This window comes from Leifsonia sp. GW821-FHT13C09 (assembly GCF_058806435.1).
Genome location: NZ_JBXAPS010000004.1, coordinates 328463 through 385565, shown reverse-complemented (window position 1 = coordinate 385565; position 57103 = coordinate 328463). Strand labels below are relative to the sequence as shown.

Annotated in this window: 51 protein-coding genes (1 of these 51 only partly in view); 23 read left to right on the top strand and 28 right to left on the bottom strand. The window is 71.1% G+C overall.

The genetic code is table 11. From position 1 onward, the window contains the following. Positions 1–64: 64 nt before the first annotated feature. Together AC1ROW_RS15645 and AC1ROW_RS15640 are read right to left on the bottom strand one after the other, a co-directional pair. Positions 65–721: an LAVTG motif-containing sortase-dependent surface protein gene (locus AC1ROW_RS15645; protein ID WP_493019819.1), complete on the bottom strand. Its 657-nt coding sequence runs from the start codon at positions 719–721 to the stop codon at positions 65–67. A 49-nt stretch (positions 722–770) separates the two neighbouring features. Beyond that, a complete protein-coding gene (locus AC1ROW_RS15640) occupies positions 771–2603 on the bottom strand; it encodes a DUF4012 domain-containing protein (RefSeq protein ID WP_493019818.1) in 1833 nt (610 codons plus the stop codon). Positions 2604–2753: 150 nt separating this feature from the next. Here AC1ROW_RS15640 and AC1ROW_RS15635 point away from each other — a divergent pair, with 150 nt between their 5' ends. Further along, on the top strand, positions 2754–5216 hold the full coding sequence (locus AC1ROW_RS15635; RefSeq protein WP_493019817.1) for a helix-turn-helix transcriptional regulator: 2463 nt from the start codon (positions 2754–2756) through the stop codon (positions 5214–5216). Between the two features lie 10 nt (positions 5217–5226). On the opposite strand, the gene AC1ROW_RS15630 is transcribed toward AC1ROW_RS15635, so the two are convergent. From AC1ROW_RS15630 to AC1ROW_RS15615, 4 genes are all read right to left on the bottom strand, one after another. Then, the gene (locus AC1ROW_RS15630; protein WP_493019816.1) at positions 5227–6471 is read right to left on the bottom strand and encodes a mannosyltransferase family protein; all 1245 of its coding nucleotides are present in this window, start codon (positions 6469–6471) and stop codon (positions 5227–5229) included. A 151-nt stretch (positions 6472–6622) separates the two neighbouring features. Next, positions 6623–7522 (bottom strand): carbohydrate ABC transporter permease, encoded by a 900-nt coding sequence (locus AC1ROW_RS15625; protein ID WP_493019815.1) that lies wholly within the window; start codon positions 7520–7522, stop codon positions 6623–6625. Next, complete coding sequence (locus AC1ROW_RS15620) at positions 7519–8475, bottom strand: carbohydrate ABC transporter permease (protein ID WP_493019814.1); 957 nt, start codon at positions 8473–8475, stop codon at positions 7519–7521. The genes AC1ROW_RS15625 and AC1ROW_RS15620 overlap by 4 nt, the downstream gene beginning before the upstream one ends. 7 nt (positions 8476–8482) lie before the next feature. Continuing rightward, positions 8483–9724, bottom strand: coding sequence for an extracellular solute-binding protein (locus AC1ROW_RS15615; protein ID WP_493019813.1), 1242 nt, complete (start codon positions 9722–9724; stop codon positions 8483–8485). 319 nt (positions 9725–10043) lie between these two features. Between AC1ROW_RS15615 and AC1ROW_RS15610 the strand changes: the two genes are divergently transcribed. The 9 genes from AC1ROW_RS15610 to nagA (AC1ROW_RS15570) are packed head-to-tail and all read left to right on the top strand — an operon-like array spanning position 10044 to position 18198. Further along, entirely contained in the window at positions 10044–10949 is a 906-nt protein-coding gene (locus AC1ROW_RS15610; protein WP_493019812.1) for an SIS domain-containing protein, read from the top strand. After that, entirely contained in the window at positions 10946–11920 is a 975-nt protein-coding gene (locus tag AC1ROW_RS15605) for an ROK family protein (protein ID WP_493019811.1), read from the top strand. The genes AC1ROW_RS15610 and AC1ROW_RS15605 overlap by 4 nt, the downstream gene beginning before the upstream one ends. Beyond that, positions 11917–12825: a 1-phosphofructokinase family hexose kinase gene (locus AC1ROW_RS15600; RefSeq protein ID WP_493019810.1), complete on the top strand. Its 909-nt coding sequence runs from the start codon at positions 11917–11919 to the stop codon at positions 12823–12825. The genes AC1ROW_RS15605 and AC1ROW_RS15600 overlap by 4 nt, the downstream gene beginning before the upstream one ends. A gap of 40 nt (positions 12826–12865) precedes the next feature. After that, positions 12866–13738, top strand: coding sequence for a class II fructose-bisphosphate aldolase (locus AC1ROW_RS15595; protein ID WP_493019809.1), 873 nt, complete (start codon positions 12866–12868; stop codon positions 13736–13738). Next, positions 13735–14520, top strand: a complete 786-nt coding sequence (locus tag AC1ROW_RS15590) for a DeoR/GlpR family DNA-binding transcription regulator (RefSeq protein WP_493019808.1) — start codon at positions 13735–13737, stop codon at positions 14518–14520. Before AC1ROW_RS15595 ends, AC1ROW_RS15590 begins: the two co-directional genes overlap by 4 nt. Continuing rightward, positions 14520–15680 carry an N-acetylglucosamine-6-phosphate deacetylase gene (gene nagA / locus AC1ROW_RS15585; protein ID WP_493019807.1) on the top strand — a complete coding sequence of 387 codons (1161 nt, stop codon included), beginning with the start codon at positions 14520–14522 and terminating at the stop codon, positions 15678–15680. The genes AC1ROW_RS15590 and nagA (AC1ROW_RS15585) overlap by 1 nt, the downstream gene beginning before the upstream one ends. A gap of 44 nt (positions 15681–15724) precedes the next feature. After that, positions 15725–16636, top strand: a complete 912-nt coding sequence (gene purU / locus AC1ROW_RS15580) for a formyltetrahydrofolate deformylase (RefSeq protein WP_493019806.1) — start codon at positions 15725–15727, stop codon at positions 16634–16636. Positions 16637–16690: 54 nt separating this feature from the next. Beyond that, positions 16691–17050, top strand: coding sequence for a YrdB family protein (locus AC1ROW_RS15575; protein WP_493019805.1), 360 nt, complete (start codon positions 16691–16693; stop codon positions 17048–17050). Further along, complete coding sequence (gene nagA / locus AC1ROW_RS15570) at positions 17047–18198, top strand: N-acetylglucosamine-6-phosphate deacetylase (protein ID WP_493019804.1); 1152 nt, start codon at positions 17047–17049, stop codon at positions 18196–18198. The genes AC1ROW_RS15575 and nagA (AC1ROW_RS15570) overlap by 4 nt, the downstream gene beginning before the upstream one ends. Before the next feature lie 311 nt (positions 18199–18509). Here the strand turns inward: nagA (AC1ROW_RS15570) and AC1ROW_RS15565 are convergent, their stop codons facing one another. From AC1ROW_RS15565 to AC1ROW_RS15535, 7 genes are all read right to left on the bottom strand, one after another. Then, complete coding sequence (locus tag AC1ROW_RS15565) at positions 18510–19295, bottom strand: glucosamine-6-phosphate deaminase (RefSeq protein ID WP_493019803.1); 786 nt, start codon at positions 19293–19295, stop codon at positions 18510–18512. Beyond that, entirely contained in the window at positions 19288–20190 is a 903-nt protein-coding gene (locus tag AC1ROW_RS15560) for an ROK family protein (protein ID WP_493019802.1), read from the bottom strand. The genes AC1ROW_RS15565 and AC1ROW_RS15560 overlap by 8 nt, the downstream gene beginning before the upstream one ends. After that, entirely contained in the window at positions 20187–21770 is a 1584-nt protein-coding gene (locus AC1ROW_RS15555) for a glycoside hydrolase family 3 protein (protein WP_493019801.1), read from the bottom strand. The genes AC1ROW_RS15560 and AC1ROW_RS15555 overlap by 4 nt, the downstream gene beginning before the upstream one ends. A gap of 5 nt (positions 21771–21775) precedes the next feature. Beyond that, positions 21776–22645, bottom strand: coding sequence for a carbohydrate ABC transporter permease (locus AC1ROW_RS15550; RefSeq protein WP_493019800.1), 870 nt, complete (start codon positions 22643–22645; stop codon positions 21776–21778). Continuing rightward, positions 22642–23598, bottom strand: coding sequence for a carbohydrate ABC transporter permease (locus AC1ROW_RS15545; protein ID WP_493019799.1), 957 nt, complete (start codon positions 23596–23598; stop codon positions 22642–22644). Before AC1ROW_RS15545 ends, AC1ROW_RS15550 begins: the two co-directional genes overlap by 4 nt. Before the next feature lie 114 nt (positions 23599–23712). Next, entirely contained in the window at positions 23713–25062 is a 1350-nt protein-coding gene (locus tag AC1ROW_RS15540) for an extracellular solute-binding protein (RefSeq protein WP_493019798.1), read from the bottom strand. Positions 25063–25160: 98 nt separating this feature from the next. After that, the gene (locus AC1ROW_RS15535; RefSeq protein WP_493019797.1) at positions 25161–26342 is read right to left on the bottom strand and encodes an ROK family transcriptional regulator; all 1182 of its coding nucleotides are present in this window, start codon (positions 26340–26342) and stop codon (positions 25161–25163) included. Between the two features lie 66 nt (positions 26343–26408). On the opposite strand from AC1ROW_RS15535, the gene AC1ROW_RS15530 reads away from it, so the two are divergent. After that, positions 26409–27197 carry an SDR family NAD(P)-dependent oxidoreductase gene (locus AC1ROW_RS15530; RefSeq protein WP_493019796.1) on the top strand — a complete coding sequence of 263 codons (789 nt, stop codon included), beginning with the start codon at positions 26409–26411 and terminating at the stop codon, positions 27195–27197. Between the two features lie 127 nt (positions 27198–27324). Here AC1ROW_RS15530 and AC1ROW_RS15525 read toward each other — a convergent pair whose 3' ends face one another. Further along, positions 27325–28539 carry an NADP-dependent isocitrate dehydrogenase gene (locus AC1ROW_RS15525; protein WP_493019795.1) on the bottom strand — a complete coding sequence of 405 codons (1215 nt, stop codon included), beginning with the start codon at positions 28537–28539 and terminating at the stop codon, positions 27325–27327. A 149-nt stretch (positions 28540–28688) separates the two neighbouring features. Between AC1ROW_RS15525 and AC1ROW_RS15520 the strand changes: the two genes are divergently transcribed. From AC1ROW_RS15520 to AC1ROW_RS15510, 3 genes are all read left to right on the top strand, one after another. Further along, positions 28689–29141: a GNAT family N-acetyltransferase gene (locus AC1ROW_RS15520; RefSeq protein ID WP_493019794.1), complete on the top strand. Its 453-nt coding sequence runs from the start codon at positions 28689–28691 to the stop codon at positions 29139–29141. Then, positions 29125–29472, top strand: a complete 348-nt coding sequence (locus AC1ROW_RS15515; RefSeq protein ID WP_493019793.1) for an MGMT family protein — start codon at positions 29125–29127, stop codon at positions 29470–29472. The genes AC1ROW_RS15520 and AC1ROW_RS15515 overlap by 17 nt, the downstream gene beginning before the upstream one ends. 85 nt (positions 29473–29557) lie before the next feature. Further along, on the top strand, positions 29558–29998 hold the full coding sequence (locus tag AC1ROW_RS15510; protein WP_493019792.1) for a hypothetical protein: 441 nt from the start codon (positions 29558–29560) through the stop codon (positions 29996–29998). A gap of 28 nt (positions 29999–30026) precedes the next feature. Here AC1ROW_RS15510 and AC1ROW_RS15505 read toward each other — a convergent pair whose 3' ends face one another. The 3 genes from AC1ROW_RS15505 to AC1ROW_RS15495 all read right to left on the bottom strand — a co-directional run bounded on the left by AC1ROW_RS15505 (position 30027) and on the right by AC1ROW_RS15495 (position 32946). After that, complete coding sequence (locus tag AC1ROW_RS15505) at positions 30027–31811, bottom strand: sensor histidine kinase (RefSeq protein ID WP_493019791.1); 1785 nt, start codon at positions 31809–31811, stop codon at positions 30027–30029. 7 nt (positions 31812–31818) lie between these two features. Then, positions 31819–32502: a LuxR C-terminal-related transcriptional regulator gene (locus tag AC1ROW_RS15500; RefSeq protein WP_493019790.1), complete on the bottom strand. Its 684-nt coding sequence runs from the start codon at positions 32500–32502 to the stop codon at positions 31819–31821. A 96-nt stretch (positions 32503–32598) separates the two neighbouring features. Continuing rightward, positions 32599–32946: a response regulator gene (locus AC1ROW_RS15495; RefSeq protein ID WP_493019789.1), complete on the bottom strand. Its 348-nt coding sequence runs from the start codon at positions 32944–32946 to the stop codon at positions 32599–32601. A gap of 138 nt (positions 32947–33084) precedes the next feature. Here AC1ROW_RS15495 and AC1ROW_RS15490 point away from each other — a divergent pair, with 138 nt between their 5' ends. Both AC1ROW_RS15490 and AC1ROW_RS15485 read left to right on the top strand, forming a co-directional pair. Then, positions 33085–34089, top strand: a complete 1005-nt coding sequence (locus AC1ROW_RS15490; RefSeq protein WP_493019788.1) for a type III PLP-dependent enzyme domain-containing protein — start codon at positions 33085–33087, stop codon at positions 34087–34089. A 139-nt stretch (positions 34090–34228) separates the two neighbouring features. Further along, positions 34229–35926, top strand: coding sequence for a hypothetical protein (locus AC1ROW_RS15485; protein WP_493019787.1), 1698 nt, complete (start codon positions 34229–34231; stop codon positions 35924–35926). A 70-nt stretch (positions 35927–35996) separates the two neighbouring features. Here the strand turns inward: AC1ROW_RS15485 and AC1ROW_RS15480 are convergent, their stop codons facing one another. From AC1ROW_RS15480 to AC1ROW_RS15450, 7 genes are all read right to left on the bottom strand, one after another. Beyond that, positions 35997–37811, bottom strand: coding sequence for an ABC transporter ATP-binding protein (locus AC1ROW_RS15480; protein WP_493019786.1), 1815 nt, complete (start codon positions 37809–37811; stop codon positions 35997–35999). Further along, positions 37808–39652 (bottom strand): ABC transporter ATP-binding protein, encoded by a 1845-nt coding sequence (locus AC1ROW_RS15475; protein ID WP_493019785.1) that lies wholly within the window; start codon positions 39650–39652, stop codon positions 37808–37810. Before AC1ROW_RS15475 ends, AC1ROW_RS15480 begins: the two co-directional genes overlap by 4 nt. A gap of 530 nt (positions 39653–40182) precedes the next feature. Then, positions 40183–41385 (bottom strand): dimethylargininase, encoded by a 1203-nt coding sequence (gene ddaH / locus AC1ROW_RS15470; protein WP_493019784.1) that lies wholly within the window; start codon positions 41383–41385, stop codon positions 40183–40185. Positions 41386–41471: 86 nt separating this feature from the next. Next, positions 41472–42527 carry a Glu/Leu/Phe/Val dehydrogenase family protein gene (locus AC1ROW_RS15465; protein WP_493019783.1) on the bottom strand — a complete coding sequence of 352 codons (1056 nt, stop codon included), beginning with the start codon at positions 42525–42527 and terminating at the stop codon, positions 41472–41474. A 120-nt stretch (positions 42528–42647) separates the two neighbouring features. Further along, positions 42648–44228: a bifunctional phosphoribosylaminoimidazolecarboxamide formyltransferase/IMP cyclohydrolase gene (purH, locus tag AC1ROW_RS15460; RefSeq protein ID WP_493019782.1), complete on the bottom strand. Its 1581-nt coding sequence runs from the start codon at positions 44226–44228 to the stop codon at positions 42648–42650. Beyond that, entirely contained in the window at positions 44225–44818 is a 594-nt protein-coding gene (gene purN, locus AC1ROW_RS15455; RefSeq protein ID WP_493019781.1) for a phosphoribosylglycinamide formyltransferase, read from the bottom strand. Before purN ends, purH begins: the two co-directional genes overlap by 4 nt. A gap of 59 nt (positions 44819–44877) precedes the next feature. Next, a complete protein-coding gene (locus AC1ROW_RS15450) occupies positions 44878–46155 on the bottom strand; it encodes a cell division protein PerM (RefSeq protein WP_493019780.1) in 1278 nt (425 codons plus the stop codon). 190 nt (positions 46156–46345) lie between these two features. Between AC1ROW_RS15450 and AC1ROW_RS15445 the strand changes: the two genes are divergently transcribed. From AC1ROW_RS15445 to AC1ROW_RS15425, 5 genes are all read left to right on the top strand, one after another. Further along, positions 46346–46657: a hypothetical protein gene (locus AC1ROW_RS15445; protein WP_493019779.1), complete on the top strand. Its 312-nt coding sequence runs from the start codon at positions 46346–46348 to the stop codon at positions 46655–46657. Positions 46658–46740: 83 nt separating this feature from the next. Continuing rightward, entirely contained in the window at positions 46741–47370 is a 630-nt protein-coding gene (locus tag AC1ROW_RS15440) for a hypothetical protein (RefSeq protein WP_493019778.1), read from the top strand. Positions 47371–47455: 85 nt separating this feature from the next. Next, a complete protein-coding gene (locus AC1ROW_RS15435; protein ID WP_493019777.1) occupies positions 47456–48481 on the top strand; it encodes a peptidoglycan-binding protein in 1026 nt (341 codons plus the stop codon). Further along, the gene (locus tag AC1ROW_RS15430) at positions 48478–49119 is read left to right on the top strand and encodes an ABC transporter ATP-binding protein (protein WP_493019776.1); all 642 of its coding nucleotides are present in this window, start codon (positions 48478–48480) and stop codon (positions 49117–49119) included. The genes AC1ROW_RS15435 and AC1ROW_RS15430 overlap by 4 nt, the downstream gene beginning before the upstream one ends. Beyond that, positions 49116–50189 (top strand): hypothetical protein, encoded by a 1074-nt coding sequence (locus tag AC1ROW_RS15425; protein WP_493019775.1) that lies wholly within the window; start codon positions 49116–49118, stop codon positions 50187–50189. Before AC1ROW_RS15430 ends, AC1ROW_RS15425 begins: the two co-directional genes overlap by 4 nt. A gap of 64 nt (positions 50190–50253) precedes the next feature. Here AC1ROW_RS15425 and AC1ROW_RS15420 read toward each other — a convergent pair whose 3' ends face one another. From AC1ROW_RS15420 to sucC, 3 genes are all read right to left on the bottom strand, one after another. Then, complete coding sequence (locus AC1ROW_RS15420; protein ID WP_493019774.1) at positions 50254–51639, bottom strand: hypothetical protein; 1386 nt, start codon at positions 51637–51639, stop codon at positions 50254–50256. Between the two features lie 143 nt (positions 51640–51782). Continuing rightward, positions 51783–52670 (bottom strand): succinate--CoA ligase subunit alpha, encoded by an 888-nt coding sequence (gene sucD, locus AC1ROW_RS15415; protein ID WP_179605066.1) that lies wholly within the window; start codon positions 52668–52670, stop codon positions 51783–51785. A gap of 18 nt (positions 52671–52688) precedes the next feature. Beyond that, positions 52689–53852 (bottom strand): ADP-forming succinate--CoA ligase subunit beta, encoded by a 1164-nt coding sequence (sucC, locus tag AC1ROW_RS15410; protein WP_493019773.1) that lies wholly within the window; start codon positions 53850–53852, stop codon positions 52689–52691. 234 nt (positions 53853–54086) lie between these two features. Here sucC and AC1ROW_RS15405 point away from each other — a divergent pair, with 234 nt between their 5' ends. Together AC1ROW_RS15405 and AC1ROW_RS15400 are read left to right on the top strand one after the other, a co-directional pair. After that, complete coding sequence (locus AC1ROW_RS15405; protein ID WP_493019772.1) at positions 54087–55601, top strand: hypothetical protein; 1515 nt, start codon at positions 54087–54089, stop codon at positions 55599–55601. Further along, a complete protein-coding gene (locus AC1ROW_RS15400; RefSeq protein ID WP_493019771.1) occupies positions 55598–56425 on the top strand; it encodes an oxygenase MpaB family protein in 828 nt (275 codons plus the stop codon). The genes AC1ROW_RS15405 and AC1ROW_RS15400 overlap by 4 nt, the downstream gene beginning before the upstream one ends. Here AC1ROW_RS15400 and AC1ROW_RS15395 read toward each other — a convergent pair. Then, positions 56422–57103 carry the 3' portion of an FUSC family protein gene (locus tag AC1ROW_RS15395; protein WP_493019770.1) on the bottom strand. It continues 338 nt past the right edge of the window, so the window shows 682 of its 1020 coding nt (coding positions 339–1020); the start codon falls outside the window, past its right edge — the gene reads right to left on this strand; it ends in the stop codon at positions 56422–56424. The genes AC1ROW_RS15400 and AC1ROW_RS15395 overlap by 4 nt on opposite strands.

Below are 57103 nucleotides of genomic sequence, written 5' to 3'. Positions count from 1 at the left end.
GGTGACCCGCTCGGGTCACCGGCTCCTCTCGTCCGGCGAGCGTCGGCTCACCGGGTCGCGGTCATCACGCGGCAGCGGTCTCCATGCTGCGACGGCGACGGCGGACGACCAGCAGGACGATGCCCGCGCCCACCAGGAGCACGGCCGAGCCGGCGATGCCCGCGATCGCGATGTCCGAACCGGTCATCGCGAGGCCGCCCGTGCCACCGGAGCCACCGGCCGAGCCGTTGCCGACGCCGCCGGCCGCGCCGTTGCCGGTGTCGCCGTTGCCGTTGTCACCGGTGCCTGCGTCGTCAGTGTCGACGACGGGGTTCGCGACCGAGATGTCGAACGTGTCCCACACCGTGCCGTCGGCGCGGAGGACCTGGAACGTGTAGCTCGCGCCCGCCTGGGCCGGGATGACGAAGGCGAACAAGTGCGAGCCGTCGTCCTGCGCCGTGGCGGTGAACTCGCCGACCGTGGGCGCGACCGGCGCCGTCCGCAGCGAGGCGGTGGTCGCCGTGTGCCCGTTCACGCCGGTGAGCTGATGCGTCAGGGACTCGCTCGGCAGATACGTGGTCGCCGGCGCGGTGTACGTGACGGTCTCACCCGGGTCGACGATGGTCTTGTCGAGCGTGCCGTGCAGCTCGTCGTTGCCCGCCGGATAGTCGGCGTGGGCTGCCGCCGCGGGCGCGAGCGCCAGCGCCAGGGCGACGAGGCCGCCGAACAGTTTCTTCTTCATGGTTCTCCTTCGTAGGGATGGGTGTCACTGGCCGGCCGCAGCGGTTCGGTCAGCCACAGGTCCCGGGCTCGGCGAAGTGCTCGAACTCGGTGGCGGTGGGGGTCGCGACGACGCGGTCGACGGTCGGCGACCGGGTGGGCAGTGCGGTGAACTCGGCGACGACGACCGCGACGTCTCCGGGGGCGAGGTCGACCATGACGACGGACACGGGGTGGCCGTCGATCGTCCGGGAGAGAGCGCTGACCTCCGCGCCGTCGACCGTCACCCGTTGCGGACGGAGGCTGTCGGTGCCGGCGAACTGCACCATCGTCCGGATGTGCCCGGTCGGGAGGTCCGGGACGCCGTACCCGGTCACGAACCACGGGAACGAGGTGATGTCCTCCGGTGCGGTGGAGGTGAGCGTCGCCGTGGCCGTGACGGTGCTGCCGACCTTCGCCACGTTCTTCCCGTCCTTGGCTGCCCTCTGCTCGGCCGGCGCGTGGCAGGTGGCGGTCACGGAGCCTTCGAGGTAGCTGTCCATCTTTCCGGCGGTGCCGTCGGCCAGGAACACGCCGACCGGCGCGCCGCGGTCGGTGAGCTGGGCGAGCGGTCCGGCGAGCGGGCCGCTCGCGATCTCGCGCTGGAGGGCGGCATCGGCGAACCAGACCGAGATCCTGCCCTGGTCCACCGCCGTGCCCAGCGCCTTCAGCACCGGAACGGTGCCGGTCCCCGCGCCGAAGAGCTTGTCGAACATGACGCGGGTGAGGTCGCCGAAGAACACGTCCTGCGCGTCGCGGTCGGGGATCTCGAGGTAGACCTCCTTCAACAGGATCTTCGAGGCGTTCTCGCTGTTCAGCTCGCGCCCGCCGACGGTGATCGGGCCGGTCGCCGCCAGCAGCAGCCCGATCGTCGCGGTGTCGATCGACACCACTCCGTCGAGCTGCTGACCGAGCGCAGCGCGCCAGTGGCCGGCCGTGAGCTCGCCGCTCCGGACGAAGTCGGGCGTGAGGTTCACGTCCTGGATGTACTCGCCGAGCTGGGGCCCGAACAACGCCCGCTCCTGCGGGCTCACCTCGAGACCGGCACCCGCAGCGGGGTTGAGTTGATCGGGGATGAGCTGCTCCCCCAGTTCGATGCGGCCGCCGTCGGCCGTGAGTGCCGAGACGGCTCCTGCGATGCCGCCGGTGGTCCGGAGCTCGGCGTTGTTGTTGAACAGCAGCGCATAGTTCTTCGCGCCGTTCCCTCCGGCCGCGGCCGGGAGCACGCGCGCGGCGACCGAGAGCGAGGAGACGGTCCGGTGGAGGCTGCCGACCAGGCCCTCGGCCTCGCGGACGCCGGAGGCGAGCGACGGAACGAGCGGACCGGACGCGGCGTCGCGCAGGGTCGCACGACCGTGCTCGAGCGCGCGTTCCGCCGTGTGGAGGTTCGCCGCAGCTCCCGCCACGGCCTCGGTGTCGACCTTCCGATCGGCGAGCGACACCGCGCTGTCCAGTCGGGCGAGGTCCGCCACCACGGGCGCCAGTCCCCCGTCGACGGCGTCGTGGAGCGCTTCGACGGTCAGCCGGTAGGAGCGGAGGTTGGCGCCGGCGAACGGGACGTGCTCGGCCGCGCGCCAGACGATGTCACCCGTCAGCCCTCTGGCGTCGTCCAGCTGCCCGCCCACTGCGCGGAGCCGATCGGCGCGGGCGGCGGCGGAGACCGGATCCGCCGCGATCGCCGCGACGGTGTCGCGGGCCTCTGCGCGGGCGGCCGAGACGTGGCCGTAGGAGAGGGCCGCCCTGGCGCCCACCCAGACGGCGCAGGCCACGACGACGAGGGCGACGGCGGCGACCGAGAGGAGCGCGACACGCATGACGCGTGCGCGCTCGGCCGCTCTCGCACGGCGGCGCGATCGACCGCTCATAGGCCCCGACTTCCTTCCGACATCGGGACCCATGCTGTCGTCGGTACCGAGGCGGCCGGCGGTCGATCCCGGGATTTACGTGCAGAACGGTCGATGTTCCGTGCAGTTCGGCCGGCCTTACGTGGAGCGCCTTACATCTTGCGTATTACCGTGGGCGCAGCAGTCCACTTCCCCCGTCCCTGGAGCAAGCCGATGATCGATCCCCGTGCCGCGGGCTCCGCTCCGCTCGCGGGCAGGGACCGCGTCCTCACGCTCGTCCGCGAGCTGCTGTTGTCCAGCGACGCCGACGTCGACCTCGTCGGCCCGCGCCTGAGCGGCCGGTCCACCGTCGTCGACGCCGTGGCGTCCGCCGCGGCCGACGCGCGCAGGACGGTCCTGCGCGTGAACGGCGTCGGATCGCTGCGCGAGAGCCCGCTCGCCGCCCTCCACGCTGCCGGACTCGGGGTCCTGCCGGCCCCGGAGCGCCGCACGGCGTCCGCCCTCCAGCAGGCCATCGACGCCCTCACGACGGCGATCGGGTCCGGCGCCGCCGCGCTCCTGGTGGACGACGCCGACCTCCTCGACGACGCGTCGACCGGAGCGATCGACGCCGCCCGCCGCGCGACCCGCACGCCGCTGCTGCGCACCCGGGCGCGCCTGGACGACGGGCCGTCGACGGCCTACGTGGTGCAGCTCGAACCCCTGGACTACGAGGAGCTGCGGGCGGCCGTGGCCGAGCGGCTCGGCGGTCCGGTCGACGCGGGCGCGATGAGCCGCGTGTACGCGCTGTGCGGGGGCAATGTGGGCCTCGCGCTCGCGCTCGCGGAGCTCGCCGTGCTGGAGGGCCGGCTGGTCCTCGGCTCCGGCGTGTGGTCCGCCACCGCTGACCTGTGGAGCAGATCGCTACGAGGCGCCCTCGAGGCGCAGCTCTCCGGTCTCTGTCCGGCGGAGCGCGCCGCGCTCGAGAGGATCGCCGTGACGGGCGCCTGCGATGTGGCGTCGACGCGCGGGCTGGTCGACCCCGCCGCCCTGGGCGGGCTCGCCGCGGCAGGCGTCCTCCGGATCGTGCCGCATCGCGGGCGCCGGCTCATCAGCCTCGATCCCCCGGTCCTCGCCGATCACCTCCGCGACCGGGCTCAGGTGGACGCTCCGCCCACAGACGCCGCCTTCGTGCAGCTCGTGCACGCGGCGGCCGACTCCCGCCGCGAGGAGGCGGCGCGGGTCTGGCACGACGCCCCGTCGCCACGATCGGCTCTCGCCTTCGCGCACGCCCTGATGTCCGGCGCCGGGATGGCGCCGGGCGCGGCCGCCGAGCTCGACCGGGTGCTGGCGGAGTCGGCCACGCTGCCGGGCGAACCGCTCGACGTTGCGGAGCTCGCCGTGCTCCGCGTCCGTCGGTCGCTGGCCGCCGGCGAGAAGCTTTCGGCCGCCCTCGCGACGCTGCGCGCGGAGATCGCCGGCCTCGGCCCCTTCGCGCGGCTCGCGGACGCCGCCGGGGTGATGCTCGCCGTCGAGGTCGGTGCCGAGCCGGCCGTGTCCGAGGAGCGTCTACGCGACGACACCGGCCTCCCGGCGCCGGTGCGTTCACGGCTCCTGGAGGCCGCCCGCGCCATCGCCCTCCGCTGCGGGCGCTTCGAGGACGCGGTCCGGCTCCGCGACGAGCTCGCCGCCCTCCCCGGCGCACCGGCCTCCGCGTGCGGGACGTCCGCCCACGCCTATGCCCTGCTCGGGGCCGGGCGACACGCCGACGCCGTCGCGTGGGCCGAACACGGCGCGGCGTCGGCCCGCGACCGGCTCGACGCCGGAGCGGTGCGCGAGCACAGCGTGGCGCTCGGCCTCTGCCATCTGCTCGCCGACCGCCCGGCCGCAGCGGCCGACGCGCTCACGGCCGCCTCCGCCCTCGGCGCACCCGCGGTGCCCGGCGCCGCGGTGCAGGTCGCGCTGCACGTCCTGACCGCGATCATCGCCGTGCGCCGAGGAGACACCGCGCTCGCCGAGCGCATCCGCGACGAGCTCGCGGCCGGACTCCCGCCCTCCCCGGACCGCGTCGCGCCGACGGCGATCGGGGCAGGGGTGCTCTGGATCGACGCTCAGCTCGCGGCGGGCAGAGGCAGGCCGGACGAGGCCGCCGAACTGCTCCGCCGGCTCGCGGCGACCCTGGCGACGCACGGCGAACTGCCCACGGCGGCTCTCGCGCTGCTGACCTCGCTCGAGCATGCGATCGACGACGCCGGCCTGGCGGAGGCGCGCGCCCTCCTCGAACGCCAGCAGTCCGAGCTGCACGACGCGCACCTCGCCTTCGTGGAGGCGCGTGCCGAGCCCGACGACGTGGACCTGGACGCGCTCGCCGAGCGCCTCGTCTCGACGGGGAGGCCAGGGGCTGCCGCCGCACTTCAGTGCCTAGGGATCGAGGGCTCCGACGGCGGCGGGTTCTTCTCGACGCCGATCGCGCTGACCGACCGCGAGCGCGAGATCACCCGGCTCGTCGCCGCGGGCCTGAGCAACCCGGAGATCGCCTCCCGGCTCGTCCTCAGCGTCCGCACCGTCGAGAGCCACGTGAGCAGGGTGATGCGGAAGACCTCCGCGGCCAACCGCGGTGAACTCGTGGCCCTTGCCGTCCGGCTCGCGCCGTGAGGCCGTCAGATCACGGATAGCCGAGGAACCAGAGCAGCACGAGAGCCGCGGGTTGCAGCGCGATGCCCACAACCAGCACGGTCTTCCGCGCACGCCGGTTGAGGGTCAGCCCCGGCGCTCCGGCGAGCGGAGCCAACGGCATGAGCAGCCGGAAGAGGCTCTGCTGCGGCAGGAAGACGGCGAACAGGTAGAGCGCGTAGCTGGCGGCGAACGCGACCACCTCGGTGCCCAGCGCACGGATGCCCGGCCGGTTCAGCAGCCACGCGTAGCCGCCGATCGCGGCGACGACGAGGAGGGCGCCCGCGACGCTCGCGTAGCGCCAGGTGAAGAGGAACCACGGCGTCAGCGGAACGAAGGCGACGCGTCCGATGAATCCGGTCCACCAGGACAGCTCGGTCTCCACGTAGGCGCCGGGAGTCCCCGTGACCGTCGCCGCGATCAGCGGCCAGGCCAGCCCGGCCACGGCGGTCACCGCACCGGCGACGATCATCGCCACGCGCTCCCTGGCCCCGAAAGCCTCGCGTCCACGACGGGCCCGCAGCGCCCGGATCACGTAGACGATCCCCAGGGTCAGCGGGAGGGCGAGTTCGGCCGGGCGGGTGAACGCGGCGGCGACGCCGAACGGGATGACCATCCAGTACCGGCGCGTCATGGTCGCCAGGAGCGCCGCGAACAGCAGGAGGAAGAACAGGCTTTCGGCGTAAGCGATCTGCAGGACGAACGACAGCGGGCCGAAGCAGAAGAACACGGCGGCCCAGAACGCGCTGACCGGCCCGACCCGCGACGCCACGAGCCGGAACAGCACCAGACTGGCGGCCGCGCCGCAGAGCACCGCGATCAGCACACCCGCTGCCGGGAAACCGAGCCCGGTCGCCGCCATGAGCGCGCGCACGATCAGCGGGTAGAGCGGCAGGAACGCCCACTCGTTCTGCTGCACGTCGCCGTTGGAGTCGACCGGGAGCGTCGCGGGGTAGCCGTGCTCGACGATGCGCCGGTAGTAGGAGGCGTCCCAGGTGCCCGCGAACCCGAGGAAGGTGGGGTGCGTCTGCGGGCTGCCGCCCTCCCAGTGCATCGCGCCCGCGACGAGGTACAGGGCGAGCATGAGCAGCGTCGTCAGCACCCGGGAGGCCGCGTAGACGCCGAGCACGCCGGCCCACCAGGGCATCTCCCAGCGGAAGAGCCGCACGCGGGCGGACTCGGTCACGGGCCCGGCGGGATCCGCCGGGTGCAGCGAACTCGTGATACCGGCCGTCATCGTCTTCGATGCTACTCCGGGCGGATGCAGTGGTGCATCGGCCCTGTCGAGCCGCAACTCGTGCCCGACAGGTCGTGCGTCGGAGCGCCCGCGTCGCGCCACACGCGCGGGCGCCCCAGCCTGGACGGCGAGGGGAGGCCTCCTCGCCGGACTACTTGACGCTGCCCGCGGTCAGGCCTCCCACCAGCCGCTTCTCGATGAGCGCGAACAGGATCACCACCGGGATGACGGCGACGACCGACACCGCGAAGACGTACTGCCAGGCCGCGTCGTACTGGCCCACGAACTTGGTGAGCGCCACCGACAGCGGCTGGTTGGCGTCCGTGGACAGGATGACGAGACTCGCCGCGAATTCGTTCCAGGAGGCGACGAACGTGTAGATGATCGCCGTGACGATGCCCGGCCAGACCAGCGGGAGCTGGACGCGCAGCAGCACCGTCCACTTCCCCGCGCCATCGAGCTGCGCCGCCTCATCGACCTCCTTGGGCACGCCCGCGAAGAACGTGTGCATGATCCAGATCGCGAACGCCAGGTTGAAGGCCGCGTTGACCAGGATCATCGCCAGCCAGGTGTCGTTGATCCCGAGCGCCACCATCTCCTTGAACAGACCGGTCGCGAGCACGGTCGGCTGGAGCATCTGCGTGACGATCACCAGGAACAGGAACACTCCGCGGCCCGGGAACCGGAACCGCGCCGTGTAGTACGCCGCCGGGACGCAGACCAGGAGCACCAGCACCGTCGCGAACACCGAGATGACGATGGTCGAGATCAGGTTGAGCGGCAGCGGGGTCTCCGGAGTGGACCACATGGTGAGGTAGTTCTCCGGGTGCCACTGCGTCGGCAGGTAGGTCGGCGGGACGGCGAGGATGTTGTCCCTGCTCTTGAACGAGCCGACCAGCATGATGAGGTACGGCGCGATGAAGACCAGGGCGATGACGACGCCGGCGATCACCTTGCCGGCGACGCGCCAGGAGAAGCCCGGGCGCGGGCGGCGGGGCGCGGCGGCGCGCGCAGGCGTTCCGGCGAGCGCGACGGGGGCGGGCGCGGTCACGAGACCTCCTTCATCGGCTTCACGATCCACAGGTAGAGCGCCACGACCACGAGCACGATCAGGAAGTTGATCACGCTGAGCGCGCTGGAGAGGTCGATGCGCTGCTCGTTCTGCAGCAGCTTGAACACGTAGGTGGTCGTCGTGTCCGCTTTGTAGCCGGGGATGGAGCCGGTCATCAGCTTGAGGATCGGCAGCGAGTTGAACACGTTGATGATGTTGATCAGGCTGGCCAGCGCGATCGCGGGACGCAGGTTGGGCAGCGTCACCCCGAAGTAGGAGCGCACCGCTCCGGCGCCGTCGACCTTCGCGGCCTCCAGCATGTCCCCTGGGATGCCGGCGAGCCCGGCCAGGATCGTGTAGGTCGTGAACGGGAGCGACACGAACACCGCGATCGCGATGGACGACAGGAACGCCGGCAGCGGCTCCTTGGTGAACCCGAACGGCTGCGCGATCAGATGGATGTCCACCAGGAACTTGTTGATGATCCCGTAGAACGGGTCGAGGCCGTAGACGAACACCGTGGTCGTCATGACCACGCTCGCCGCCCACGGCACGATGATGGCCATCCGCACCCAGCGCCGGCCCGGGAAGCTCTTGTCCAGGAACTGCGCCAGAGCGAGCGAGATCACGACGGTGATGACCACCACCGAGACGACCCAGAAGAGCGTGTTGACAAGGATGCCCGGCACCTCCGGGCGGGAGAGCACCGTGACGTAGTTCTGCAGGCCGACCGATCCGTGGTCGACGCCGGCGACCGAGATCTTCCGTGTCGAGTTGAAGATCATGTAGCCCGCGGGGAACAGCACGATGCCGAAGATGAGGATGAGCGCCGGCAGCGTCCACGGCACGGCGTTCCACAGCGTGGTGGTGTTGCCGTGCCGGGCGCGCGGCGCCCCGCGACGGGGGCGGCCGGTCGCCGCCCCCGTCGTGGTCGTTTCGATCGTCGAGCTCATGCCGCTGCTACTGGCCCGAAGCCTTCGCCTGGATGGACTTCAGCAGGTCGGACGGGTTCGCGCCCTGACCGAGCTGCCCGATCTGGCTCTGGATGGCACCCTGTGCGGCCGACCAGTTCGGGTTCGTCGACGGGTAGAACTTCGCGTTCGGCAGCAGGTCGAGGAACGGCTTGATGGTCTCGTCCGAGCCCATCTTGTCCGCGCCGGACTTCGTGGTGGGCAGGAAGCCCTCCTGGCCGACCCACTTGGTGTAGACGGCCGGCGTGTAGAAGTAGTCGAGGAACTTCTTGATCGCGTCCTTCTTGTCCGTCTTGCCCTTGAACGCCATCAGGTGGTCCGCGACGCCCAGGGTGAAGGCGGAGCCGTCCTTGGTCGGGATCGGCGCGATCCCGTACTTGAGGGACGGGTTCTTGTCCTTGATCTGGCCGACGATCGGCGGGAGGCCGATCTGCATGCCGAGCTGGCCCTGGATGAAGACGTTCATCAGCGGGGTGCGGTTGGTCGAACCGGGGTTCGCCTGCGTGAGGCCCTGGTTGATGATCTTCTGCATCTCCGTCGCGCCTGCGACGTTCTCTGCGCTGTCGATCGTCAGCTTCTTCGCGTCGCCGTAGCCTCCGCCTGCTCCGTAGAACCAGATCGCGGTCTCCGCCTGGGCCTCCTCGGAGCCGAGCGGCATGCCGTACGGCGTCACGCCGGCCGCCTTCAGCTTGGCGGCGTCCGCTTCGAAGTCCGACCAGGTCTTGGGCGGGTCGGTGATCCCGGCCTTGGCGAAGTCGTCCTTGTTGTAGAACAGGGCGCGTGCCGAGGCGATGAACGGGAGGCCCCACTGGGTGCCGTCGATGCTCGCGTTCTTGTTGAACGCCGGCTGGAAGTCGTCGAGCGTCTGGGCGGACACGATGTCCTTGGCCGGGTAGAGCAGGTTGTCGGCGGCGAAGCCGGCGAACGCGTCGATGTTCAGGATGTCCGGCTGCTTGCCGGCCTGGATGCGCGTCTTGATGACGTTGTTGATGTCGGTCCACGACTCGACGTCGAGGTTCACCGTGATGCCCTTGTTGGCGGCCTCGAAGTCCTTGATGATGCCCTGCCACTCGGCCTTGGTGTTATCCGAGTAGCTGGCGACCATCAGGTTGAGCTGGCTGCTTCCGCTCGCCGAGCCCCCCGAGCCGCCACTGAAGCCGCAGGACGCGAGCGTCAGGGTCGCGACCGCCGCTGACGCGACGGCGGCTGACCACCGCAGAGACTTCTTCATCGACTTTCCTCACTCTCGATCAGGATCTCGGACCGTCGCTGGAGGTGCTGCAGGTGCGCGACGATGCGTATCTGGATGATGCTTCATGACTTGTTTCGTACAGAAACAATCACATGCACTCAATTGATGCTCGAATAATTGCGCATATCCGGGGGTGGCGTCAAGCAACAGACCCCAGATCGTTACCTGGGATTTACACGGTCGACTCGAACCGGACCCAGATCGGGGACCGACGATCGAAAGTGATCAGTAGACAGACATAACGCTCATAAGCAATCATTGACCTGACCGAATCGACGTAAAACGACAGGAGTGAGCAGTGACGGACATCCTCCCGGGGGCGCACATGGAGGCCGAGCTGCGGTCCCAGCCCGAGACCTGGGCCCGCGCGGCCGCCCTCCGCGACGAGCAGGCTCTGCTGCCCGCCTCCGGCGAGCGCATCGCGGTCGTCGGCTGCGGCACGTCGTGGTTCATGGCGCAGTCGTACGCCGTGCTGCGCGAGTCCGCGGGCCACGGCCTGACCGACGCCTACGCCGCCTCGGAGGCCGTGATCGACCGCGACTACGACGCGATCGTCGCGCTCAGCCGCTCGGGCACCACGACGGAGGTGATCGAGCTGGTCGACGGTCTCCGCGGCCGCTCGCGGCGCCCGCGTACGATCGCGGTCGTCGGCGCGGCAGGAACCCCGCTGCCCGACCTCGTGGACGACACCGTGCTGCTGTCCTTCGCCGACGAAGCCTCCGTCGTGCAGACGCGCTTCGCGACGACGGCGCTGGCGCTGATGCGAGCCTCCCTCGGCCACGACCTCGGCCCCGCCATCGAGCAGGCCGCGGCCGCGATCGATGAGGACCTGCCCGAGGAACTCGTCTCCGCCGGGCAGTACAGCTTCCTCGGCGCCGGCTGGACCGTCGGCCTCGCGCACGAGGCCGCCCTCAAGATGCGCGAGGCGGCGCAGTCGTGGACGGAGTCCTACCCCGCCAAGGAGTACCGGCACGGCCCGATCGCGATCGCGGCTCCCGGCCGGGTCACCTGGATGCTGGGGGACGCCCCCGCCGGGCTCGCCCGCGACGTGGCGGCCACCGGCGCGCGCTTCGAGGACGAGCCGATCGACGGCCTCGCCGACCTGGTCCGCGCGCAGCGCGTGGCCCTGGAGCGCGCCCGCCGCGCCGGACTCGATCCCGACCGTCCCCGCAACCTGACGCGCTCGGTCATCCTGGCGCCATGAACGTGCACGCCGCCGCGGCCGACGGCCTCGGCCCGGGTGACGCGGTGCTCGCCTTCGACGTCGGCGGCACCGACCTGAAGGCCGCGCTGGTGGACTCCGCCGGCCGCATCGTGGAGCTGATCCGCCGGCCCACGCCGCTCGACGGCGCGCGCACGGGCGAGGCTGTCGTCGCCGCGACCGCCGCACTGGCCGCCGGGTTCCGGCGCGCGCACCCCGGCGTGGTCCCCACCGCGGCCGGTCTCGTCGTCCCCGGCCATGTGGACGAGGAGACCGGGGTCGGCGTCTTCTCGGAGAATCTCGGCTGGCGCGACTTCCCGTTCCGCGACCGCGCGGCGGAGGCGTTGGGGATGCCGGTGTCGTTCAGCCACGACGTGCGCGCCGCCGGCGAGGCGGAGTACCGGCTGGGCGCCGCCGCCGGCTTCCGCGACGTGGTCGTGATGGCGATCGGCACCGGCATCGCCGGCGCGATCTTCATCGACGGCACGCTGTTCACCGGCGGCGGCATGGCCGGCGAGATGGGCCACTCGCGGGTCGCCGACGGTCCGGACTGCGCCTGCGGCGGTCGCGGCTGCCTGGAGGCCGTGGCCTCGGCCGCGGCGATCGCCCGCCGGTACACGGCGGTCAGCGGCATCCCGGTGGCGGGCTCGCGCGAGGTGCTGGAGCGGGCTCGCTCCGGCGACCCCGCCGCGCAGCGCGTCTGGGACTCCGCCCTCGACGCGCTCGCCCTCGACCTGTCGCACACCGTCGCCCTGCTCGCCCCGGAGGCCGTCGTGATCGGTGGCGGTCTCGCCCAGGCCGGGGACGAGCTGTTCGTGCCCCTGGCCCAGCGCCTCGACGCGATCCTCACCTTCCACCGGCGCCCGCAGCTGATCCCGGCGCGGATCGGCGAGAACGCCGGCGTGATCGGGGCGGCCCTCCGCGCCCGGGAGGTCGTGGCCCCGGCGGACGGCACCCTGAAGGCCGTCCGATGATCCTCACCGTCACACCGAACCCCGCGATCGACCTCACCTACCGCGTCGCTGCGCTGGAGCCCGGCGAGACGCACCGGGTCGCTCCTCCCGCGGTACGCGCCGGAGGCAAGGGCCTGAACGTCGCCCGGGTGATCGCCCAGACCGGCGGCGCGTCGTTCGTCCTGACCACGGCCGGCGGAGCGTCCGGGCTGCGCCTGGCCGATGACCTGGAGGCGAGCGGCCTGCCGTCCGAGCTGGTCCCGGTGGCGGCGCCGACACGCAGCAGCGTCGCGATCGTCGACGAGGGCTCGGGCGTCGCGACGATCTTCAACGAGACCGGCGCCGGGCTGTCCCCGGCCGAGTGGACCGCACTGCGCGAAGCCGTGGAACGCCTCGCGCTGCCGGCCACCGCGATCGTCGGGTCGGGCAGCCTCCCGCCCGGCGCGCCCGAGACCTTCTACGCCGACCTGGTGGAGGTCGCCCGGCGGCACGGCGTCCCGAGCGTCATTGACGCGAGCGGCACAGCGCTGCTGGCCGCCGCCGAGGCGGGCGCCGACGTGCTCAAGCCGAACCGCCGCGAGCTGGCCGACACGGTCGGCTCGGACGACCCGGTCGCGGGAGCCCGCGCGCTCCTGTCGGCCGGCGCCGGGCTGGTGCTCGTCTCGCTCGGCGCCGACGGCATGCTCGCGGTCGGCGCGGACGAGACCTGGTCCGCCCGGCTCCCCCGGCCTTTGGCCGGCAACGCGACGGGCGCGGGCGACGCGGCCGTCGCCGCCCTCGCGACCGCGCTGGCCGCCGGCACGACCGACCCCGCCGTCCTGGTCCGCCGCGCCACCGCCTGGTCGGCCGCTGCGGTCGTCGCGCCGCTCGCCGGCGAGCTCGACCCCGCGTACCCGGAGTACGAGGCGCGCCTCGTGACCGCCTGAACCGATCCGGCCGACCCCGCCGCAACCCACCGGAGCCCGCATGCCCCTCGTCCCCACCCTCGACCTTCTGCACGCGGCGGTCGCCGCGCGCACCGGCGTCGCCGCCCTCAACGTCATCCACCTGGAGACCGCCGAGGCACTGGTCGCCGCGGCCGAGGAGACCCGCCGCCCCGTCATCCTGCAGATCTCGCAGAACTGCGCCGACTACCACGGCGGGCTCGACCCGATCGCGCGCGGGACGCTCGCCCTCGCGGCGGACTCGTCCGCCCACGTCGCCGTCCACCTCGACCACGCGGAGGACCCCGCGCTGACCAGGCGGGCGATCGACCTCGGGTTCGGCTCGGTCATGTTCGACGGGTCCACGCTGCCCTACGACGACAATGTGGCCGCGACCGTGCGGGTCGTCGAGTACGCGCACGCCAACGACGTCTCGGTGGAGGCCGAGCTCGGCGAGATCGGCGGGAAGGACGGCGCTCACGCCCCCGGCGTCCGCACCGACCCCGCTGAGGCGCGCCGGTTCGTGACCGAGACCGGCGTGGACGCGCTGGCCGTCGCAGTCGGCAGCTCGCACGCGATGACCGAGCGGAGCGCCCGGCTCGACCTCGAACTGATCGCCGCCCTCCGACACGCCGTGCACGTTCCGCTCGTCCTGCACGGCTCCAGCGGGGTCGCGGATGAGACGATCGAAGCGGCGATCCGCTCCGGCATCACCAAGGTCAACGTCTCCACCCACCTGAACCGTTTCTTCACCGACGCGATCCGCGCCTACCTGCGCGCGAATCCGGACGTCGTGGACTCCCGGCGGTACGTGCGGGAGGGGCGCGCGGCCGTGGCGACGGAGGCGGCGCGCCTGATGACCCTGTTCGACGTCGCCGCCGGCGCGGCGAGCGGAACGGAGACTGCACAGAAATGAACAGAGCGGAACGGCTGAACGCCGTCCTCGACCTCCTCGCCGAGTCCGGCCAGGTGGACGTCGAGGACATCGTGGCGAAGCTCGACGTGTCGGCGGCGACCGCGCGGCGGGACCTGGACGCCCTGGCGTCGCAGCAGCTGCTGACGCGCACCCGCGGCGGGGCGGTCGGCCAGTCGGTCGCCTACGACCTGCCGATCCGCTACAAGCGCGAGCAGCACGCGCCCGAGAAGCTGAGGATCGCCCAGGCGGCGAGCGCACTCGTGCCGCGCGGGGCGGTCGTGGGACTCTGCGGCGGGACGACGAGCACCGCGGTGGCGACCGTGCTGGGCTCGCGGCCGGACCTGATGGAGCCGTCGCCGCATCCCAACCTCACGGTGGTCACCAATGCCATCAACATCGCCGCGCAACTCGTGATGCGACCGCAGATCAAGACCGTCGTCACCGGCGGTGTGGTGCACGCGCGCTCGTACGAGCTCGTCGGCCCCTACAGCGACGTGGTGCTGGAGAAGATCACGATGGACATCGCCTTCATCGGCGTCAACGGGATCGACCCGCTCGTCGGCGCGACGGTCCACGACGAGGGCGAGGCGAGCGTCAACTCGCTCATGGCCCGCCGGGCGACGCGCGCCGTCGTGGTCGCGGACTCCAGCAAGATCGGCCGCAAGGCGTTCGCCACCCTCGGCGGCCCCAAGCTGCTGACCACGCTCATCACCGACGACGGCATCACGGCCGAGCAGCGTGCTGCGTTCGTGGAGGCCGGCTTCGAGGTGATCGTCGCCTGATGCCCGGCCACGTCATCCACTCCGCCCGCCTCGTGAGCGAGGGCCGCACCACCCGCGAGGCCTGGGTGCTGTTCGACGGCGCGCGTGTCGCCGCGACCGGCGCCGGAGACGACTGGCGAGCGGCGGTCGCCGGCGACCCGTCCGCCGTCGTCACGGACGCGGGTGGCGGCTGGCTGACGCCGGGCTTCATCGACCTTCATGGCCACGGCGGCGGCGGGGCGGCGTTCGACGACGGCGCGGACGCGATCCGCACGGCGATGGCCCTGCACCAGCGCCACGGCACGACGCGCTTCGTGGTCTCGCTGGTGACCGCGGCGGTGCCCGAGCTCGCCGGGCGTGTGCGCGGCGTGGCCGCGCTGGCGGCCGAGGATCCGCGTGTACTCGGCTCGCACCTGGAGGGTCCGTTCCTCGACGTCGCCCACAAGGGCGCGCACGACCCCGCCCTCCTGCGCCCGGCGACGCCCGCCGACATCGAGCTGCTGCTGGAGGCCGCCGGCGGCACCCTGCGCCAGATCACGCTCGCGCCCGAACTGCCCGGCGGCCTGGACGCGGTGCGCGCCTTCGCGGCGGCCGGCGTCGCGGTCGCGGTCGGCCACACCGCGGCGGACTACGACCAGACCCGTGCCGCTTTCGACGCCGGCGCCACGATCCTGACGCATGCCTTCAACGGCATGGACGGCATCCACCATCGCGCGCCCGGCCCCGTCGCGGCGGCGACGCGCACCGCGGGGGTGACCCTGGAGGTCATCAACGACGGCATCCACGTGCACCCCGAGGTGGTGCGGATGGCGTTCGCCTCGGCTCCCGGTCGCGTCGCGCTGATCACCGACGCGATGGCCGCGGCCGGCGAAGCCGACGGCGGCTACCTCCTCGGCTCCCTCCGCGTGGAGGTGCGCGACGGGGTCGCACGCCTGGCCGAGGGCGGCTCGATCGCCGGCTCCACACTGACCCAGGACGACGCGCTGCGCCGCGCGGTGCAGGAGGTCGGCGTGAGCGTCCAGGAGGCCGTCCGCGCGCTCACGGAGACGCCCGCCGCCGCGATCGGCCGCGGGGCCGATCTGGGCCGCCTAGCGCCCGGGTACGCGGCCGACGCGGTGCTGCTGGATGACGACTTCCGGGTGCGGCAGGTGTGGACGGCGGGGTCGCCGGTCGCGCGCTGAGCGACGGGGAATCGGCTCACCCGCGCGGCCGCTACCCTGGACGGATGGACTCCGCCCCCGCTCCCGCGACCTCCTCCAACCCCGGGACCTCCTCGAGCCCCGGGACCTCTTCCAACCACTGGGTGCTGACCTTCAGCTGCGCCGACCGGCCCGGCATCGTCCACGCCGTCTCCGGCGCGATCGTGGCCGCGCGCGGCAACATCACCGAGAGCCAGCAGTTCGCGAGCACCGACACCGGCCGCTTCTTCATGCGGCTGCAGGTGGAGTCGGCGGCCGACCGCGCCGAGTTCGAGCGGGCGCTCGCGCCGGTGGTCGAGCGGTTCGGCATGACGCACCGCGTCGACAACGTCGGCCGCCCGCTGCGGACCCTCGTGCTGGTCTCCACCGCCGCGCACTGCCTCAACGACCTCCTGTTCCGGCAGCGCGCGGGTCAGCTCCCGGTCGAGATCCCGCTCGTGCTGTCCAACCACGCCGCGCTCGGCGACCTCGCCGGCTTCTACGGGGTCCCGTTCGAGTCGCGGCCCGTGACCGACCCCGCGTCGAAGGCCGCGTTCGAGGAGCGCGTCCTGGAGGCTGTCGAGGAGCACGACATCGAGCTGGTGGTGCTCGCGCGGTACATGCAGATCCTCTCCCCCGAGCTGTGCGAGAGACTGGCCGGCCGGGCGATCAACATCCACCACTCGTTCCTGCCGGGCTTCAAGGGCGCCAACCCCTACCGCCAGGCCCACGCCCGCGGCGTGAAGCTGATCGGCGCGACCGCGCACTTCGTCACCAGCGACCTGGACGAGGGCCCGATCATCGAGCAGAACGTCGTGCGCGTCGACCACACCCGCAGCGTCCCCGAGCTGGTCGCGATCGGCCAGGACGAGGAGTCGCGGACCCTGACCCAGGCGGTCAAGTGGTTCGCGGAGGACCGCGTGCTGCTCGACGGGGCGCGGACGATCATCTTCCGCTGAGACGGCTTCGGCCGCCGCTCAGCCACGGCCGGCCCCGATCGGTAGACTGACGCGGTGACCACGCACGACCAGCAGACCCCGACCAAGGTCGGGCCCAACGACATCCTCCGTTTCGTGCTGGAGCTGTTCGCCATCGTCTCGCTGGGCATCTGGGGCTTCGCCGCGTGGCCGCTGCCCTGGAACATCGTCGTCGGGATCGGCGCCCCCGTGCTCGCGATCCTGCTGTGGGCGCTGTTCCGCTCCCCCAAGGCCGTGCTGCACGTCGACGTGTTCGTGAAGGCGGTGGTGGAGATCGTCGTGATGGGCTCCGCTGCGTTCGCCTGGTGGAGTCTGGGGCAGCCGATCGTCGCGCTCGTGTTCGCGGTCGTCGCGACCGTGAGCGGCGTGATCAACGGACGGCGCGAGTTCGCATGACCGGCGTCGTCGTCCATGACGCCCGCAAAGTGGATGCGAGCGGACAGGTCGACGAGTTCTGGCTGGTCGCCGACGGCGGCGTGATCGTCGCGACCGGCTCCGGCACGGGCTGGCACGAGGCCGCCCGCGTGCCGGGCCGCGAGGTGATCGACGCGCGGGGCCACTGGCTGACGCCCGGCTTCATCGACCTGCACTGCCACGGCGGCGGCGGCCACCCGTACGACGACGGCCCGGAGGAGATGCTCGCGGCCCTCGCGACCCACCGCGCCCACGGGACCACCCGTGCGCTCGTGTCGCACGTCGCGAACCCGCTGGCCTCCCTGCGCGAGAGCCTCGGCGTCGTGGCCGACCTGACCAGAGCCGACCCGATGGTGCTCGGCTCGCACCTCGAGGGGCCGTTCCTGTCCCGCGAACGGCGCGGGGCGCACGATGACGCCTTCCTCCGCGACCCGGGGCCAGAGATGGTGGAGGAGCTCATCGGAGCCGCCCGCGGCACCTTGCGCACCGCGACCATCGCTCCCGAGCTGCCGAACGCGCTGGAGGCCATCGGCGTGCTCATCGAGGCCGGCGTGGTGGTCGGCATCGGGCACACCGCGGCCGATTACGAGCAGGCGCAGCGGGCGTTCGAGGTCGGCGCACGGCTCCTGGTGCACGCCTTCAACGCGATGAACGGCATCCACCACCGCGCTCCCGGCCCGGTCATGGCGGCGATCGAGAACCCCGAGGTGACGCTCGAGCTCATCCTCGACGGGCTCCACGTCCACCCGTCGGTCGCGGGGCTGCTGTTCCGGGAGGCGCCGGGGCGGGTCGCCCTGGTGACCGACGCGATGGCCGCCGCCGGCGCTTCGGACGGCGACTACCGTCTGGGCGGCCTGAACGTCAGCGTCCGCGACGGGCTGGCGGTGCTCTCGGGAACCAGCACGATCGCCGGTTCGACTCTCACCCAGGACGTCGCGCTCCGCAACGCGATCACGCGGGTGGGGCTGGACCCGGTGGCGGCGGTGACTGCGCTCACCGCAACCCCGGCGAAGACGCTCGGCGAGTCCCACCGCCTCGGCCGGCTGCGCACCGGCTTCGCCGCCGACGCGGTGCTGCTCGACCACGACTGGCACGTCCGCCAGGTCCTGGCCGACGGCCACCTCCTGTAACCCCGCCGGCCACCTCCTGTAATCCCGGCGGCCCGTGCCCCACCCCCACCCCCACCACTCGCCACCCGCCGCAGCCAACGGAGGACATCCCTCCTCCGTCGGCCCGGATCTCCTCCGTTCCCTGCCATTCCCGGGCGTGTCAATCCCGAACTCCTCCGTTACCAACACGAGCGACGGGATGTGGCGAACGGAGGAGATCCGGGCCGCGACCACCCCGAAAAGCAGTGAACGGAGGAGATCGGGGCCAGCGGAGGCCGGATCTCCTCCGTTCGCGGCCGGAGGGCAAGGGAAGGGGCAGGGGAAGAGGGAGGCTACAGCTTCTGCCAGGCCGGCTTGTGGTCGTAGGCGTAGCGGTAGTAGTCGATGTTGCGCAGCCGGGAGGCGGCGGCCTCGTCCACGAGCACGGTCACGTGCGGATGCAGCTGGATCGCCGAGCCCGGGTTGGAGGCCGACACCGGCCCTTCCACCGCACCGGCGAGCGCCTCGGCCTTGCCCTCCCCGAACGCCAGCAGCATCAGGTGCCGCGCGCGCAGGATGGTCGACAGGCCCTGAGTGATGCAGTGCATGGGCACGTCGTCCTCGCTCGCGAAGAACCGGGCGTTGTCCTTCCTGGTCTGCTCGGTCAGCGTCTTCACGCGGGTGACCGACGCGAACGACGACCCGGGCTCGTTGAAGCCGATGTGGCCGTCCGTGCCGATGCCGAGGAGCTGCACGTCCACACCGCCGGACTCCGCGATCGCCTTCTCGTAGTCCGCGCCGGCGTGCTCGATCGTCGCGAGGGCGCCGTTGGGGACGTGGATGAGCGACGGGGTGAGGCCGAGCGGCTCCACGACCTCCCGGGTGATGACGGCGCGGTACGACTCGGGGTGCCCGGCGGGCAGGCCCACGTACTCGTCCAGCGCGTACCCGCGCACGTGCGACACATCGGTGCCGGACGCGGCGATCCGCCGGGCCAGCGCCCGGTACACCGGCAGCGGTGTGGACCCGGTCGCGAGCCCCAGCACCGCGTCGGGCTTGGCCGCGATCAACGCCTGGATCGACTCCGCCGCGAGCTCGCCCGCCGCGTCCTTGTCCGCCACCACCACGACTTCAGCCATCTGCTCCTCCAACGAGCGCCGCACCGAGGGCGGCAACGGGTGTTCCTTCGGGGACGAGGCGCACCCGCCGCGACAGCGCGAGCGACGCGAGGAACGGGGACGTCTCCGCCCAGCCGTCGAGCACCTCGTGGACGTCGCAGAGCAGCCGGTCCCCCAGATGACTGAGGCCGCCGCCGATCACCACGGTGTCGACGTCGACGGTCAGCACGAGGACCCGCACCGCTGCGGCGATGCCCTCCGCCAGCCTAGCCGCGATCGCGCGCGCCTCGCGGTCGCCGTCCGCCGCGGCCGCGAACAGCGAGCGCGCCGGGAGCGGATCGTCCGTCGGCCACTGCCGGGCGATGCCGGAGCCGCTGGCCACGGTCTCCAGGCAGCCGCGCTGACCGCAGCCGCAGAGCGCACCGGCGGGGTCGACCGGGAGGTGGCCGATCTCGCCCGCGACGCCGGAGGCCCCGCGCCAGAGCCGGCCGTCCACGACGATGCCGGCGGCCATCCCGGTTCCGAGGTTGAGGTACGCCATCGTGCCGCCGAGGCCGAGCACGTGGAAGGCTCCGAGCGCGGCCGCCTTCACGTCGTTCTCGATCCGCACGCCGACGCCCAGCCGCCCGGCCAGCTCCCCGCCGAGCGCCAGCCGCTCCACGCCCAGGTTGACCGCGTGCGCGACCTGGCCGGAGGCGCTGTCCACCATCCCGGGGATGCCGATGCCGATGGATGTGAAACCGCCGGCCGACAGCCCGGTCAGCTCGCCGATCCGGGCGACCGCGGTGACGGCGGTCTCCACGACCGCCGCGTGCCCGAAACCGGTCGCCAGCCGGACCCGCTGCGCGAGGCCGCCCACGTCGTCGACGGCGACGGCGTCGGTCTTGGTGCCGCCGATGTCGATGCCGAGCCTCACGGGGTGGGCCCGTCCACGTCCTCCGGAGCGGTCGCCGGGGCGGCGCTCGCAGCCGCCGGCGGTTCCGCGTCGAGCAGCTCGATCAGCGCGCGCCCGACGAGCCGGGACGCGCCGAAGGTCGCGATGTCCGCGTAGCGGCGGTCGTCGCTCGGCCAGCCCATGTCCACCACGAGCACGCTGTCCCGCACTGCGCGCAGCCGGTCGATCGCAGCACGGGCGAAGGCGTGCCGGTGGTTGTCCTTGCCGATCACGAGCACCGGCGACTGCGCGGCGAGCACGAGGTCGGGATGGTCGCCCTCGGTGAACACGACCAGCGGATTGGCCGCGAACGCCGACGTCGCACCGTCCGCTTCGGCCGCGACCTCCGCGAACGGACCCCACGGCGCCTCGCCGATCGCGATGTTCGCGACGGTGTCGACGCGCACGACCGAATACCGGCCGTGATGCGCCCGCAGCCACGACGCCGCGTGCTCGGAGAGGTCGAACGCCTCCAGCGCGCGACGCACATCGAGGGGATCGAGGTCCCCGGCTCCCACGCGCGACGCGGCCTCGTGCGCGGCGCCGTCCGCCCGCACCGCCTCGGCGAGCGCGAGCACGCGCCCGGCCGCCTCCTCGACCCGGGACACGGCGACTCGCCCCTCCACGACTGCCGCGACGATCGCGTCCTCGATCTCCGCGAGCTGCGCGTCGGTGTTCTCGGTGCCGATGCAGAGCAGGTCGCAGCCCGCCGCGAGCGCCAGCACCGCGGCCTCCGGGATGCCGCGCTCCCCGCTCGCGCCGTGCATGTCGAGTGCGTCGGTGACGACGACGCCGCCGAAGCCCAGCTCGCCGCGCAGCAGGCCCTCCACGATGGTGCGGCTGAAGGTCGCCGGGAGGTCCGGATCGATCCGCGGCAGCAGGATGTGGGAGGTCATCACCGTGCGCGCGCCCGCCGCGATGACGGCGCGGAACGGCTCCAGCTCGCGCTCGCGCAGCTGCTCGAGGCTCAGGTCGACGACCGGCAGCTCCAGGTGGGAGTCTGCCGCCGTATCGCCGTGGCCGGGGAAGTGCTTGGCGCACACCGCGACGCCGGCGGCCTGGAGGCCGCGCGTCCAGGCGGCGCCCTGCTCGGCCACCACGGCCGGCAGCGAGCCGAAGCTCCGCACCCCGATCACGGGGTTGTCCGCGTTGGAGTTGTTGTCGACGTCCGGCGCGAAGTCCAGGTTCACCCCTGCCGCGTGCAGCTCCTCCCCCACCCGGCGGGCGATGCCCTCGGTGTAGGCGTCGTCGCCGAGGCGGCCGAGCACGGCGTTGCCGGGGAACGGCGAGCCCGTCTCGTAGTAGAGCCGGGTGACGTCGCCGCCCTCCTCGTCGATCGCGACGATGGCGTCCGGGTTGGCCGCGTAGACGGCGTCCGTCAGCTCCCGGAGCTGGGCGACGGACTCCACGTTCTGACCGAACACGCACACGCCCCCGAGACCGTTCCGCAGGCGCTCCTCCAGCCACGCGGGCAGCGTGGTCCCCACGAAACCGGGGAGGAGGGTTGCCGCGATGCTGCGACGGAGGGCGGTGTCGGTCGCGCTGGGCTGGGTGACCGACATCCCGCTCACCCCTTGACCGCCCCGCTGACCAGCCCGCTGGTCATGCGTCCCTGGACGATGAGGAAGAAGACGATGACCGGCACTGCGACGAGCATGGAGGCCGCCATGACCTGGCCCCAGTCGGTGGCCCGCGACGCGGACTGCTGGATGAAGCCGCGCAGCCACAGCGGGAGCGTCTGGCTGCTGTTCTCCTGCAGGATGACCAGCGCGACGGTGAATTCGTTCCAGGCCTGCAGGAAGGCGTAGACGCCCGAGGCGACGAGGCCCGGCGCGAGCAGCGGGAAGGTGATCCGCAGGAAGGCCTGCGTGCGGCTCAGGCCGTCGACCATCGCGGCCTCCTCCAGGTCGGCGGGGATGCCGGCGACGAAGCCGCGCAGCATCCAGATCGTGAACGGCACGACGGCGGCGATGTAGATGATGCTCACGCCGACCACGGTGTTGAGCAGACCGAGCGAGCCCATCAGCTTGTACTGCGCGATGAACAGGCCCTCCGCGGGCAGCATCTGGATGAGCAGCACGGCGAGCACGAACGAGGTGCGTCCGCGGAACTTGAACCGGCTGATGGCGAGCGCCGCGAGGAACGCGAACGCCAGGCAGAACACGACGGTGACCAGCGCGACGACCACGCTCATCCCGAGCGCAGGGAAGAACGTCCCGCCGTTGATGACGGCCGTGAAGTTGTCCAGCGAAGCGCCGAACGGGAGCCAGGTCGGGGTGGAGCTCTGCAGCACGACGTTCGGCAGCAGCGACGAGTTGAGCATCCAGTAGACCGGGAACACCCAGATCAACCCGAGCGCCACGGCGAGCACGCCGAGGAGGATGCGGCCAGGACGGACCTTCTGCTTCAGCTTGCGGTCTCCGGCGACGGTGGTCATGACTGGTCCTCCTTGAGCAGGTGGCGGACGTAGAACCAGCTGAGCGCGATGGTCAGGATGAGGACGAACACCGAGACGGCGCTGGCCATCGCGAAGTCGCTCGATCCGACGCCGAGCTGATAGATGTAGGTGCCGAGCAGGTTGGTCTCGCTCGCGATGGAGCCCTTGTCCTGCAGCAGCTTGATCTGGGTGAACACGCGCAGGTCCCAGATGATCTGCAGCAGCAGCACGATCCCGAGCACCGGCCGGATCATCGGCAGGATGATGTACCTCAGCCGCTGGAAGCCTTTCGCGCCGTCCATCTGGGCGGCCTCCAGCACCTCGGTGGAGACCTGGGTGAGCCCGGCGTAGACCGAGAACGCGACGAACGGCACGCTCATCCAGGTGACGATGACGCCGGCGACGAAGAAGAACGAGAGCGGGTTCTGCAGCCAGTTATGGTTCTGGAAGTCCAGCCCCCACGAAGTGAGCACGTTGTTGATGACGCCGCGGCGCCAGTCGAACAGCCAGTTCCAGACGGTCATGGCGGCGACGACGGGCATCGCCCACGCGAGCAGGAGCGTGATCTGCAGGAAGATCCGCGGGAAGCGCGAGACGCCCGACATCAGGAGCGCGAGGCCCACCCCGATCACGACGGTGACGGTCGCGGTGACGAGGCAGAACACGAGGGAGCGGCCGACCACGATCCACATGTAGGGGTCGGAGAACAGCGTGACGTAGTTGTCGAACCACACGAACGGCGCGGGCTGGCCGAACTGCTGTGCGAGTCCGAAGTGCTGCATCGAGGTGACGAGCTGCCAGACGATCGGGTAGCCGAGCGCGAGGAGCAGGATGAGGATGGCCGGCAGGAGCAGGGTGTACGGGGTGAGGCGGCCTCGGCGCTTGCGCGGCGCGGACGGAGCGGGCGCGCTCGCGGTCGGTGCGACGGTGGCGGGTTCGCGGGTCGTGGTCACGGCGGTCCTCCTTCCGGGGGTGTGTTGAGGAAAGTCTGGAGGCAGGGACGAGGGCGCGGAAGGGGTGGTGCTGCTTCCGCGCCCTCGCCTGCGGGTGACGCTAGCTGGAGCCGATCAGCCGTTCTTCACGTTGAGGAGAGCGTTGATCTTGGTGTCGTACTGCTGGGCGAGGCCCTTCAGGTCGGACGCGTCGCGGATCTTGGAGAAGAACTCCTCCATCACGTTGGCCGCCTCGACCGAAGCCCAGCCCGGCGCGGCCGGGGTCAGCTTGGAGTTGGAGGCCGACTCGACGAGCGCCTTCGCGAACTGGTCGTCGCCGAGCGAGGACACGTAGTCCGAGTTCGCCGGGCCCAGGCCGTTCTTGCCGAGCAGCTCCTGGTACTGCTTGCTGAAGATGATCTTCAGCAGCGTCTTGGACAGGCCCGGGTTCTTGGACTTGGCCGAGATGCCGATGTTGGAGCCGCCGGCGAAGACCGGGGCCGGCTTGCCGTCGTTGCCCGGCAGCACGTACGTGCCGAAGGTGTTGTCGTTCCAGGTGCGGACCGCCTTGCCGTCCTTGGTGGACAGGTCGCCGATCGACCAGTGCGCCCAGCCCGGAGCCATGATGGTGGCGGCGGCCAGCGAGGTGTCACCGGTCTTGTTGCCCTTGTCGTCCACCGTCTGGTCGGTGTCGTTCAGGTAGATGTACTGGTTCGAGTCCTTGGCGTCGTTCGGGGCCTTGGACGCGTTCTTGTAGATGTCCTGCAGCTGCTGGAGGCCCTTCAGCGAGTTCGCCGAGTCGAGCGTGGCGACCCACTTGGAGCCTTCCTTCTTGGCGATGTCACCGCCGTTCGCGAAGATCCAGGAGATGCCGTCACGCCAGTCCTGGCCGCCGAGGAAGAAGCCCGAGAAGTTCGGGATCCCCTTCGGGTTCTTGGCCGTGATGTCGGCGACGGTGCTGTTGAACTGGTCGAGCGTGGTCGGCACCGAGGCGCCGGCCGCGTTGTAGACGTCCTTGCGGTAGAACATGTAGCGCGAGCCGAAGTAGTACGGCAGCGTGTAGTTCTTGCCGTCGACCTTGCCCGCCTCGACGAAGGAGTGCAGCAGCTTGTCGCCGCCCAGGTCCTTGTACATGTCGGAGACGTCGAGGAAGGCGCCGACGTTGGTGAACGTCGGGGACTGGGTGTTGCCGATCTCCGTCACGTCCGGCGTGTTGTTCGCGTCGGGCAGCGACGTGGTGAGCTTGGTGACGATGTCTCCCCAGTCCTGCTGCTCGATCTTGAGCGTGGCGCCGGTCTCCTTGTTGAACTCGGTCTTGAGGTAGTTGCGCAGCGCGTCCGGGGTGTCGGAGCCCACGAGCCACAGGGTGACCGTCTTGCCCTTCCCATCGGTGCTCGGAGCCTGGCTTCCGCCAGAGGCGCATCCGGCGAGCACGAGAGCGGAAGCCGTAGCCACAGCGGCGAGGCCGACGAGCTTTCTCTTCATTGCTGTTCCCTTCATTCGTTTCGGGCTTTCTTGGGTGGTCGGTGGCTGCGGTCGCAGCACACCTTCGGTGCAGGGGTCGTGGATTTCACGGTGCTGTGTCACGAGACCCCGAGTTGTCCGGAGAGGACGAGTACGGCCGCGCCGCGCAGGACGATGTCCTGCCCTTGCGTGGTCATCCGGACCGCGAGGTCGGCGTGGTTCTCCGCCATCGTCCGGTTCCGGAGCGTGTGGATGGTCGCCTCGGCGAGGGGGCCATCGAGCAGGTCGGTCGGGCCGCTCAACACGAGCTCCGACAGGTTGAGGGCGCCGACGACCGGCGCCAGGGAGATGCCGAGCCGCTGGCCGGCCTCACGCAGGACCGGGGTGGCGTCGCGCCCCGCGGCTTCGGCCTGGCGGATGCCGCGGCGAAGCTGCGGAACGCTGAGCCAGTGCTCGAGCACCTGCTCCCGGGTGTAAGTCGCGTCCAGGCCGAGGTCGGTGCCGACCATGACCTGGCCGATCTCGCCCGCGGCGAAGTGGCTGCCGTAGACCAGCGTGCCGGCGATGATCAGGCCGGCGCCGATGCCGTGGCCGACGCGGATCAGCATCATGTCGCCGGTCGCGCCGCCGTAGCTGTGCTCGGCGAGCACGGCCGCGTTGGCGTCGTTCGCGACGACGACCGGAAGGCCGGTCATCCGGTGGAGGTCGTCCTGCAGCCGCACGTCGGTCCAGCCGAGGTTGGGCGCGGTCAGGATGGTGCCGCTGAGGTCGACGACGCCGGGCGAGCCGACGCCGATCCCGAGGATCGGGGCGGTCGCGGCGGCGACGAGCTCTGTCACGAGCGCGCGGACCTTGACGAGCGCGGCCTCGCCGGTGGCGGACTCTTCGTCGCCGTCGCCGAGCGGCACCTCGACCGAGGCGAGCAGTTCGCCATCGAGATCCATCACCGCGCCGCGGAACCGGTCGTGGTCGCTGAGGTCGACGCCGACGATCTGGTGCGCGGTGCGGTTGATGTCGAGGAGGACGGCCGGCTTGCCCGGGCGGGCGGACTCCCGCTGCCCGAGCTCCACCACGAGCCCCTCGCCGAGGAGTTCGGCGACGAGGTCGGAGACGGTGACCCGGGTCAGGCCGGTCTCACGGGCCAGGTCGGCCCGGCTGCGCTGTCCCGAACGGTAGAGCGTCTGGAGCACCAGCGAGCGGTTGTGGCTGCGCGCGTGCTCCGGGAGGACCTTGGAACGCGGGCGCAGCGCCTTGCCGGGGCCGAGGCCTCCGTTGCTGCCGAGCACGTCCGTTGTGGTCATGTTTGTTAGTAAAGCTTACGAACAAAAGAAACGCAAGCTCCGACTTCAAGTCGTTACACTCCGAGCGTGAACACCTCATCCCCCGCTCCCGCCCGCGCCCCCTTCGACCTGTCCGGCTCCCGGGCCCTGGTGACCGCAGCCAGCCGCGGCCTCGGCCGCGAGATCGCGCTCGAACTCGCCGGCCAAGGCGCCGACGTGGTGCTCGGTGTGCGCGACCCGGACGGATCGGCGGGCCTGGTGGAAGAGCTGTCGTCGTTCGGGGTGACGGCCCGTGCGATCCGGATGGACGTGCTCGACCTCGCGGGGTGCCGCACCGCGATCGACGCGGTCACTGCCGAGCTCGGCCCGATGGACATCCTGGTCAACAACGCCGGCGGCGGCGTCGACGCACCGGCTCTGGAGGTCACGGAGGACGACTTCGAACGGGTCTGGCAGCTCAACACGCGCTCGACGTTCTTCCTGTCGCAGCACGTCGCGAAGAGCATGCTGGCGAACGGCGGCGGCGCGATCGTCAACGTGGCGTCGCAGGCGGGCCTCGTCGCGCTCCCGGGCGAGTCGTCCTACTGCTCGGCGAAGGCCGCGGTCGTCCACCTCACGCGCTGCCTGGCGGTGGAGTGGGGGCAGTACGGCATCCGGGTCAACGCGGTGGCGCCGACCTTCATCGAGACGGACGGCACGGCCAAGGCCCTGTCGGACGCCGCGTTCCGCGCCGACACCATCGAGCGCATCGCGGCCCTGCACCGCATCGGCGCACCCAGGGAGGTCTCCGGCGCCGTCGCCTTCCTCGCCTCCCCCGCCGCCTCCCTCATCACCGGCCAGACCCTCGCCATCGACGGCGGCTGGACCGCCCGCTAGCGCCGACATCCGTGCCGAATGTCGCGGTTGACGCGGCGAAAGTCGACATTCGGCACGAATGCAGTGGGCCCTCGAACGCCGAAGGGCCCGGCGGATCGCTCCACCGGGCCCTTCGTCGGTCACGCGCTCAGGCGAGGCGCGTCTTCAGGTTCTCGCTGATCGCGTCGAGGAACTCCTCGGTGGTCAGGAACTTCTGGCCGGGGCCGACCAGGAGGGCGAGGTCCTTGGTCATCTTGCCCTCCTCGACCGTCTTCACCACGACGTCCTCGAGGGTGTGGGTGAAGTCGATCAGGTCCTGGTTGCCGTCCAGCTTGCCGCGGTGCGCGAGGCCGCGCGTCCAGGCGAAGATCGAGGCGATCGGGTTGGTGGAGGTCGGCTTGCCCTGCTGGTACTGGCGGTAGTGCCGGGTCACCGTGCCGTGCGCGGCCTCCGCCTCGACGACCGAGCCGTCCGGCGTGGTCAGCACGGAGGTCATCAGGCCGAGCGAGCCGAAGCCCTGCGCGACGGTGTCGGACTGGACGTCGCCGTCGTAGTTCTTGCAGGCCCAGACGTAGCCGCCCTCCCACTTGAGGCTGGAGGCGACCATGTCGTCGATCAGGCGGTGCTCGTAGGTGAGACCGGCTGCGTCGAACTTCTCCTTGTACTCGGTGTCGAAGACCTCCTGGAAGAGGTCCTTGAACCGGCCGTCGTAGGCCTTGAGGATCGTGTTCTTGGTCGACAGGTAGACCGGGTACTGGCGGTCGAGGCCGTAGTTGAACGACGCGCGGGCGAAGTCGCGGATGGACGCGTCCTGGTTGTACATGCCCATCGCGACACCGGCGCCGGGGGCCTGGTAGATCTCGAAGGACTGCGCCTCGCCGCCGTCGGCCGGCTGGAAGCTCATGGTCAGCGTGCCCGGGCCGTCGAAGGTGAAGTCGGTGGCGCGGTACTGGTCGCCGAAGGCGTGACGGCCGATGACGATCGGCTTGTTCCAGCCCGGGACCAGCCGCGGGATGTTGGAGATGATGATCGGCTCGCGGAACACGACGCCGCCGAGGTTGTTGCGGATGGTGCCGTTCGGGCTCTTCCACATCTTCTTCAGGCCGAACTCCTCGACGCGGGCCTCGTCCGGGGTGATGGTGGCGCACTTGACGCCGACGCCGTGCTTCTGGATGGCGTGAGCGGCGTCGATCGTGATCTGGTCGTCGGTCTCGTCGCGCTTCTGGATCCCGAGGTCGTAGTACTCGAGGTTCACATCGAGGTACGGGTGGATGAGGGAGTCCTTGATCGCCTTCCAGATGATCCGCGTCATCTCGTCGCCGTCGAGCTCGACGACCGTTCCATCAACCTTGATCTTGTCCACTGGTTCTCCTGAGGTCTGTGCCGTTTTTCAGCCGGAGACAGCTTACCCGAGTCCGGGAACTATCTTGACATCGAGACAGTTTTGTCAGCGTCCGGTCAGCCGCACCCGGCCGACTATGCGAGGGTCGCCTCGCACGTTACCCTTTCGTTATGGCTGAGTTGAGACTGGAAGAGTTGAGCGCGAAGACCGTCGTCGCGGCGAACGCGCTGTCGCTGAAGCCCGGCCAGGAGCAGTTCATCGCTCCGGTGTCGTACTCGGCCGCCGCCGCGGTCGCCGACCCGTCCACGTCGTGGCAGCGCGTCGTGCTCGACGGCGACGATGTGGTGGGCTTCATCATGGGCGACTTCAACCCCCACGCCGAGCACGACGAGTTCAAGGCGATCCTCTGGCGCATCAACGTCGACGCAGACGACCAGGGCCGCGGCATCGGCACCTTCGCGGTCAAGGCCCTCGCCGAGGAGGCCCGCGGCCGCGGCGTCTCCCGGCTCCACGTGATCTGGGAGTCCGGCGAGCTCGGCCCCGAGCAGTTCTTCCTGCGCACCGGCTTCAAGCCGATCGGAGAGACGCAGTACGGCGAGACCATCGGTGCCCTCGACCTCTGAGCCTTCGATTTCTGAGCCCGGCTCCACCGGCGACGACTTCGCCTCCCGCGTGCTCGCGGTCGTGGACAGCATCCCGCCCGGCCGGGTGATGACCTACGGAGACGTCGCCGCGGCGCTCGGATCGCGCGCAGCGCGCATGGTCGGGCAGGTGATGGCCTACTACGGCGGTGACGTGCCGTGGTGGCGGGTGGTGCGCGCGAGCGGGCACCCTCCCGCGAACCATGAGCACCTCGCCCTGGAGCACTACCGAACCGAAGGGACGCCGCTGCTCGGCGGCGGCCGCTCCCCGTACCGCGTGGATCTGAGGACGGCCCGGCACGGCACTCGCTGAGATCATCCTGCCGATCGATGCAAGTGTTCAGCTTGATGGTGTTGACTGGACGGGTCCGTCCATGTGAACCCGTCCAGGAGCGCCTGTGCCCCGTACCCGCCGACTCGCCCTCGCCGTCGCCGCCGTCCCCCTCGTCGTCGTCGCCCTCTCGGGGTGCTCCGTCGTGGCGGCGTTCACGCCGCACGTCGATCCGGCGATCTACGACTCGGCGAAGGAGTTCAACGCGGCGGACACGAAGAGCATCGGCTCGCCGACGTTCGTCCCCGACGACGCGACGGTGATCCGGGTCGACCACGACACCCACACGGGCGAGGCGATCATGACCTACGGGTCGCCGACGCTGCTCAAGAAGGACGTCTGCAAGCCGGTGAACACACCGGCGCCGAAGCCCACCATCCAGGACAGCTGGTGGCCCATCTCGGGCATCCCGGCCACCTCGACCTCCTGCCCGGGAGGCTGGAGCGTCTTCTCCATGGGGCAGCAGGTGTTCGCGGTCCGGCCCGCCACCGGCACCAGCAGCAACTGAGGGCACCGGGCCCGCCGACGCGGCGCACTCAGGGCTTGCTCCCCTCCGCCACCTGAGCCGGGAGCACCAGTTCCACGATCGTCCCCAACCCGGCGACCGACCGCACGTCGACGTGGCCCCCGACGGTCTCCACCCGGTCGCGCAGGCCCTCCAGGCCGCCACCCGGCTCGATGCGCGCTCCCCCGCGGCCGTCGTCCTTCACGGTCACGGTCACGGCGTCGCCGTCGCGCGCGACCAGCACGGCGCAGCTTCGGGCGCCCGCGTGCTTGGCGGCGTTCGCCAGGCACTCCGAGACGCAGTAGTAGATCGTCTCCTCGACCACATCCGGCAGGCGCTCGGCCGGCTCGACCTGAACCTCGACCGGTACGACGCTGCGCTGGGCGAGCTCCTCCAGCGCCGAACGGAGGTCGCCGTCGGTCAGCACCGTCGGGTGGATGCCGCGCGCGAGCTCGCGCAGCTCCCGGAGCGCGTCGGCGAGCTGCGCCGACGCCTTCTCCAGGTCGGCCACCAGCTCCCCCTGCCCGGCGGCCGCGGCCTTCGTGGTCGCGATCCGGAGGCCGATGGCCAGTGACACCAGCTGCTGCTGGGAGCCGTCGTGCAGGTCGCGCTCCAGCCGCCGGCGGGCGAGGTATCCCTCCTCGACGATGCGCAGGCGCGACTCGCGCAGCTCCTGGATGGTCTGCTCGAGCCGTCCGCGCAGCCGGTCGTTGTCCACCGACAGCAGCAGGGCAGACGACACGGCGTCCAGCAGCCGGTCGTCCTGGCTGAGGGCCACGTCGTGCTCGATCAGCGCGATCGGCCCCTGATCCGAGTCGATCGCCATCGTCGAGCGGCCGGGCCGCTCGATCCGGTCGCCGTCGGGCACCGCGTCACCCGCGCTGGTGCGGTACGAACGCCGGTGCTCGTCCCACCAGTACACGCGGAGCGAGTGGTCGTGCAGGGTGCGCGCCAAGCTGGACTCCCAGAGCGCCCTGTCCACCTTGTCGCGCGCGACGATGACCAGGTCGGCCACGCGCGACCGCAGCCCGCGCGCGTAGAAGACACCGCCGACATAGGCGGGTGGGATGAGCGCGATCGCGATCGGCGGGACGAACTGCAGCCACCCGCTGTCCCAGCCGAGGGCGAAGCTCACCGAGTCCTGCACCGTGCCGTAGCACCACAGCAGCAGCGCCAGCGGCATCACGAAGGACACCCGCCGCGCCGGGAGGGAGCTCGTCACCCAGCGCACCGCCAGCCGCCCGGCCACCGTCAGGAGCAGCGCCACGCCGACCACGCGCCACGCGACGCCGAGCCAATAATCGGCGTCCGGGCTCGGCAGGATGGCGTACGGATTGGCGACGCAGCCGCAGTCGGCCGGCGCCGGCGACGAGAACAACAGGATCCCCAGGAACCGCACCAGGAACGCGCCGCTCAGCGTGTACGCCACGACGCGGTCGAAGCGGGACGACAGGTGGCCGCCGGGATACGTCAGCACCAGGATGCCGACCAGCACCGCCCACAGGTCCGTCACGCCCTCCACCAGCGGCCACAGCCAGCCGATGTCCCGGGTGAGCGGGTACCAGGCGCCCGCCGCCCAGAAGAAGGCCGCGCCCACCATCAGCCAGCCGGGCGCCGCGCTGCGGATCGCTCGCCAGGCGATGACCGCGCAGACGACGTAGTCGACCGCGACCGCGACGAACACGGTGGCCCAGCCGATGCCCTCCGGCCGCGGGCCGTAGTCCCCGGTCAGCGCGCTGAGCACCTGCGCCAGCACGTTGAGGGCGATGGTCACCGTGATCGCGGCGGCCCGCCCCCAGAGGCGCCCGGCCCCCATGATCGCCTCAGGCGTCCCGGCCGAGGAAGCGCAGCACCGCGAGGACCCGCCGGTGTCCTTCGGTGGTCTCCTCGATGTCCAGCTTGGCCATGATGTGGCCGATGTGCGACTCGACCGTCCGGAGGCTGAGGTGCAGCGCCGCGGCGATACCCGCGTTGGAGAGGCCTTCGGCCATCAGCCGGAGCACGTCGACCTCCCGGGACGACAGCGACTCGACGGCGGCTTCCGTCGACCGGGCGGCCACGAGCACCTGCACGACCTCCGGGTCGACGACCGACCCGCCGGCCGCGACCGTGCGCACGGCGTTCACCAGCGCGTCGGCGTCGGCGACGCGGTCCTTCAGCAGGTATCCGGTGCCGCTGCCGGCGCTCATGGCGCGGATCGCGTACCCCGCGGTGGTGTACATCGAGAGCAGGAGGACGCCGACCTGCGAGCCGGAGGCGCGCAGCGTCTCGAGCGCGCGGAGGCCCTCGTCGGTGTGCGTCGGCGGCATCTTGATGTCGAGCACGACGGCGTCGAGGCCGTCGTCGTCCGCGAGCACCGCGAGAGCCTGCTCCGCGGTGTCCACCGCCGCCACGACCTCCACGCCGCCGGCGCGCAGGATCTGCCCGATCCCCTCACGGAGCAGCACGGCGTCATCGGCGACTGCGACCCGGAGCGGGCGGGCTACCGAGTTGTCTACCCCGACCACGCGCTTACCTTAGCAGTCGGACGCGCTCATCTGAGCATGCTGCGGCTGTCTGCCCCACCGTCGGACACACGCGCTTACCTCAGCAGTCGGACACGCTCATCTGAGCATGCTGCGGATCGCCTCACCGGTCAGTTCCGCCTTGGTGATGAACCCGTCCGCCCCGCTGTCGGAGACCCGCGTCCCATAGTCCCGCAGCGACCGGCTCGAGGTGAGCACGACCGCGGCCCCGGTCTCGTGCACAGCGGTCACCAGGTCGAAGCCGTTGGCGTCGGGGAGGCCGACGTCCATCAGCACCACGTCCGGCGCGAGCGTGCGGCTGAGCTCGACGCCGCCGGCGCCGGTCTCGGCGTCCCCGACGACGGAGAAGCGCTCGAGCGTGAGCAGCTCGGCCGCCTGAGCCCGGAACCGTGCGTGGTCGTCGACGATCACAACACGGAGGCACATGCCTCGATTGTCTCCGGGCGCCATTCCCGATCGCATCCGTGCCAGCACGCATCGGCAAACGGGTGACCCCCCGGATGCGGGCATCGCGCGGTCGGCAGGAACATATGAGTCAAGCTCAGCAAACCCGAGGAGAACGCGATGTCCGCCGCAACCCGAACCGCCTACCCGAACGGCGCCGCCCGAACGGCAGCCGAGGCGGTCGCGGCGGACCTCGGCGCCCTGCCGCTGGTGGTGCTCGACCTGGACCGCGCCCGCCGCCGCTACACGGCGCTGCGGGAGGCCTTCCCCTGGGTGGACGTGCTCTACGACGTGAGCGCGCTCGCGCACCCGCGGCTGCTCGCTGCGGTCGCGGACGCGGACGGCGGCTTCGCGGTGACCCAGGATCAAGCGCTCCCCGCCCTCGTCGCCGCAGGCGTCGGCGGGCGCCGCATCCTGCACGCCACGCCCGTCGCCCACCCGCACGAGTCTCGCGCCGCGTACGACGCCGGCGTCCGGCACTTCGTCCTCGCCGGATCGCGCGCGGTGGAGGCGTTCGCCGGCGCGCCCGGCGACCTGCGCGCGCTCCTCCGGCTGCGACCCGGGATCACCGGCAGGCCAGCGCACCGGGCCGTCGGCGGAATGACGCCGGAGGAAGCGCTGTCCGCGGCCGCGGCGGCGCGCAGCTTCGGCGTCCGCATCGCCGGGCTGTCCCTCACCCTCCCGGCCGACGGCAGCCCGGCCGCGTACGTGGCCGAGATCGTCCGTGCGGTGGGCGTCGCGGCCGACGTCGAGGCGGCGACCGGCTTCCGGCTGCGCATCCTCGACCTCGGCGACGGCTTCCCGGGGCGCAGCGGCGAGCGCTCCGCCGAGCGGGAGGAGCTGGCCCGCGCGATCCGCGGCATCGTCGCCCCCGCGACCTCCGGCGTGACGGTGACCGCCGCGGCGGGCCCCGCGGTCACCGCGGGCTGCGTGACGATCGTCGCGGGTGAGACCCGGAGCGAAGTCGACCCCGCGACTGCGGGCGAGCTGATCGACGCGGGGGCGGAGGTCGTGGTGCTCGACACCGGGCCGTCGCCGTTGCGGCACCTCCCCGCGCTCCGTCTCCCGCTCGTGCGCGGGGGCGGCTCCGAGCACCGGATCATGCGGCGAGCATCGCACGGCTGATCCGTACAGACCTGGCCGGCGGCGGGCCGCCAACCCAACCGGTATCCAACCCCTTGGCCCGCCCCGACCACGGCGACAAGCCCCGGAACCTTCGAGGAGGGCCCGGGGCTTGTCGGTCGTGCCGTGTATCGTCTGGGATGTGAAATTAGCTCCAGTACTCATGGCAAGCGCGGCGCTGAGCGTCTCCGTCGTCGGAGCGGCGGCGCCCGCGACCGCGGCTCCGGCCGTCTACACCGTCACCGGGACCGTGTTCCACGACGCCGACCGCGACGGCATGCTCTCGCTCGGCGACCTCCCGCTCGCGAAAGCCACCGTCGCGCTCTACGGCAGCGCGGAGGACGCCGCGGCGCGCACCGGCGCCCTGCGGACCGTGACCACGAACGCGCTCGGCGTCTACTCGGCGACCGCCCTCCCCGCCGGCACCTATTACGCAGCGGCGAGCGCCGACGGCTACCGCTCGGGGGCCGTTGCCGAGGCCACCATCCAAGGGATCTCGCTGGTCGGCGTCGCGGACCTCGCGGCCAGCCGGCAGACCGACCTCACCGCTACGGTGTTCGCCGACAGCAACGGCAACGGCGTCAGGGACGCCGGTGAGAGCAACCTCAACGGCAAGACGGTGATCCTCATCGACGTGCTCGCCACTCAGAAGGCGATCGAGGACGGCTCGCTCGCCTCCATCGACGTCGGCTCGGCGGTCGCCGGCGCTCTGGGCGGCTCGCTCGACCTGGGAGACGCCATCCGGTTCCGGACGACGGCGAACGGGCAGCCCATCACCTTCGCCGACGTCCCGGAAGGCGCGTACGTCGTGATGCGCTCGCCGTTCAACCTGACGATCGGCGAACTGCTCGCCAACACCTCGCGCGTCACGGCGCTCATCGACCTGATCGGCTCGGGCAGCGCCGACGCCCTCCTCGCGATGGACCCGGCCCTGCTCGACACCGGCGACATCAGCACGACGCCGCGCAACGAGTACCTGACGAAGCTCGCCTCCGGCCTCTCCCGCGCGGTCGCCGTCGTCGACGCAGCCGACACAGAGAAACTCCTCGGCGCGGACGCCTCGGCGCAGCTCGGCGCGGTCACGGGCACGGTCGCGCAGGCGGCTGGCTTGCTCGCCGGCGTCCCGGCGACGCACGTAGCCGCAGTCGACCACTGGGGCACGAGCTACCAGCTCACCGACCTGAAGGCGCAGAAGACGTCGGACTTCCTGTTCGGCGTCCGCCAGCACGTCAGCATCGCCGGGACCGTGTTCAACGACTCCAACGCCAACGGCAAGAAGGACGGCCTGGAGACCTCCGAGGCGGTCACCCTCACGGCCTACCGCGCGGACGGCACGGTGCTCGGCTCGACCAAGACGCCGTCGCTGGTCGGCCCCTACAAGCTGGGCGGCCTCCCCTACGACACCGACATCTACCTGGGCCTGAGCGGCACCGCCAAGACGCCATCGGTGCGCTTCACGGGCGACGTGCCCGCCGCCCTCGCGGACGTGACGCTGATCGGCTCCTACCGCCTCTCCGGCGCAGGGACGGCCGACTCCGTGTCGCAGGACATCGGCCTCGCCACGCTCACCCCGCCGACCGCGACGGTGAGCGCCGTCTCCGCGTCGGGTACGGCCACCCTCACGCTGACGAACCCGACCTCGGCGGCCCTCAACATCGGCTATCGCGTCAACGGCGGAGCGACCATCGCGTCGACCGTCCCGGCGAAGCCGCTCCTCGGGTCCGCGGGGGCGCGCACCGTCACGCTCGCCGGTCTGATGGCCGGTGAGAACACCGTGGCGATCGACTGGTCGGCCGGTGTCTACGACGGCGGAACCATAACCCTGTCGGTCGTCCGCTGATACCTGCGGACAGCGCGAAGGTCCCGGAAGGAGCGAACCATCCGGGACCTTCGCCGTCCGCGCTACCGGGTCAGACCAGCGAGTCCCGCCACGCGGCGTGCAGCTGGGCGAACCGGCCGGTGCCCGCGATGAGCTCGCCCGGCGAGCCGTCCTCCACCACGCGGCCGTGCTCCATGACGAGCACCCGGTCCGCGATCGCCACTGTCGACAGGCGGTGGGCGATGATCACGGCGGTGCGGTCGGCGAGCAGCGTCTGCAGCGCCTCCTGCACCAGGCGCTCGCTCGGGATGTCGAGCGAGCTGGTCGCCTCGTCCAGGATGAGCACAGCCGGGTTCGCCAGGAACGCCCGGGCGAACGAGATCAGCTGCCGCTGACCCGCGGACACCCGGCCGCCGCGCTTGTTCACGTCGGTGTCGTAGCCGTTCGGCAGGCCCGCGATGAACTCGTGCGCGCCGACCGCCATGGCGGCCTCCTCGATCTCCTCGCGCGTCGCGTCCGGCTTGCCGAGCGCGATGTTCTCGGCGACCGAGCCGCTGAACAGGTAGGCCTCCTGGGTGACCATGACGATCGCCCGGCGCAGGTCCTTCGGGTGCATGTCCCGCAGGTCCACGCCGTCGAGCGTGACCCGGCCCTCACTCGGGTCGTAGAACCGCGAGATCAGCTTGGCCAGCGTCGACTTGCCCGCTCCGGTGGAGCCGACGAGCGCCACGGTCTGCCCGGCAGGGATGTCCAGGCTGAACTCCGGCAGGATGACGCGGTCCCGCTTGTAGGCGAACGTCACGCCGTCGAAACGGACGTGGCCTTCCGCCGTCCACAGGTCGGTCGGCTGCACCGGGTCGGGAACGCTCGGCTCCTCCTCCAGGACGCCCGAGATCTTCTCCAGCGCCGCGGCGGCCGACTGGTAGGAGTTGTAGAACATCGCCATCTCCTCCATCGGGTCGAAGAACCGTCGCGTGTAGAGCAGCGTCGCGAGCAGTACACCGATCGCGAGCTGGCCGTCCGCGACCCGGAAGCCGCCGACGAGCAGCACGGCGCCGACCGTCACGTTGCCGATCATCACCAGCCCGGGGTCGAAGATCCCGAACAGCTGGATGACCCGCGCGTTCACATCGCGGTAGTCCTCGACCAGACCGCCGAACTCCTTCTCGTTGCGCTTCTCCTTGCGGAACGCCTTGACCGCGCGGATGCCGGTCATGGTCTCCACGAAGTGCACGATCAGCTTCGCCGACGCCACCCGCGAGATGCGGAACAGCACCTGCGAGCGCTTCTGGAACCAGCGGGTCAGCAGGTACAGCGGCAGCAGCGAGCAGAGCAGCACGACGCCGCTCACCCAGTCGAGCCAGAACAGCGCGATGCCGATGAACAGCATGTAGAGGAAGCCCTGCACGAGCTGGTTGATACCCGAGTCCAGCAGCTCCCGGATGGAGTCCAGGTCGCTGGTCTGCCGCGAGATGATGCGGCCGGACGTGTACGACTCGTGGAACTCCAGCGAGAGCTTCTGGGTGTGCAGGAACACCCGCTTGCGCAGGTCGATGAGGATCGCCTGGCTGATCCGCGCGCTCAGCACCGTGTACCAGGCGATCAGCACGGCGCCGATGACGCCGGTGACCAGGTACGCGACGCCCGCCGCGGCGACCGGGAGCCAGTTCTGGCTCTTCAGCGCGGTGATGCCGTTGTCGATGCCGAACGCGATGATCGCCGGCCCGGCCACCTGGCCGGCGGTGCTCACCACGACGACGATCGCGGTCAGCACCAGCCGAGCGCGCAGCGGGTGCAGCAGCGAGCCGAGCAGGCGGAGGGAGCGCCGGCGGATCTGCCGGCTCTCCTCCTTGCTGAGGTCGTTGCGCTCTTCGCCTTCGACGCCCAGGACTGTCGCGGTGCTCACAGGTTCACCTCCTGAAGGATCTCCTCGTCGCGGTCCTCTTCGAGGGAGGAGAGGACGAAACGGTAGTGCTCGTTGCTCACGAGCAGGTCGTGGTGGGTGCCGACGGCCGTGATCCGGCCGTCCTCCAGCAGCGCCACCCGGTCGGCGAGCATCACCGTCGACGGACGGTGCGCGACGACCAGGGCGGTCGTGGAGGCCAGGACCCGGCGGAGGGCGGCCTCCACCAGCGCCTCGGTGTCGACGTCGAGCGCGGACAGCGGGTCGTCGAGCACCAGGATGCTGGGTGCGGCAGCCACGGCACGCGCGAGTGCGAGCCGCTGACGCTGGCCGCCGGACAGGCTGAGGCCCTCCTCGCCGACCTTCGTCTCCACGCCCTCCGGGAGCTCGTAGACGAAACCGGCCTGCGCGATCTCGAGCGCTTCGGTCAGGATGCGCTCCGCCTCCGCCGAGGTCGGGTCGAGCCCGTCGCGGCCGAGCAGCACATTGTCGCGCACCGAGGCCGAGAACAGGGTCGCGTCCTCGAACGCCATTGCGATGGCCTGGCGCAGGTCGTAGCGGGTGAGGTCCCGCACGTCCACGCCGTCCACCTTCACCGCGCCGCCGGTCACGTCGTACAGGCGGGTGGTGAGCGCGGTCAGTGTCGACTTGCCGCTGCCGGTCAGGCCGACGAGCGCCATCGTCTCCCCCGGGCGGACCGTGAGGTCGATGCCGTTCAGGAGGTCGGGGAAGCGCTCGGGCGAGTCCTGATAGCGGAAGTGCACGTCGTCGAAGACGAGCTCACCGCGCGGCTCGGCGATGCGCTTCGGCTCGGCGGGGTCGGTGATCGTGTTGACCTCATCCATGACCTCGAAGAACCGGTCGGCCGCCGTGCGCGTGTCGAACGTCATCGAGAGCAGGAAGCCGATCGACTCGATCGGGAACCGCAGCACGGTCGCGGTCGCGAAGAACGCGACCAGTTCGCCGACCGTCAGCTGGCCCTGCGAGGCCAGCCACACGCCGACCACCAGGCAGATGCCGAACGCCACGTCCGGGATGAGCAGCAGCCATAGCCAGATGCCGGCCACGGCCTTGGCTTTCTCGATCTCCGTGCCGCGCAGCGCCTCCGCCTGCGACTCGAACTTCTTCAGCGCGTGCTTCCCCCGGCCGAACGCCTTGAGGACGCGGATACCGTGCACCGACTCCTCGACGGCCGTCGCCAGGTCGCCGGCCTGGTCCTGGCTGCGGCGCGCCACGATCGAGTACTTCTTCTCGAACACGAAGCCGTAGACCCACAGCGGCGCGGACAATGCCAGGAAGATCAGGCCGAGGATCCAGTTCCAGCCGATCAGGATGGCGAACCCGACGATGATCGTGACGATGTTGACCACGAGCAGGACGATGCCGAACGACAGCCAGCGCCGGATCAGGCTGAGGCCGCTGACGGCGCGCGACAGCAGCTGGCCGCTCGGCCACCGGTCGTGGAAGGCGACGGGCAGGTCCTGCAGCTTCTCGTAGAGGGCGTTGCGCATCCGCGCCTCGACGTGGGTGCCCGGGGTGAGCACGAACCAGCGTCGCAGCGAGATGAACACCGCCTCCGCGGCCCCGAGGCCCACGACGAGCAGGGCCGCCGGCCACACGGCCGCCGGGTCGCCCGCGGACAGCGGGCCGTCGACCAGCCAGCGGAGCACCTGCGGGATGCTCAGCGCGACCAGGCTCGCCAGCAGCGCGGCGACCATGCCGAGCAGGATGCGGGGCGCCGCCGATTTGGCGAACGGCAGGATGCGGAGCAGGGTGCGCACGGTTCCCGAGCGCTTCTTCTCTTCTCTTTGCGGAGGGTGCTGATGGGTTTCAGCGATAGACATGGGTTCCGTTTTCTCTTCGTGCGTTTCGTGACTTCGTTGTTCTGCGTCGGGTCCGCTCGGACCCGGTGAGGCGTGCTGAGAGGTCGCCAAAGGAAGGCGTCGACGGGATCGTGACGTGCCAGGGCCACGGATGCCCTGTGCCGTTGGCGGGGCGGGTGCCGGCGACAGTCAGCCGGAAGCGCGTACCTGCCTGGGACCTACCAGGCGGGGGCCGGCTCCGGGGACGCGTACGCGGCGGCGACGAGCCCGAACACGTTCACGGTTCGTGTGTTCTGCGTCGTTGTCATGGCGTCCTCCCCTGGGCCCGATGCGTCTTCCGAATGCTGCGACAAGGCAGCCCTACAGGATATTCCCAGCATCGCTCAGAGCGCAAGAGCGAGTTTCGCATCGCCCCGATTCGTGCCGAATGTCGCGAATCGCGCGGCCATTGCCGCGATTCGTGCCGAATCACGTCGTGGCGATTTGTGCCGAATGTCGCGAATGGCGCGGCTAGTGCCGCGATTCGTGCCGAATGTGGAGCGCCGGCTGCCTCAGCGGATGCGGATCGAGAGGCAGGTGACGCAGCCCTCGAGCTTCTCGAACTCGGAGATGTCGACCTGGACCACCGTGTAGCCGAGGTCCTCGACCAGCGCGATCGACCCCGGCGCCGACGACGACATCAGCACGGTCTCGTCGTCCAGGACGACGACGGCGGTGCCGTGCGCCTCCGGGACGGGCAGGAAGCGCGGGAAGATCCGCGGGTCGTCCACGAGCGGCTCGTAGCCGATCACGGTGCCGTCGGGGAGGGCGGTGACGGCCGTCTTGAGGTGCAGCGCCTTGGTGACCGGCACGGCGACGACGGTGTAGCCGAGCGGGGCGACGAGCGCGCGGAGCTGGCGGATGCCCTCCGCGTTGGTGCGGCCGCCGCGGCCGACGTAGACGGTGTCGCCGACCTTGAGGACGTCGCCGCCGTCGAGGGTGCCCGGCTCCTCGATGCGCAGCAGACGGAGTCCCTGCGCGCGCAGCGCGGCCTCGGTCCCGGCGATCTCCGGCTTGCGCGAGTCCGCCCCGGGGCGCGCGATGACGGCGGTGTCGCCGAAGACCACGGCCGTGTCCTCCACGAACACCGAGTCGGCGAGCTGGTCGGCGCTGGCGACCTCCACGGTCTGCCAGCCGGCCGCGGAGAGCGCCGCGACGTAGGCGTCCCACTGCGTGTCGGCGAGCTCGCTGTCGACGGTCTCGCGCTCGATGTGGGTGATGAGGCCGTCGGCGAGGTTGCCCGCGGGGATGCGCACCAGCGCGATCTTGCGGGACGTCTGGGTGCCCTGGGACTCGATCGCGCCGAACGCGGCGAAGCCGGCGGTCGGGAACGCGATGGCGACCGCGAGCCAGAACGGGAGGTTGATCCCGATGTAGGACGAAGCGATCTGGCCCCAGGCCTGACCGGTGAGCGTGACGTTCAGCGTCGAGAACAGCACCAGCGTGCCGATCGCCGCACTGATGAGGCCGACCAGGATGCCCGCGACGACCGCGATCCAGCGGCGGTCGTACGCGCCCAGCAGCGCCGCGATCGCCGCGAGGACGAACGCCGCGAGCGCGTTCCACGCCACGTACGGCGTGATGCTTCCGAGCACGGCCGAGTTGAGCTGGTTCGCGATCAGCAGCACGAGCGTGGCGGCCACCAGGCCGATGGCGGCCACGGCGACGGCGGACACGAGGGAGGCGACGAGCCGGCGGGCCCAGGAGGAAGTCATGCGAAAAAGCCTATCCGACCGGTCCCTATGGGATTGCTGGTATCCCGCTGCCGGCCGCGGCGGCCGGCAGCGGGATGCGGCCCGGCTCAGGCGTGCGCGGGCTCGCGCAGGCGCGCCAGAGCGATCTCGTCGGCGGCCTCCAGCGTCGTGATGCCGCGCTCGGCCGCGACGTCGAAGACGCGCGCCACGGTGTCGCCGATGGCCTCGACGCGCTCCTGCGTCGCCTCGGCCGAGGGGTGCTCCTCGTTCATCATCGCGAGGAAGATGACGCCGCCGGCGTTGACGACGAAGTCGGGCGCCCACAGGATGCCGCGGGCGGCGAGGCGCTCGGCGCCGGAGCGCTCGGCCAGCTGATTGTTCGCCGGGCCGACGACCGCCTTCACGCGCAGCTCGTCGATCACGGTGTCGGTCAGGACCCCGCCGACACCGGCCGGGACGAACAGGTCGCCCTCCACCCGGTGCGCCTCGTCCGGCTCCACCCAGGTCGCGTCGAGGGCCTCGGCGAGGGCGCGCTTGGCCGGGTTGACGTCGGTGACGGTGAGCACCGCACCCTCGCTCGCGAGGCGCATGGCGATGATCGAGCCGACGTGGCCGAGCCCGAGCACGGTGACCCGGCGGCCCGAGACGTCGCGGCTGCCGGTGGCGCGCTCCAAGGTCGCGAGCAGGCCGGCGTAGACACCGGCGGCGGTCGCGTCGCTCGGCTCGCCGACGCCGCCCTCCGCGGGCGGGAGGCCGCAGACGTGGGCGGTGCGGGTCGCGACGACGGACATGTCCTCGGCGCTCGTGCCGACGTCCTCCGCGGTCATATAGCTGCCGCCCAGGCTCTCGACGGCGTCGCCGAGGTCGAGCATGACCTCGTAGCGCTCGGTCGGGCTGAGCTGCTTGCCGCGCGGCAGGTAGACGACGGCCTTGCCGCCGCCGCGGTTGAGGCCGGCGGCGGCGTTCTTGAACGTCATCCCCTCGGCCAGGCGCAGGGAGTCGGCGACGGCCTCCTGCCAGGAGTCGTAGTTCCACACCCGGCAGCCGCCGAGGGCGGGGCCGAGGACGGTGGAGTGCACCGCGATGCTGATGGTGAGGCCGCTCCGCCTCCCCTTCACCACGTGCAGTGTTTCGTGCGGAAGGTCGGTGGGCAGGACGGACATCGGTGTCTCCTCGTGGGATCGCGGTGAATGCTGAGGGTCTTGTGGACCGTCGTCTATTCTCCGCGACCCCGCGAGGTGATGCAATCCGGCGTGCGCAGGCTCAGGAGAATGAGCACCGTCTCAGTGGAAGAAGTGGCGCTCTCCCGTGAAGTACATCGTCACTCCGGCCGCCTTCGCCGCCGCGATGACGTCCTCGTCGCGGATCGACCCGCCCGGCTGCACGATCGCGGACACACCGGCGGCGATCAGGATCTCGGGGCCGTCGGCGAACGGGAAGAAGGCGTCGGAAGCCGCCACCGAGCCTGCGGCACGGTCGCCCGCGCGGCTGACGGCGAGGTTGCAGGAGTCCACCCGGTTGACCTGGCCCATGCCGACGCCGACGGAGGCGCCGTCCTTGGCGAGCAGGATCGCGTTCGACTTGACCGCGCGGCAGGCCTTCCAGGCGAACTCGAGGTCGGCGCGCGTGGCGGCGTCGGCCTCCTCGCCGGAGACGAGCGTCCAGCCGCTGGAGTCGAACGCATCGAAGCGGTCGGCGTCCTGCACCAGCACGCCGCCGGAGAGCTGGCGGAACTCGGTCACCGACCGCGCGTAGCCCTCGGGCAGTCGGAGGATGCGCAGGTTCTTCTTGGTCTGCAGCAGCTCCAGCGCCTCCGGCTCGAAGTCCGGAGCGATGAGGACCTCCGTGAAGATGCCCTTCACCGTCTCGGCCATGGCGAGCGTCACGGTGCGGTTGGCCGCGATCACGCCGCCGTAGGCGGAGACCGGGTCGCACTCGTGCGCCTTGCGGTGGGCGTCGGCGATGTCGTCGGAGACCGCGATGCCGCACGGGTTGGCGTGCTTGATGATCGCGACCGCCGGCTCGGTGAAGTCGTAGGCGCTGCGCAGCGCCGCGTCGGCGTCCACGTAGTTGTTGTACGACATCTCCTTGCCGCCGAGCTGCGTCGCCTGGGCGATGCCGCGGCCGGCCGGGTCGGCGTAGAGCGCCGCGGCCTGGTGGGAGTTCTCGCCGTAGCGGAGGGTCTGCTTGAGCTCGGCGCGCACCTCGAAGCGCTCGGCGAAATCATCCGTGGAGGGCGCCTCCCCCGCGAACCATGCCGCGACGGCGCCGTCGTAGGAGGCCGTGTGCGCGAACGCCTTGGCGGCGAGCGCGCGGCGCTGGTCGAAGCTCGTCCCGCCCGCGGCCACCGCGGCGGCGACCTCGGCGTAGTCGTCCGGCGAGACGACGATCGCGACGTTCGCGTGGTTCTTGGCCGACGCGCGCACCATCGCCGGGCCACCGATGTCGATCTGCTCGACCACGTCGTTGCCGACCGCGCCAGAGGCGACGGTCTCCACGAACGGGTAGAGGTTGACGACGACGAGCTCGAACGGCTCGATGCCGAGGTCCTTCAGCTGCTCCTCGTGCGAGGCGAGCCGCAGGTCGGCGAGGAGGCCGGAGTGGATGGCGGGGTGCAGCGTCTTGACCCGGCCGTCCAGCGACTCCGGGAAGCCGGTGACGCTCGCGACGTCGGTCACCGCGTGGCCGGCGTCCCGGATGGTCTGGGCGGTGGAGCCCGTCGACACGATCTCGACCCCGGCCTCCGCCAGCGTCGCGGCGAGGTTGAGCAGGCCCGTCTTGTCGCTGACCGAGATCAGGGCGCGACGGATCGGGACGACGTCCCGTTCGCGGTAGAGGCTGGCGTCGTGGCGGGGTCCGCTCATACTCGGGAGAGCTCCTTGAGGTCGATGTGTCCGTTGGCGATGTCGAGGACGGCGTCGATCAGCAGCCGTCGCTCCACGGGTTTGATGCGTTCGTGCAGGCTGGCCTCGGTGTCGCCGGGCAGGATCGGAACGCGCTCCTGGCTGATCACCGGGCCGGCGTCGACGCCGTCGTCGACCACGATCAGGCTGGCGCCGGTCTGGGTGGCGCCGGCGGCGAGCGCGTCGCGGACGCCGTGCGCGCCGGGGAACTCGGGCAGGTAGGCCGGGTGGGTGTTGATCAGGTGCGGCGAGAGCGCTCGGACCACGCGCGGCGGGACCAGGCGCATGAAGCCGGAGAGGATGACGAGGTCGGGCTCCCACAACAGGATCTGCTCGAGCAGGGCGTCGCCCCACTCCTCTCGGCTGTCGTAAGAGGTGAAGGGCACCGTGAACGACGGGACGCCGAACTCCTCGGCGTGCTCGAGCCCGTCGGCCTCGCGGTCGGCTCCCACCGCCACGACGCGGGCCGGGAACTCGGCGTCGGAGGCGGCCTCCAGCAGCGCACGCAGATTGGAGCCACCACCGGAGATCAGCACGACGATCGAGAGCACGCGACCAGCCTACCCACCCGGCGAGGCGCGCTCCGACCAGCGTGGAGCGGGCCCCCGGCTCAGCGCCGGGCGCGGCCTCCCGCCACCAGCCCGATGACGGCGGCGACCGCCACCTCCCCCGCCGCGAGCGCGCCGACCAGCCACGGGTTCGGGCCGACGTCGTGCAGGCGGCCGGGGCCGAGCGCGCCGGACGACCACCACGCGAGGAGGCCGAGCTCGATGCCCGCGACGACGCCGATGCCGAGCGCGGTGAGGACGAGCGCGAGCGCTCCGTCGGTCTCCGCCTTCCTCGTGCTGCGCAGCAGGGCCGCGGCGAGGAAGCCGGCGAGCAGGGGCACGATCACACCCGCCAGGCCGAAGGTGTAGCCGTGCGCCGGGATGACGCCGAAGAGCGGGACTCCGGGGAGCGGGCCGAGGGCGGTCCCGATCGGGCTGACCGTGGAGCCCGTCCCGATGGCGAACCCGGGACCGACCAGCCACGACATCAGCCAGATCACCAGGTTCGGGAGGAAGGCGAGCTGGGCGACGGTGAGGGCGATGCCGCCGACCACCCCGGTCTGGAGCTGTTCGTACAGGCTGATGATCGCGCCGTAGTTGCCGAAGATGAGCAGCGCCAGGAGCAGCGCGGACAGGCCGATGACGATGGCCGTGGCTGCGCTCCCGGCGCGCAGGGCGCCAAGGACAGCCTTGCGCACCGGCGCGGGGACCGCGGCGACCCGGGAGCGGACGGCGACGCTGACCGGCGCGGGGGCGCCCCGGCCCGTCGCCGGAGCCGCTCCGCCGTCGGCCGTCCGCTCGCCGCCGTGGTCGCCGGACGACTCCCGCAGGCCGCGGAGCGCCGCGAAGACGAAACCGATCCCGATGCCGAGCGCGTAGACGAAGGCCGGGAGCACGAAGCCGCGCCACAGCGACGGCTGCACGATGGCGCTGCCGCCCGTCGCCGTCACAACGACGGAGACCGCGAAGAACGCGGCGAGCGCGGAGACCGCCCCGGTCGAGCGGTACGGGGTCTCGGCCGCGCGCAGCCCGGTGCGCACTCCGAGGCCGGCCGTGAGGGCGGCGAACCCGAGGAGCGGGATCGTCACCGTGAAGGGCGCCGCGGCGGCCGGGAGCCCCAGGGACGCGACGAGCTGCGGATCCAGCGACACTGTGAGGTCCACGCCGTGCCCGATCAGCCAGATGTCCGCCGTCGCCCGCCATACCACCGCGAAGTCACCGGCGAGGTGGTACTGCACCGCCCACAGGAGGGTGAGCGGGACCAGGCAGACCGCGAGACCGATCGCCGCGACGATGACCGCCTCGAGTGCGGCGAGCAGGGCGACGGTTGTGCGATTCATGACCGGATGGAGCCTACCCGCCGAGCGGCCGCCCGCCCGGCAGACACTTCGCCGGCTCAGGAGACGGTCATCATTCGCAACGAACGAAGACAACGAGTCCATCACGATGGGAGGAAAACATCTTGCGTCTACACCTCTTGAATTTCAATGCCAGGTCTGGTTGGCTGTGGCCATGAGAAAGCACACCAGAGTGACAACTGTCCGTTCCCGCCTCGCCGCGGGCGCAATCGCTGCCGCCGCGTCGGTCGGTCTCGTCGTCGGCACGTCAGTGCCGGCGAACGCGGCGATCTGGCACTACGTGTCGTCGTCATGGGTTGAGGCGTACGCAGGGGCGACGTCCAACACAGCGAACGACGGGATGATGCAGGCTTATGCCGTGCTCGGCAACGACTACAAATGGGGCGCGCGCTCGTCGAGTTCCACGCTCGCGGTAGTCAACGGGTTCAACATGACCCACAAGGCCCAGCTCTTCCGCGACGGCAAGCTGATCGTTTCGAGCTGAGGTCCACGCGAGACGGAGGCGGATGCCGCGCTTGCGCGAACCCGCCTCCGTCTCTTTTTCACGGCTCCACTCCGAAAGCACACATGACACCTTCTCTGACGCGGATCGCCTCTGCGATCGCAACAGTCACGCTCACTGCCCTCATAGGCGGCTGCGCCTCGCCGCATGCAGACGAGGGCAAACTGGCGGATTCGTTCACCGCTCTCATCAAGGAGAAACTCGCCGGCGAAGTGACAGACTTCGAGACCCAGGTGCTCGAGCGCGCGTTGGACCGCGGAACGATTTCACCGAGCGACTACGAGGAAGCGCACGACCGCTATCGCGAATGCATGGCCCAGCACGGGGTCGAAACCGAAGAACTCCGGTTCCCGAACGGAGTCATCCACGCGACTCCGCCGAAGCCGGACGACGAATTCTCGGTCGAGCATCTCGTCGAGTTGGATTACATGTGCGCACGTTCGACGATCTTCCTCATTGACGAGCTCTACGTGGTGCAAAAAGGCAATCCCGGTCTGCTCCGCGACACCGCCGCCGTCGGCACAGCCTGCCTGAAACGCGAGAAGCTCGCACCTTCTTCGTTCAGTCGCGACGACTTCGAGTCGGCGTTCGGACCAGGCCACGCTGACTACGGCAGCCTCCCCTTCGACGTCAAAGACGAGAGGGTGCAGGTGTGCCTGTTCACAGCGCACATCGTGATCGGGTTCGCGGAATGACGACCACCTGTCTCATTCAAAAAAGGATCGCCGCGCATCCATCCTTCCGCGACGACCGCGCGCGTGCGTCGATCGGGTTTTTCGAGTGATCCGTCGACTTCTACTTCCCATCGCCGCATCAATCATCGGGCTGGCCTGCGGCGTCGTCCTCGTGCTCGCTTTCGCTCCTTCCGCACCTGACGGCCTCCAGCCGCCGGCCGTGCCACACACGCTCGGCCTCAAGGAGATCGAGTTCCGGGACGAGCGTTCTATGGGCCTGACCGCCACCGTCGAGCGCGCCGCCCCTATCACGCTGAACACAAATGGGATGGTGACAGGGTCTGAGTGCGTCTCCGGCGGGACGATCCGAAGCGGGGACGTGATCGCGCACGTCGATGCAATGCCCGTCGTGGTGCTCGCCAGCAGCATCCCGCTCTTCCGCGACCTCGTACCCGGCGATGAAGGCACCGACGTCACCGCGCTGCGACACGCGCTCCGCGGGCTTGGGTTCGACGTGGACGCCGGAGGCCCATACAGCGCCGCCGTCCGGGACGCTCTGAAGGACGTCCAGCGCCGCACGGGGATGGCACCAGCCGACGGCTCGCTCCGGATCTCTTCGATCGCGTGGCTCCCCGCGCCCTCGGTAGCGGTGTCGTCCTGCGAGGTCGCCGTCGGCGAGCACTACGACGCCGGCGGTCCCTTCGCAGAGGTGCCCGGAACGCTGCGCTCGCTCGCCCTTGTCGCAGGGGCGACCACCGCGCCTGTGCCGGGCGAGCGCACGGTCCGGCTCGGCTCACACGAGTTCGCGATGCCCGAAAGCGGAGTGATCGAGGACCGTAGCATCCTTGAGGGGGTTGCCGCGTCACCCGAATACCTGGCGAACGCCGCGAAGCCCAAGGACTCCACGTTAACTGTTTCGACTCGGCTGGTCGCCCCGCTGCGGGTCGTCTCCGTGCCGCCCGGCGCCGTCATCGGCGCGGCGGACGCCCGGTGCGTACAGCTCGAAACCGGGGAGACGACGACGGTGCGGATCGCGGCGAGCCGGCTCGGCACTTCCTATGTCACCTTCGACCACGGCATGCCCGATCGCATCCGCATCGGGTCCGCGGTGACGGCAAAGGGCTGCGGGTGAGCACGGGCAGCGGAGCGCGATTGGAGGTCGACGACGTCGGACACGCTTTCACCCGTGGCGCACCGCTCTTCCGAGGCCTCACCTCGACGATGTCGGCGGGTGATGTCTGGGCTGTGACCGGGCCGTCCGGGTCGGGCAAGTCGACGTTCCTCTCGCTTCTCGCCGGCTGGGAGGCGCCGACGTCCGGGAGGATAGACCGCATCGGCATCGACCGGGTCGGCTGGGTATTCCAGAACCCGCACGGTCAAGCGCACCGAACCGCGCTCGATCACGTGGTGTACCCGCTCATCGCGCGCGGTGCCGCTCGCACAGAGGCCGTCGGGCGTGCGGAGCGCATCCTCGACGAGCTCGGACTCCGCGCTCTCGCCGGCCGCGTCTTCTCTCAACTCTCGGGCGGGGAAGCGCAGCGGCTCATGCTGTGCAGGGCGATCGCCGCCGAACCCGACCTCCTGCTGGTCGATGAGCCAACCGCACAGCTGGACCGCGCCAATGCGTCGACGGTGAACGGTGTCCTCCGTTCACTCGCCCGCATCGGCGCAATCGTCGTAGTCGCCTCCCACGACCCGGACACTGTCGCCGCGTGCAGCCATCGGCTGAGGCTCGACCAGACACGCGCGTCGGACGGCCCGCTTCCGTGACGCTCACCCGATTCCAGTCGCTGGCCGGTGAGAGCCGACGAAACGTCGCGACCAGTCCCCTGCGCTCGTTCATTCATGGAGCTGTGCTCGCGTCGTTGATCGTCGCGAGTTCACTGCTCGACGCGGTTACGATCGCCGGGCTGGAGCGCCAGGCCGAGATCTTCCGAGCAGCAGGCGGCGCGACGCGGGTTCTCTCCTCGCCTGCGGGCGTCGAGCGCGACCTCTGCGAGAGACTCCCGGCAACGGCCGGGTTCGCAGCGTCCGGATCGCTCGCACAGGGAGAGTCGACCTCATTGGTGGCAGCCGGTTCCAGCACACTCCCGGTATACGAAATCAGCCCTGGGCTTGCAAGCCGCCTGGGAATCGTCGGCAGCGGACAGGGAGGGGTGTACCTCGCTACGACTTTCGCGGCTGAGCTCGGAGCGGACCGCGGCACGGTCCTCATGACGCAAGAGGGTGACGTGACCGTCCTCGGGACGTTCGCCCCGGGCCCGCGGGAGGGCGGAGAGGCTCGACTCTCGTCCGCCCTCGTCTCGATCGTTCCGCCCGCGGGGCGCGCATCAGAATGCTGGGCCGACACCTGGCCGGCCACCCGCGATCGCGACCCGCTCCTGCTGACGACGCTGTCACCCGATGCGTCGCCGAAGGACACCTCGCTCGACGCGCTGAATCCGGTGGCCGGGCAACGGTTCACGGGCGCGGAGACCTTCGCAGGGCGCGCGACACGGTACACACCGGCCCTCGCTGCCGCTGGCGCACTCTTACTTGGCATCGTGTACTCTCGCAGCCGCCGTCTGGAGCTGGCCGGCTCGCTTCATGCCGGCGCCAGTCGCTCTTTCGTGATGGGGACAATGCTGGGCGAGGCCACGCTCGTCGGTCTCCCCGCAGCGGCGTTGGCAGCCCTCACCTCCTCCTTCCTCGCGCCCCTGCTGCATATTGCTATGCGTACGCTGCTTCCTGTGTCGGCACTCCCAGCCGTCATCACAGTGACGATGTTCGCGCTTGGTGTCGCAACGGCGGCATCCACGGTTCGGGAAAGTGATCTGTTCGTCCTGTTCAAAGCGCGTTGACCATAGGACTTTGGCGTCTCCGTACTCTGGCCCGTTCCGAGGGCGCGGCAGACAATTCGCCGGCTCAGGAGACGGTCATCACCTCGGTGTCCTGGTCAGCCTCCTCCGGGACCGTGACGGCCGGCCGCTGGACGAGCTCCAGGATGGCGATGACGACCGCCGCGATCACCAGCGTCCAGATGATGAGCGACGGCGTGAGCGGCCGCACGAACAGGACGACCGCCGCGGCGATGACCGCGATCGCGGCCCGCAGCAGCACCCGCTGGGCGTACAGCCACTCCCCCACCCGCCCGGTGGTGATGCCGTGACGCTCGGCGGCCTCCCGCACCCAGGTCACCCCCGAGCCGAAGAATCCGCGCAGCTTGCGCGGCACCCCGAAGGGCCCCGAATACCAGCCGACCAGGGCGACGACGATCGCCAGCACGAGCACGGCGACACCGGTGTCCTTCATCGCCGTCGAGACCGTCGTGTAGAGCGTCGTCGCGACACCCGCCGGCACCAGCTTCGGGGAGGCCGAGGCGACGAACACGATCTGGCCGATCGCTATGGCGGAGATCACGACGATCATCGCGATCGCCAGCGCCGACGCGGCTCCGATCAGGGCCAGGGCGCGGCGGCGCGCGACGATCACGCCGAGCGCGAGCAGGCCGATCGAGACCCAGGGCAGCCAGGCTCCCGCCACGAGCGCGAGGTTGTAGAAGACCTGGAGGGTGGGGATGGAGGAGTTCTGCGCGACGGTGATCGTCTTGTCGACGGTCGGGATGCGCGAGGCGAAGCTGATGCCCTGGTCCACAAGGACCTGCTTCACCTTGTCGATGATCGGCCCCAGTTGGACACCGACCGACCCGTCCTTGCCGATCGCGATCGCCGCCTGCGGATTGCCCTGCATCGTCGCGACCAGCTGGGTGTGGCTGACCCGCAGGGCGTCCTGCCAGACCTGCGCGAAGGCGTCCGAGGCCACGAACCGGCCGACGGTCGTCTGGATGAGCGACACGATGCCCTGCGCCAGCGGCGCCTTGAGCGCGTCGAGCGCCTTCGTCGCGACCGGTCCCGTGCCGAGGCCCGTGATCCCGTCGATCACCTGCGAGGTGAGCTGCGGGATGTCGACGTGCTGCTGGATGACCTTGACCGTCTCATCGGTGACGTAGGCCTGGACGCCCGGGTCGTGCGCGAGCGGCGCGTACGTGGCGACGAAGGCGTCCGTGTCGGTGAGCTGCACCTTCGCCCACGAGGCCACCACTGCCACGGGCGCGAGGATCGCGCCGATCACGATCAGCACGACGGCGAGCAGGGTCCACCCCCAGCCGCGCTTGTGCTTCGGCTGTTGCACGGCTGCGAGGTCCGGCAACGGCTCGGTCGCGTTCTCGTCGAGCCGGTTCCGGAGCGCGGCGTTCTCGGCTTCGAGCGCCGCGATACGACCCTCGAGCTCGGCGTTCGTCAGACGTGGCATCGCCTCCCCCTCCCGGACGGTTGGGCACACTGTAGCGCCGCCGCACCGGCCGCGGGCAGGCCCCGATCCCGGCTGTGGAGAGACGGATCGGGGCCGGACCCCGTGGAGGAGTCCGGCCCCGATCGGCGGATTGGAGCGGTGCCTTACAGCGCCGCGTAGACCTCGCGCAGCAGCGCCGCGGTCTCGGACGGGGTCTTGCCGACCTTCACGCCCGCGGCCTCCAACGCCTCCTTTTTCGCCTGCGCCGTGCCGGCCGAGCCGGAGACGATCGCACCGGCGTGGCCCATCGTCTTGCCCTCGGGCGCGGTGAAGCCGGCGACGTAGCCCACGACCGGCTTGGTCACGTTGGCCTTGATGAAGTCGGCCGCGCGCTCCTCGGCGTCGCCGCCGATCTCGCCGATCATGACGATCGCCTTGGTCTCCGGGTCGGCCTCGAACGCGGCGAGCGCGTCGATGTGGGTGGTGCCGATGATCGGGTCGCCGCCGATGCCGATGGCGGTCGAGAAGCCCAGGTCGCGCAGCTCGTACATCATCTGGTAGGTGAGCGTGCCGGACTTGGAGACCAGGCCGATCGGGCCCTTGCCGGTGATCGTCGCCGGGGTGATGCCGACGAGCGACTCGCCCGGGGTGATGATGCCGGGGCAGTTCGGGCCGATGATCCGGGTCTTGTTGCCTTTCTCCTTGGCGTAGGCCCAGGCCTCGGCGGAGTCCTGCACCGGGATGCCCTCGGTGATGACGACGAGCAGCGGGATCTCGGCGTCGATGGCCTCCACCATCGCGTCCTTGGCGAACGCCGGCGGCACGAAGATGATCGACACGTCCGCGCCGGTCTTCTCGATGGCCTCCACGACGGTGCCGAAGACGGGGAGCTCGACGTCGCCGTGCGTCACGGTGGTGCCGGCCTTGCGGGCGTTGACGCCGCCGACGACCTGGGTGCCGGCCTTCAGCATGAGGGCGGTGTGCTTGGTGCCCTCGCCGCCGGTGATGCCCTGGACGATGACCTTGGAGTCCTTGTTGAGGAAGATAGACATTCTCTGATTCGTCCTTGCTTACTTCGCGGCCAGCTCGGCGGCCTTGTCGGCGCCTTCGTCCATGGTGAGTGCGAGGGTGACCAGCGGGTGGTTCGCCTCGGTGAGGATGCGGCGGCCCTCTTCGACCTTGTTGCCGTCGAGACGCACGACCAGGGGCTTGTTGGCCTCGTCGCCGAGGATCTGCAGCGCCGTGACGATGCCGTTCGCGACCGCGTCGCAGGCGGTGATGCCGCCGAAGACGTTGACGAAGACGCTCTCGACCTGCGGGTCGTTGAGGATGACGTCGAGCCCGGCCGCCATGACCTCGGCGGACGCGCCGCCGCCGATGTCGAGGAAGTTGGCCGGCTTGACGCCCTTGTGCTTCTCGCCCGCGTAGGCGACCACGTCGAGCGTCGACATGACCAGGCCGGCGCCGTTGCCGATGATGCCGACCTGACCGTCGAGCTTGACGTAGTTGAGGCCGGCCTTCTTGGCCTTGGCCTCGAGCGGGTCGGCGGCCTCCACGTCCTCCAGCGCCTCGTGGTCGGGGTGACGGAAGTCGGCGTTCTCGTCGAGCGTGACCTTGCCGTCGAGGGCGATGATCTCGCCCTCCTCGGTGAGGACGAGCGGGTTGACCTCGACCAGCGTCGCGTCCTCACCCGTGTACACGTCGTAGAGCTTGACGAAGACCTCGGCGACCTTGGCGACCAGGTCGTCCGGGAACCCGGCGGCCTTCGCGATCTCGGTGGCCTTCGCGGTGTCCAGGCCGCCACGCGGGTCGACCTCGATGCGGGCGAGCGCCTCGGGCTTCTCGACCGCGAGCTGCTCGATCTCCATGCCGCCCTCGACGCTGGTCAGCGACAGGTAGGAGCGGTTGGCCCGGTCGAGGAGCACCGAGAAGTAGAACTCGCGGGCGATGCGGGCGCCCCCGGCGACCATGACCCGGCGGACCACGTGGCCCTTGATGTCCAGGCCCAGGATGGCCTTGGCGGCCTCTTCGGCGTCGTCCGGCGTCTTGGCGACCTTCACGCCGCCCGCCTTGCCGCGGCCTCCGACCTTGACCTGTGCCTTGACGACGGTGACGCCGCCCAGCTTCTCCGCGGCCGCACGGACCTCCTCCGGAGTGTCCGCGACGATGCCCGGAAGGACCGGGACGCCGTACTTCTCAAACAGGTCTCTGGCCTGGTACTCGAATAGATCCACGGTTATCCAATCCGCTGATGTCCGGCGCGCTCGTGGCGCTCCGGCGGTTATCTCCTGGGCGGTCCGGCGGGAGAATAGCTCGACGCCGAGATAAATTCGCCAGTGAGAACTTTAGCGCGTCCGACTGAACAGCCCGAATCCGTTTGTCCTCCACAGTGCGACGGGCCGGACAACCTCTCCACGGATTCGCGCGGAGCCGCTCGCGGGCGGTCCGTCGCGGCGAGCGTTGAGGGCATGACACATCGCATCTCGAACCTCGTGACCGTACTCGTCCTCGCCGGCCTCGCCGTCTTCCTCGGCATGCTGCACGCGCTGGCCGCGTCCCCCGACGCGCGGGCGCTGTCCGGCGCCGGCCACGGCCCCGGCTACCTCTCCCACGACGGCTGGTGGCTCGGCACCTACCGCCTCGACGACGGAGCCCAGGGCTTCTGCCTGAACGCCGGCAAGCCGAGCCCCACCGGCCACGGCTACGACTACACGGACGCCGCGGCACTGGGCTGGTACACACCGGAGCAGTCGGCCTCGCTGGCGTACATCTCCCGCACCTGGGCCGGCACCGACGACCGGCTCACCGCCGCCGCCGGTCAGATCGCGACGTGGCTGGTCGCGGGCCTCGGCGGTCACACGCCGGAGGAGCTCGCCGCCCGCGCCGGGGCGGACGCCGGCCGGGTGCTCGCCCGGGCGCACGAGATGGTGGGCGAGGCCGCGCGCCTCGGCTCGTCCGCGGTGCGGGCGGACGCCGTGCTCGAGCTGGCCGAGAGCGGGCCCGGCCGGGTGCGCGTCGAGCTCGCCGTCGTCCGGCCCTCAGGGACGGAGCTCCTCGCTCCGGGCGAGCACCGGGCACGGGTGTCGCTGGACGGCGCCACCTTCGCGGACGGGAGCGGCGACGCCGAGGTTCCCACGGGGACGGACGTGGCCGTCGTCCCGTCCGGCGACGCTGCGAGCGTGACGGTGAGCGCCGCGGCCTCCCTGGAGGCGCTGCCCTACGGCGATCGGCTGCTCGTCGCCGCCCCGCACCAGGACGCGCAGGCCGTTCTCGTCGCCGTGCCCGCGAACGCGGAGGCCCGCGCGTCGGCGTCGGCGACAGGTCCGTCTCCGCTGCCCTTCCAGCCGGTGGTCTCGACCGTGACCAGCGCTCCGGAGGCCGTGCCCGGCGCGCTGATCCACGACCGGATCACGGTCTCCGTCGACACCGCGGACGGTCTCCTGCCGTCCTGGGGCGTGCGCACGGTCGACGACGGCTTCGAGCCGGTGGAGGCCGTGGTGGAGAGCACGCTGTACGGCCCGTTCGACGCTCCCCTGACCGAGACGCCCGACGTTCCCGACGGGGCGCCGGAGGTCTGCACGGTGGAGACGACGGTGGACAGCACGGGCGAGTACGACACCCCGGAGTGCGCCATCCCCGCCGCGGGGCACTACGTCTGGGCCGAGCGGATCGATCCCGCGCGGGTGCGCGCGGGTGGCGGCGGCGAGCGGATGCGGCCCTGGGTGTCGGCGTTCGGCGTCGCCACGGAGATCACGCTGGCCTCGGCTCCTGTGGTGCGTGGGCCGAAGGAGCCTGGGCCGGAGGAGCCCGCGCCCGCTGCGATGGCGCCGACCGTGCTGGCGGACACCGGCGGCTCCTGGGCGGCGGAGGCGTGGCCGGCGGGCGTGAGCCTCGGGGTGGCCGGCGTCGCGACGCTGATCGCCGCGCGCGCCCGGCGACTGCGTCGCGGGACGGGAGGCTCCCGTTGCAGGATGGAGTCATGACCGCCCCCACTGTGCGTGCGCCCCGGGGTTCACGGGAGCTCACGTTCCGGCAGCTCACCGGCGAGGCACTCTGCCTCGCCGGTGGCGGCCGGGCCCTGCTGCTGCAGATCGCGCACCCGGCGGTGGGGCGCGGCGTCGTGGAGCACAGCGATTTCGCGCGCCGGATGGTGGACCGGTTCCACGACACGATGACGTTCGTCTACGCCGCGACCTTCGCGACGCCCCCGGAGTTCGAGGTGGTCCGCCGGCGGGTCAATCGCGCGCATGCGCCGGTGCGCGGCGCGGCGACCGGCACCGAGCCGGCGTACAGCGCGTTCGATCACGAGCTGCAGCTCTGGGTGGCGGCGACCCTCTACGCGACCATGACGGACCTCGCCGAGCGCGTCCTCGGGCCGCAGAGCGCCGCCGCACGGGAGCAGCTGTATCGCGAAGCGACCCGTTCGGGAGTCGGGCTTCAGGTCCGTCCGGAGGAGTGGCCGGCCACGGTGCCGGACTTCCGGGACTACTGGGACGACATGGTCGGCAGGCTGCGCGTGACAGAGGCCACGCGCGCGGTCGCCGAGCAGATTCTGCACCCTCGAGGTGTGCCGCTGTGGCTGCGGGCGACGCTCCCCGACGCGCGGATCGTCACCGCAGGGCTGCTGCCGCGCGACGTGCGGGACCAGTTCCGTCTGCCGTGGAGCCCGTCGATCGAACGGGGCTTCGAACGCCGGATGCGGGTTGCGGCGGCGGTCTACCCGCGGATCCCGCAGCGGCTCCGCCACCAGCCGCGCGACCTGTACCTGCGCAGGCTGCGACGGTCGATCGCGGAGGGAGGGGGCTAGGCGGCCAGCCCGCGCGACCGCTCGATCCACCGCGCCAGCAGCACCAGTCCGATCCCGATCGCCGCGCCGAGCACGGTCTCGAGCACACGGTCGACGAGCAGCGTGCCGAGCGGCGACGGGGAGGCCAGGTGCGACACCGCGAGCGCCATGGGGGTGATGAAGAGCAGGGCTGTGCCGTAGTGGCGGCCGACCAGCATCTCCGCGAAGAACTGGCACACGATGATCACCGCGATCACGACCAGCGCCGGCGGCGACCACACCAGCACCAGCGCTGTCACGGCGACGCCCCCGATGGTGCCGAAGATCCGGTGCACCGAGCGCGAGATCGAGTGCGCGGCGCGCGCGGGAGGGATGACGGCGACCACGCTCACCACCGCCCAGTAGGCGTGGCCCAGCCCGAAGGTGAGAGCGAGGCCGCCCGCGAGGAGGGCGCCCACGGCGTTCTGCGCCGCGGTCAGCCAGACCCGGGGGTCGCTGACGACGCTCCGGTCGACGCCCGGGCGACGGTGCAGCTTCTTCAGCAGCACGGCGCCCGTCCGAGCGGCCCGGTCGCCCGCCGCACGGCGCATCAGCCAGCCCGACATCGTCAGCAACCACGAGAGCGCGGCGGCGGCGGCGGCGAGGCCGATCCGGCCCCAGGCCTCCGCTGCGGGTGTCGGGATCGCCGCGCACACCAGC

Bases quoted from the DNA above. Each gene is read 5' to 3' on its own strand.
- AC1ROW_RS15420 (WP_493019774.1), bottom strand. From the start codon at position 51,639: ATGCCACGTCTGACGAACGCCGAGCTCGAGGGTCGTATCGCGGCGCTC.
- AC1ROW_RS15540 (WP_493019798.1), bottom strand. From the start codon at position 25,062: ATGAAGAGAAAGCTCGTCGGCCTCGCCGCTGTGGCTACGGCTTCCGCT.
- nagA (WP_493019804.1), top strand. From the start codon at position 17,047: ATGACCGGCGTCGTCGTCCATGACGCCCGCAAAGTGGATGCGAGCGGA.
- sucD (WP_179605066.1), bottom strand. From the start codon at position 52,670: ATGTCTATCTTCCTCAACAAGGACTCCAAGGTCATCGTCCAGGGCATC.
- AC1ROW_RS15475 (WP_493019785.1), bottom strand. From the start codon at position 39,652: ATGTCTATCGCTGAAACCCATCAGCACCCTCCGCAAAGAGAAGAGAAG.
- AC1ROW_RS15520 (WP_493019794.1), top strand. From the start codon at position 28,689: ATGGCTGAGTTGAGACTGGAAGAGTTGAGCGCGAAGACCGTCGTCGCG.
- AC1ROW_RS15600 (WP_493019810.1), top strand. From the start codon at position 11,917: ATGATCCTCACCGTCACACCGAACCCCGCGATCGACCTCACCTACCGC.
- AC1ROW_RS15505 (WP_493019791.1), bottom strand. From the start codon at position 31,811: ATGGGGGCCGGGCGCCTCTGGGGGCGGGCCGCCGCGATCACGGTGACC.
- AC1ROW_RS15550 (WP_493019800.1), bottom strand. From the start codon at position 22,645: ATGACCACCGTCGCCGGAGACCGCAAGCTGAAGCAGAAGGTCCGTCCT.
- purH (WP_493019782.1), bottom strand. From the start codon at position 44,228: ATGAGCGGACCCCGCCACGACGCCAGCCTCTACCGCGAACGGGACGTC.
- AC1ROW_RS15565 (WP_493019803.1), bottom strand. From the start codon at position 19,295: ATGGCTGAAGTCGTGGTGGTGGCGGACAAGGACGCGGCGGGCGAGCTC.
- AC1ROW_RS15450 (WP_493019780.1), bottom strand. From the start codon at position 46,155: ATGAATCGCACAACCGTCGCCCTGCTCGCCGCACTCGAGGCGGTCATC.
- AC1ROW_RS15555 (WP_493019801.1), bottom strand. From the start codon at position 21,770: ATGTCGGTCACCCAGCCCAGCGCGACCGACACCGCCCTCCGTCGCAGC.
- AC1ROW_RS15400 (WP_493019771.1), top strand. From the start codon at position 55,598: ATGACCGCCCCCACTGTGCGTGCGCCCCGGGGTTCACGGGAGCTCACG.
- ddaH (WP_493019784.1), bottom strand. From the start codon at position 41,385: ATGACTTCCTCCTGGGCCCGCCGGCTCGTCGCCTCCCTCGTGTCCGCC.
- AC1ROW_RS15620 (WP_493019814.1), bottom strand. From the start codon at position 8,475: ATGAGCTCGACGATCGAAACGACCACGACGGGGGCGGCGACCGGCCGC.
- AC1ROW_RS15645 (WP_493019819.1), bottom strand. From the start codon at position 721: ATGAAGAAGAAACTGTTCGGCGGCCTCGTCGCCCTGGCGCTGGCGCTC.
- AC1ROW_RS15405 (WP_493019772.1), top strand. From the start codon at position 54,087: ATGACACATCGCATCTCGAACCTCGTGACCGTACTCGTCCTCGCCGGC.
- AC1ROW_RS15440 (WP_493019778.1), top strand. From the start codon at position 46,741: ATGACACCTTCTCTGACGCGGATCGCCTCTGCGATCGCAACAGTCACG.
- AC1ROW_RS15590 (WP_493019808.1), top strand. From the start codon at position 13,735: ATGAACAGAGCGGAACGGCTGAACGCCGTCCTCGACCTCCTCGCCGAG.
- AC1ROW_RS15605 (WP_493019811.1), top strand. From the start codon at position 10,946: ATGAACGTGCACGCCGCCGCGGCCGACGGCCTCGGCCCGGGTGACGCG.
- AC1ROW_RS15465 (WP_493019783.1), bottom strand. From the start codon at position 42,527: ATGTCCGTCCTGCCCACCGACCTTCCGCACGAAACACTGCACGTGGTG.
- AC1ROW_RS15495 (WP_493019789.1), bottom strand. From the start codon at position 32,946: ATGTGCCTCCGTGTTGTGATCGTCGACGACCACGCACGGTTCCGGGCT.
- AC1ROW_RS15615 (WP_493019813.1), bottom strand. From the start codon at position 9,724: ATGAAGAAGTCTCTGCGGTGGTCAGCCGCCGTCGCGTCAGCGGCGGTC.
- AC1ROW_RS15490 (WP_493019788.1), top strand. From the start codon at position 33,085: ATGTCCGCCGCAACCCGAACCGCCTACCCGAACGGCGCCGCCCGAACG.
- nagA (WP_493019807.1), top strand. From the start codon at position 14,520: ATGCCCGGCCACGTCATCCACTCCGCCCGCCTCGTGAGCGAGGGCCGC.
- AC1ROW_RS15640 (WP_493019818.1), bottom strand. From the start codon at position 2,603: ATGAGCGGTCGATCGCGCCGCCGTGCGAGAGCGGCCGAGCGCGCACGC.
- purU (WP_493019806.1), top strand. From the start codon at position 15,725: ATGGACTCCGCCCCCGCTCCCGCGACCTCCTCCAACCCCGGGACCTCC.
- AC1ROW_RS15630 (WP_493019816.1), bottom strand. From the start codon at position 6,471: ATGACGGCCGGTATCACGAGTTCGCTGCACCCGGCGGATCCCGCCGGG.
- AC1ROW_RS15535 (WP_493019797.1), bottom strand. From the start codon at position 26,342: ATGACCACAACGGACGTGCTCGGCAGCAACGGAGGCCTCGGCCCCGGC.
- AC1ROW_RS15595 (WP_493019809.1), top strand. From the start codon at position 12,866: ATGCCCCTCGTCCCCACCCTCGACCTTCTGCACGCGGCGGTCGCCGCG.